Source organism: Nocardia implantans, assembly GCF_035544775.1.
Classification (GTDB): domain Bacteria; phylum Actinomycetota; class Actinomycetes; order Mycobacteriales; family Mycobacteriaceae; genus Nocardia; species Nocardia implantans.
The window spans coordinates 344,933-395,662 of sequence record NZ_JAYKYQ010000008.1; the positions used below are offsets into that span (position 1 = coordinate 344,933).

The 50,730-nt window shown below is 67.9% G+C and carries 51 protein-coding genes (1 of these 51 running past the window's edge); 33 read left to right on the plus strand and 18 right to left on the minus strand.

Annotated features, from left to right (window positions below):
* A protein-coding gene (locus U3653_RS20770; RefSeq protein WP_195078123.1) for a hypothetical protein crosses the window boundary here: on the plus strand, window positions 1-208 show its 3' end. It extends 257 nt beyond the left edge of the window; only the last 208 of its 465 coding nucleotides appear in the window; its start codon lies beyond the left edge, outside the window; the stop codon is at window positions 206-208.
* Window positions 209-360: 152 nt separating this feature from the next.
* The gene (locus U3653_RS20775; protein WP_323124116.1) at window positions 361-558 is read left to right on the plus strand and encodes a hypothetical protein; all 198 of its coding nucleotides are present in this window, start codon (window positions 361-363) and stop codon (window positions 556-558) included.
* A 56-nt stretch (window positions 559-614) separates the two neighbouring features.
* Here U3653_RS20775 and U3653_RS20780 read toward each other — a convergent pair whose 3' ends face one another.
* Entirely contained in the window at window positions 615-2,264 is a 1,650-nt protein-coding gene (locus U3653_RS20780) for an acyl-CoA synthetase (protein WP_195078122.1), read from the minus strand.
* A gap of 61 nt (window positions 2,265-2,325) precedes the next feature.
* On the opposite strand from U3653_RS20780, the gene U3653_RS20785 reads away from it, so the two are divergent.
* Window positions 2,326-3,108 carry a crotonase/enoyl-CoA hydratase family protein gene (locus tag U3653_RS20785; RefSeq protein ID WP_195078121.1) on the plus strand — a complete coding sequence of 261 codons (783 nt, stop codon included), beginning with the start codon at window positions 2,326-2,328 and terminating at the stop codon, window positions 3,106-3,108.
* Between the two features lie 60 nt (window positions 3,109-3,168).
* Here the strand turns inward: U3653_RS20785 and U3653_RS20790 are convergent, their stop codons facing one another.
* Window positions 3,169-3,588, minus strand: coding sequence for a VOC family protein (locus tag U3653_RS20790; RefSeq protein WP_195078120.1), 420 nt, complete (start codon window positions 3,586-3,588; stop codon window positions 3,169-3,171).
* A gap of 182 nt (window positions 3,589-3,770) precedes the next feature.
* On the opposite strand from U3653_RS20790, the gene U3653_RS20795 reads away from it, so the two are divergent.
* Window positions 3,771-4,766: a sigma-70 family RNA polymerase sigma factor gene (locus tag U3653_RS20795; protein ID WP_195078119.1), complete on the plus strand. Its 996-nt coding sequence runs from the start codon at window positions 3,771-3,773 to the stop codon at window positions 4,764-4,766.
* Window positions 4,767-4,933: 167 nt separating this feature from the next.
* Window positions 4,934-6,721 (plus strand): GmrSD restriction endonuclease domain-containing protein, encoded by a 1,788-nt coding sequence (locus U3653_RS20800; RefSeq protein WP_195078118.1) that lies wholly within the window; start codon window positions 4,934-4,936, stop codon window positions 6,719-6,721.
* A 486-nt stretch (window positions 6,722-7,207) separates the two neighbouring features.
* Here the strand turns inward: U3653_RS20800 and U3653_RS20805 are convergent, their stop codons facing one another.
* Both U3653_RS20805 and U3653_RS20810 read right to left on the minus strand, forming a co-directional pair.
* Window positions 7,208-7,726, minus strand: a complete 519-nt coding sequence (locus U3653_RS20805) for a DUF6879 family protein (RefSeq protein WP_195078117.1) — start codon at window positions 7,724-7,726, stop codon at window positions 7,208-7,210.
* A 245-nt stretch (window positions 7,727-7,971) separates the two neighbouring features.
* On the minus strand, window positions 7,972-9,201 hold the full coding sequence (locus U3653_RS20810) for a helix-turn-helix domain-containing protein (RefSeq protein WP_195078116.1): 1,230 nt from the start codon (window positions 9,199-9,201) through the stop codon (window positions 7,972-7,974).
* Between the two features lie 190 nt (window positions 9,202-9,391).
* Between U3653_RS20810 and U3653_RS20815 the strand changes: the two genes are divergently transcribed.
* Together U3653_RS20815 and U3653_RS20820 are read left to right on the plus strand one after the other, a co-directional pair.
* On the plus strand, window positions 9,392-9,703 hold the full coding sequence (locus U3653_RS20815) for a hypothetical protein (RefSeq protein WP_195078115.1): 312 nt from the start codon (window positions 9,392-9,394) through the stop codon (window positions 9,701-9,703).
* Window positions 9,700-10,053, plus strand: coding sequence for a hypothetical protein (locus U3653_RS20820; RefSeq protein WP_195078114.1), 354 nt, complete (start codon window positions 9,700-9,702; stop codon window positions 10,051-10,053). Before U3653_RS20815 ends, U3653_RS20820 begins: the two co-directional genes overlap by 4 nt.
* Window positions 10,054-10,247: 194 nt before the next feature.
* Here the strand turns inward: U3653_RS20820 and U3653_RS20825 are convergent, their stop codons facing one another.
* Both U3653_RS20825 and U3653_RS20830 read right to left on the minus strand, forming a co-directional pair.
* Window positions 10,248-11,786: an acyl-CoA synthetase gene (locus U3653_RS20825; RefSeq protein ID WP_195078113.1), complete on the minus strand. Its 1,539-nt coding sequence runs from the start codon at window positions 11,784-11,786 to the stop codon at window positions 10,248-10,250.
* Window positions 11,787-11,871: 85 nt separating this feature from the next.
* A complete protein-coding gene (locus U3653_RS20830) occupies window positions 11,872-12,906 on the minus strand; it encodes an LLM class F420-dependent oxidoreductase (protein ID WP_195078112.1) in 1,035 nt (344 codons plus the stop codon).
* 115 nt (window positions 12,907-13,021) lie between these two features.
* Here U3653_RS20830 and U3653_RS20835 point away from each other — a divergent pair, with 115 nt between their 5' ends.
* Genes U3653_RS20835 through U3653_RS20855 form a run of 5 tightly spaced genes read left to right on the plus strand, consistent with a single transcriptional unit; the run spans window position 13,022 to window position 17,532 of the window.
* Window positions 13,022-13,987 (plus strand): Zn-ribbon domain-containing OB-fold protein, encoded by a 966-nt coding sequence (locus U3653_RS20835; RefSeq protein WP_195078111.1) that lies wholly within the window; start codon window positions 13,022-13,024, stop codon window positions 13,985-13,987.
* A 12-nt stretch (window positions 13,988-13,999) separates the two neighbouring features.
* Complete coding sequence (locus U3653_RS20840) at window positions 14,000-15,034, plus strand: thiolase family protein (RefSeq protein WP_195078110.1); 1,035 nt, start codon at window positions 14,000-14,002, stop codon at window positions 15,032-15,034.
* Window positions 15,031-16,197 carry a thiolase family protein gene (locus U3653_RS20845; RefSeq protein WP_195078109.1) on the plus strand — a complete coding sequence of 389 codons (1,167 nt, stop codon included), beginning with the start codon at window positions 15,031-15,033 and terminating at the stop codon, window positions 16,195-16,197. The genes U3653_RS20840 and U3653_RS20845 overlap by 4 nt, the downstream gene beginning before the upstream one ends.
* A 5-nt stretch (window positions 16,198-16,202) precedes the next feature.
* Window positions 16,203-17,087, plus strand: a complete 885-nt coding sequence (locus tag U3653_RS20850; protein WP_195078412.1) for a TIGR03619 family F420-dependent LLM class oxidoreductase — start codon at window positions 16,203-16,205, stop codon at window positions 17,085-17,087.
* A gap of 28 nt (window positions 17,088-17,115) precedes the next feature.
* A complete protein-coding gene (locus tag U3653_RS20855) occupies window positions 17,116-17,532 on the plus strand; it encodes a nuclear transport factor 2 family protein (RefSeq protein ID WP_195078108.1) in 417 nt (138 codons plus the stop codon).
* A gap of 54 nt (window positions 17,533-17,586) precedes the next feature.
* Here U3653_RS20855 and U3653_RS20860 read toward each other — a convergent pair whose 3' ends face one another.
* Complete coding sequence (locus U3653_RS20860; RefSeq protein ID WP_323124115.1) at window positions 17,587-18,888, minus strand: cytochrome P450; 1,302 nt, start codon at window positions 18,886-18,888, stop codon at window positions 17,587-17,589.
* Between the two features lie 101 nt (window positions 18,889-18,989).
* Between U3653_RS20860 and U3653_RS20865 the strand changes: the two genes are divergently transcribed.
* Window positions 18,990-20,153, plus strand: a complete 1,164-nt coding sequence (locus tag U3653_RS20865; protein ID WP_195078106.1) for a steroid 3-ketoacyl-CoA thiolase — start codon at window positions 18,990-18,992, stop codon at window positions 20,151-20,153.
* Between the two features lie 359 nt (window positions 20,154-20,512).
* Window positions 20,513-20,929 (plus strand): helix-turn-helix domain-containing protein, encoded by a 417-nt coding sequence (locus tag U3653_RS20870; protein ID WP_011207048.1) that lies wholly within the window; start codon window positions 20,513-20,515, stop codon window positions 20,927-20,929.
* Window positions 20,930-21,217: 288 nt separating this feature from the next.
* Here U3653_RS20870 and U3653_RS20875 read toward each other — a convergent pair whose 3' ends face one another.
* The 5 genes from U3653_RS20875 to U3653_RS20895 all read right to left on the minus strand — a co-directional run bounded on the left by U3653_RS20875 (window position 21,218) and on the right by U3653_RS20895 (window position 25,923).
* Window positions 21,218-22,216, minus strand: coding sequence for a hypothetical protein (locus tag U3653_RS20875; RefSeq protein ID WP_195078105.1), 999 nt, complete (start codon window positions 22,214-22,216; stop codon window positions 21,218-21,220).
* Window positions 22,213-22,722 (minus strand): ImmA/IrrE family metallo-endopeptidase, encoded by a 510-nt coding sequence (locus tag U3653_RS20880; RefSeq protein ID WP_435406575.1) that lies wholly within the window; start codon window positions 22,720-22,722, stop codon window positions 22,213-22,215. Before U3653_RS20880 ends, U3653_RS20875 begins: the two co-directional genes overlap by 4 nt.
* A gap of 2 nt (window positions 22,723-22,724) precedes the next feature.
* Window positions 22,725-23,099 (minus strand): hypothetical protein, encoded by a 375-nt coding sequence (locus U3653_RS20885; RefSeq protein WP_195078103.1) that lies wholly within the window; start codon window positions 23,097-23,099, stop codon window positions 22,725-22,727.
* A 1,101-nt stretch (window positions 23,100-24,200) separates the two neighbouring features.
* A complete protein-coding gene (locus tag U3653_RS20890; RefSeq protein ID WP_195078102.1) occupies window positions 24,201-25,112 on the minus strand; it encodes an SDR family oxidoreductase in 912 nt (303 codons plus the stop codon).
* A gap of 28 nt (window positions 25,113-25,140) precedes the next feature.
* Window positions 25,141-25,923, minus strand: a complete 783-nt coding sequence (locus tag U3653_RS20895) for an SDR family oxidoreductase (protein WP_195078101.1) — start codon at window positions 25,921-25,923, stop codon at window positions 25,141-25,143.
* A 62-nt stretch (window positions 25,924-25,985) separates the two neighbouring features.
* Here U3653_RS20895 and U3653_RS20900 point away from each other — a divergent pair, with 62 nt between their 5' ends.
* The 5 genes from U3653_RS20900 to U3653_RS20920 all read left to right on the plus strand — a co-directional run bounded on the left by U3653_RS20900 (window position 25,986) and on the right by U3653_RS20920 (window position 30,261).
* Window positions 25,986-26,750, plus strand: a complete 765-nt coding sequence (locus tag U3653_RS20900; RefSeq protein ID WP_195078100.1) for an enoyl-CoA hydratase family protein — start codon at window positions 25,986-25,988, stop codon at window positions 26,748-26,750.
* Window positions 26,751-26,763: 13 nt separating this feature from the next.
* Complete coding sequence (locus U3653_RS20905) at window positions 26,764-27,639, plus strand: CoA transferase subunit A (protein ID WP_195078099.1); 876 nt, start codon at window positions 26,764-26,766, stop codon at window positions 27,637-27,639.
* The gene (locus U3653_RS20910) at window positions 27,639-28,397 is read left to right on the plus strand and encodes a CoA-transferase subunit beta (protein WP_195078098.1); all 759 of its coding nucleotides are present in this window, start codon (window positions 27,639-27,641) and stop codon (window positions 28,395-28,397) included. The genes U3653_RS20905 and U3653_RS20910 overlap by 1 nt, the downstream gene beginning before the upstream one ends.
* A complete protein-coding gene (locus U3653_RS20915; protein ID WP_195078097.1) occupies window positions 28,394-29,488 on the plus strand; it encodes an NAD(P)H-dependent flavin oxidoreductase in 1,095 nt (364 codons plus the stop codon). Before U3653_RS20910 ends, U3653_RS20915 begins: the two co-directional genes overlap by 4 nt.
* Before the next feature lie 311 nt (window positions 29,489-29,799).
* On the plus strand, window positions 29,800-30,261 hold the full coding sequence (locus tag U3653_RS20920) for a YbhB/YbcL family Raf kinase inhibitor-like protein (protein ID WP_195078096.1): 462 nt from the start codon (window positions 29,800-29,802) through the stop codon (window positions 30,259-30,261).
* A 183-nt stretch (window positions 30,262-30,444) separates the two neighbouring features.
* Here U3653_RS20920 and U3653_RS20925 read toward each other — a convergent pair whose 3' ends face one another.
* The 5 genes from U3653_RS20925 to U3653_RS20945 form a co-directional block, all read right to left on the minus strand.
* Window positions 30,445-31,638 carry an acetyl-CoA C-acetyltransferase gene (locus tag U3653_RS20925; protein WP_435406576.1) on the minus strand — a complete coding sequence of 398 codons (1,194 nt, stop codon included), beginning with the start codon at window positions 31,636-31,638 and terminating at the stop codon, window positions 30,445-30,447.
* A 10-nt stretch (window positions 31,639-31,648) separates the two neighbouring features.
* The gene (locus U3653_RS20930) at window positions 31,649-32,257 is read right to left on the minus strand and encodes a TetR/AcrR family transcriptional regulator (RefSeq protein WP_039794829.1); all 609 of its coding nucleotides are present in this window, start codon (window positions 32,255-32,257) and stop codon (window positions 31,649-31,651) included.
* 45 nt (window positions 32,258-32,302) lie between these two features.
* The gene (locus U3653_RS20935; protein ID WP_323124114.1) at window positions 32,303-33,076 is read right to left on the minus strand and encodes a hypothetical protein; all 774 of its coding nucleotides are present in this window, start codon (window positions 33,074-33,076) and stop codon (window positions 32,303-32,305) included.
* 197 nt (window positions 33,077-33,273) lie between these two features.
* Entirely contained in the window at window positions 33,274-34,071 is a 798-nt protein-coding gene (locus U3653_RS20940; protein WP_195078095.1) for an SDR family oxidoreductase, read from the minus strand.
* On the minus strand, window positions 34,068-35,285 hold the full coding sequence (locus U3653_RS20945) for an acyl-CoA dehydrogenase family protein (RefSeq protein WP_195078094.1): 1,218 nt from the start codon (window positions 35,283-35,285) through the stop codon (window positions 34,068-34,070). Before U3653_RS20945 ends, U3653_RS20940 begins: the two co-directional genes overlap by 4 nt.
* 75 nt (window positions 35,286-35,360) lie before the next feature.
* On the opposite strand from U3653_RS20945, the gene U3653_RS20950 reads away from it, so the two are divergent.
* The 6 genes from U3653_RS20950 (at window position 35,361) to U3653_RS20975 (ending at window position 42,844) form a co-directional block, all read left to right on the plus strand.
* A complete protein-coding gene (locus tag U3653_RS20950) occupies window positions 35,361-36,911 on the plus strand; it encodes a FadD3 family acyl-CoA ligase (protein ID WP_323124113.1) in 1,551 nt (516 codons plus the stop codon).
* Window positions 36,911-37,816: an enoyl-CoA hydratase gene (locus U3653_RS20955; RefSeq protein ID WP_195078093.1), complete on the plus strand. Its 906-nt coding sequence runs from the start codon at window positions 36,911-36,913 to the stop codon at window positions 37,814-37,816. Before U3653_RS20950 ends, U3653_RS20955 begins: the two co-directional genes overlap by 1 nt.
* On the plus strand, window positions 37,816-38,958 hold the full coding sequence (locus U3653_RS20960; RefSeq protein WP_195078092.1) for an acyl-CoA dehydrogenase family protein: 1,143 nt from the start codon (window positions 37,816-37,818) through the stop codon (window positions 38,956-38,958). Before U3653_RS20955 ends, U3653_RS20960 begins: the two co-directional genes overlap by 1 nt.
* Window positions 38,955-39,980 (plus strand): acyl-CoA dehydrogenase family protein, encoded by a 1,026-nt coding sequence (locus U3653_RS20965; protein ID WP_195078091.1) that lies wholly within the window; start codon window positions 38,955-38,957, stop codon window positions 39,978-39,980. The genes U3653_RS20960 and U3653_RS20965 overlap by 4 nt, the downstream gene beginning before the upstream one ends.
* A 196-nt stretch (window positions 39,981-40,176) precedes the next feature.
* Window positions 40,177-41,232 (plus strand): acyl-CoA dehydrogenase family protein, encoded by a 1,056-nt coding sequence (locus U3653_RS20970; RefSeq protein ID WP_195078090.1) that lies wholly within the window; start codon window positions 40,177-40,179, stop codon window positions 41,230-41,232.
* Window positions 41,233-41,446: 214 nt separating this feature from the next.
* On the plus strand, window positions 41,447-42,844 hold the full coding sequence (locus U3653_RS20975; protein ID WP_195078089.1) for an FAD-binding oxidoreductase: 1,398 nt from the start codon (window positions 41,447-41,449) through the stop codon (window positions 42,842-42,844).
* Here the strand turns inward: U3653_RS20975 and U3653_RS20980 are convergent, their stop codons facing one another.
* Complete coding sequence (locus tag U3653_RS20980) at window positions 42,845-43,438, minus strand: TetR/AcrR family transcriptional regulator (protein ID WP_323124112.1); 594 nt, start codon at window positions 43,436-43,438, stop codon at window positions 42,845-42,847. It abuts the gene before it with no gap.
* 77 nt (window positions 43,439-43,515) lie between these two features.
* On the opposite strand from U3653_RS20980, the gene U3653_RS20985 reads away from it, so the two are divergent.
* The 8 genes from U3653_RS20985 to U3653_RS21020 form a co-directional block, all read left to right on the plus strand.
* The gene (locus U3653_RS20985; RefSeq protein WP_195078087.1) at window positions 43,516-44,004 is read left to right on the plus strand and encodes a cupin domain-containing protein; all 489 of its coding nucleotides are present in this window, start codon (window positions 43,516-43,518) and stop codon (window positions 44,002-44,004) included.
* Between the two features lie 126 nt (window positions 44,005-44,130).
* Window positions 44,131-44,586, plus strand: a complete 456-nt coding sequence (locus U3653_RS20990; RefSeq protein ID WP_323124111.1) for a MarR family winged helix-turn-helix transcriptional regulator — start codon at window positions 44,131-44,133, stop codon at window positions 44,584-44,586.
* The gene (locus tag U3653_RS20995; RefSeq protein WP_195078085.1) at window positions 44,586-45,827 is read left to right on the plus strand and encodes an MFS transporter; all 1,242 of its coding nucleotides are present in this window, start codon (window positions 44,586-44,588) and stop codon (window positions 45,825-45,827) included. Before U3653_RS20990 ends, U3653_RS20995 begins: the two co-directional genes overlap by 1 nt.
* 92 nt (window positions 45,828-45,919) lie before the next feature.
* Window positions 45,920-46,672, plus strand: a complete 753-nt coding sequence (locus U3653_RS21000; protein ID WP_195078084.1) for a DUF427 domain-containing protein — start codon at window positions 45,920-45,922, stop codon at window positions 46,670-46,672.
* 175 nt (window positions 46,673-46,847) lie between these two features.
* Window positions 46,848-47,261, plus strand: a complete 414-nt coding sequence (locus U3653_RS21005; RefSeq protein ID WP_195078083.1) for a YbaB/EbfC family nucleoid-associated protein — start codon at window positions 46,848-46,850, stop codon at window positions 47,259-47,261.
* Between the two features lie 57 nt (window positions 47,262-47,318).
* Window positions 47,319-49,076, plus strand: a complete 1,758-nt coding sequence (locus tag U3653_RS21010) for a hypothetical protein (protein ID WP_195078082.1) — start codon at window positions 47,319-47,321, stop codon at window positions 49,074-49,076.
* On the plus strand, window positions 49,073-49,339 hold the full coding sequence (locus U3653_RS21015) for a thioredoxin domain-containing protein (RefSeq protein ID WP_195078081.1): 267 nt from the start codon (window positions 49,073-49,075) through the stop codon (window positions 49,337-49,339). The genes U3653_RS21010 and U3653_RS21015 overlap by 4 nt, the downstream gene beginning before the upstream one ends.
* Window positions 49,336-50,730 (plus strand): WXG100-like domain-containing protein (locus U3653_RS21020; protein ID WP_494338309.1); only part of this gene is annotated, 1,395 nt, incomplete at its 3' end. The genes U3653_RS21015 and U3653_RS21020, both read left to right, overlap by 4 nt.

Sequence of the window (50,730 nt, forward strand, 5' to 3'; positions counted from 1 at the left end):
GACCGGACGCACCGAAGCGGTGAGCGAACTGCTGGACCAGCTCATCGCCGGTGCGGACACCGGATTGTTCATTCCGTTCGCCCGCGATCTGGCCGCCTGGCGGAGCACCGCCGAGATCTACGCGCAACCAGAACTCGCCCGCCGATTGACCGGTCCGTTCGACCCGGCGGACTTCACCGAGGTCACACGGCCGGGAACGGCGGAATGAAGCTGCACCGAGGTGATGAGGTACCGCGCCCCAATCCGTGGCGCGTTGTCGTGCACAGCTCGAATGCCGCGCGTGGTTGGGCCGAACTGTTGGCCTAGGCACCGGGAAACCTCGATCGAGCATGGGTCGACATCACCAGCGATCCTCGAAGCATGACGAACCCTTCGCGGCAGCATCGACTGAAGTATGAGCTCAAATCGGTCAAACTCGGCGGCGCGGAATTGGAGCAATGGCAGTACGAGATCACCGGAGGCGGCCGGATCTGGTACGCCATCGATGACGCAAACCGCACCCTCTACCTCACACTCGCCGGTACGGGGCATCCACGGCAGACCGATCGGCGGCGCTGATGCCGTAATGGCCGGCCACCCCGCGAGGCGCGGTGGCCGACCACGTCGACGCACTTCTACTTCGCGCTCGCCACCGCGTTGTCGTCGGCGGGGCGGGATTGCGTTTGTTCCTTGGCCCAGCGGTAGTCGGGCTTGCCCGCGGGGGAACGCTTGATCTCGTCGACGAACCACAGGCTGCGCGGAAGTTTGTAGGGCGCGATCTCCTGGGTGAGCATGGGGCGCAGCTCCTCGAGGGTGGGGCGGGACTCGCCGCGGCACTGCACCACCGCGACCACGCGCTGGCCCCAGCGCTCGTCGTCGATGCCGACCACGAGCGCGTCGAAGATCTCCGGGTGGGTCTTGAGCGCGCCCTCGACCTCCTCGGGGTAGATTTTCTCGCCGCCGCTGTTGATGCTGACCGAGCCGCGGCCGAGCATGGTGACCGTGCCGTCCTCCTCGACGCGGGCGAAGTCGCCGGGGATGGCGTAGCGGACGCCGTTGAACTCCTTGAAGGTCGCGGCCGTCTTCGCCTCGTCCTTGTAGTAGCCCAGCGGGATGTGCCCGCGCCGCGCCAGGATGCCGACCACGCCGGAGCCGGGCTGCACCGGATTGCCGTCCTCGTCGAGCACCTCGGTGGACGCGTCGATCTTCACGCGCGGCCCTCCGGTGTGCGTCGCGCCCTTGGCGACGATGGCGATACCGCCGAACCCGGTCTCCGAGGAGCCGATCGAATCGGAGATCATCCGGTTGGGCAGCAGCTCCAGGAACTGGTCCTTCAGCGCGGGCGAGAACAGCGCCGCGCTGCTGGCCATCACGTACAGGCTCGAAAGGTCGTAGGGCTGACCGGTTTCCGGATTGCCCTCGATCAGCGCGTCGAGCATCGGGCGCGCCATGGCGTCACCGGTGATGAAGATCAGGTTGATCTTGTGCTTGTCGATGGCCCGCCAGACGCCGTGCCCGGAGAACTCCGGGAGCATCACGGCCTTGCCGCCGCCGAACAGGCTGTGGAACGTGGCCCACTGCGCCCCGCCGTGGATCATCGGCGGGATCGGGAACCGCACCATCGGCGGGCTGCCCGCGCCGACCTTGGCCAGCTCCCACTCGTCCTGGACGTATTCGCCGGTGATGAAGTTGATGCCTGCGCCGAGCACGCGCCATACGTCCTCCTGGCGCCACATCACGCCCTTCGGCATGCCGGTGGTGCCGCCGGTGTAGACCATGTACAGGTCGTCCGGGGAGCGTTCGCCGAAGTCGCGCTCACCGGAGGACTGCGCGATGACCCCTTCGTATTCCACCGAATCCGCTGCGGTGGGAATGGCGCCGGTCGTATCGTCGTCGACGACGACGACGGTGCGCAGCAGCGGAGTCTTCGGCCGAACCGCGGCGACCCGGTCGCTGTAGCGCCGCTCGTGGATCAGCGCCACCATGTCCGAGTTGTCGAAGATGTACTGCAACTCGTTCTCGACGTAACGGAAGTTCACGTTGATCATCACGGCCCGCGCCTTGAAGATCGCGACCATGGCCTCGACGGCCTCGATCGTGTTGCGTGAGTAGATACCCACCTTGTCGCCCGGCTGGACTCCCTGTTCTTGCAGGTAGTGAGCGAGTTTGTTGGCCCGCTCCTCCAACTGGGCGTAGGTGACCTCGCGGCCGTCGTCGGCCAGCGCGACGCGGTCGGGCATCAGGTCGATGGCATGTTCGACAAGGTCCGCTATGTTGTAGCTCACAGCCATAAAAATAGAACGTGTTACTGTTTCTGACAAGGCTCGGAAGTCAGGAGAATCAGCGATGCCGCACTGCCTCGTCGAGAAGCGCGACCACGTCCTCATCGTCACCATGAACCGGCCCGAGGCGCGCAACGCGCTGTCGGGCGAGATGATGGCGATCATGAAGGACGCCTGGAACCAGGTGGACGAAGATCCGGACATCAGGGTCGCGATCCTGACCGGCGCCGGCGGCGCGTTCTGCGCGGGCGCCGATCTCAAGGGCATGACCTCCGAGCACCCCGGCGACACCATCGACGGCGGGGGGTGGAATCCGGCCAAGCTGGAGGCGCTGCTCAAAGGCCGCAGACTGACCAAGCCGCTGATCGCGGCGGTGGAGGGTCCGGCCATCGCGGGCGGCACCGAGATCCTGCAGGGCACCGACATCCGGGTGGCCGGGGAGAGCGCGAAATTCGGTGTCTCCGAAGCGCGTTGGGGCCTGTTCCCGCTGGGCGGCTCGGCGGTGCGGCTGGTCCGCCAGATCCCCTACACCGTCGCCGCGGAAATCCTGCTCACCGGACGGCACCTCAGCGCCGCGGAGGCCAAGGAGATCGGCCTGATCGGGCACGTGGTGCCGGACGGGACGGCGCTGGACAAAGCGCTGGAGATCGCGGCACAGATCGCCGCCAACGGCCCGCTCGCCGTGCAGGCCATCCTGCGCACCATTCGGGAGACCGAGGCCATGCCGGAAGAGGACGCCTTCCAGATCGACGCCAAGCTCGGCATGTCCGTATTCCGCTCGGCCGACGCCAAGGAAGGGCCGCGTGCGTTCGCGGAGAAGCGTAAGCCCTCTTTCACCGGAAACTGAGTTTCCACCCGAGCCCTACGCCCCCGATGCGCACGCATCGGGGGCGACCCCTCGCCGGGCTCAGTTCGCGCCCGGGTAGTCCATCCAGAACGGCTCCCACTGGTGACCGTCCGGGTCGATGAAGGTGCGGCCGTGCATGCCCACCTGCGCCTCCTGCGCCCGCTTGTCCTCGTTCACCTCTTCGGTCGCGCCCGCGGCGAGCGCCGCCTCGGTCAGGCTGTCGACCTCATCGGCGCTGCCGAGGGCGAGCGCGTACGCGGCGTTGATCGCCGCTTTGGTGTCGGCCACCGGGCGCTTGCTGAACGTGGTGAAGAAATCCCTGATGAGCAGCATCAAGCAGATGTTGTCGTCCACCACGATGCAGGCGGCGTTGTCGTCGGTGAACTCCTGGTTGACCTTCCAGCCCAGCGCCTCGTAGAACGCCATCGACCGGTGCAGATCGGCGACCGGGAGATTGATGAAGATCATCTTGCTGCTCATGGCCTCTTCCTCTCGAGCAAGTCCGTTCGTGTCACTGGATAGGACGGGTTCCGGTGGGCGAACTCATCGTCGCGGCGTCCGTGACAGGTCCCACATGCCGAGTAGGTTTAGTGATCTTGATCGGGGCTGCGCTCGAGTTCGCGGGCCTGTTTTGTGTCGGTGGCCTGTGGCAGGGTGACCCCATGACCGACTCGCCAGCCTCCCCCGCCGGCCTCGCTCCCGATCTGCTCGCCGCGTTCGAGACCCATCGCAGGGAGCTCTGCGCGTACGCCTACCGCATGCTCGGCTCCTCCTTCGAAGCGGAGGACGCGGTGCAGGAGACGCTCACCAGGGCGTGGAAGTCCTACGACTCGTTCGAGGGCCGCGCCAGCCTCCGCTCCTGGCTGTACAAGATCACCACGAACGTCTGCCTGGACATGCTCGACGGTCCGCAGCGCCGCGCCCGGCCGATGGATCTGTCCGGTCCGTCCCGGCCGGACGCGCCGTTGCCCGCGCCGCAGCCGGATTACGTCTGGATCGAGCCGATCCCGAACGCCCTGGCCTTCGGCGCCGACCCGGCCGAGCACGCCACCGCCAAGGACACGCTGCGCCTGGCCTTCGTCGCCGCCTGCCAGCACCTGCCTGCCACCCAGCGCGCCATCCTGATCATGCGCGAGGTGCTGCGTTTCTCCGCCAACGAGACCGCCGAGGCGCTCACCATGTCGCCCGCGTCGGTCAACAGCGCACTGCAGCGAGCGCGCGCCACCATGTCCAAGGTCCAGCCCGCGGCCACCGACACCTACGACGAAACCGACGAGGGCCAGCGCAAACTGGTGGACGGTTTCGTCAAAGCGTTCGAGGCCTACGACATGGACACGCTCACCTCGCTGCTGAAAGCGGATGTGGCGCTGTCCATGCCGCCGATCGAGCTGTGGATCTCCGGCCCGGAGAACGTGGCCGCGTTCATGCTCGGCCACGGAAGCGCCTGCCGCGATTCGCGACTGGTCCGGCTGGAAGGCGCCAACGGCCTGCCCGCCTTCGGCCACTACAAGCCGAGCGGCGAGCCGGGCGTGTGGGTCCCGTGGTCGATCACGGTGCTGGAGCTCGACGGCGACACCATCGCCGGACTGAATTTCTTCCTGGACACCGACAAGCTGTTCCCACTATTCGGCCTCGCGCCCGAACTGCGTAAGGCGTGACCTCCTCGGCATATTCCGGCCGCCTTCGAGATGCCGTGCTGTTTGGAAGTTATCCGGAGAGATCAGGCTGTATTTCCCATAATGTAGCGAAGAAGGTAGCCACAACCCTCCAAGCGCTACGATTAGATGACCCGCCCATGCGCCAACCCAAACAATAAGGTGAATGCGTGCAGAATTCAGAGCTTTCCGTCCAAGGACAGAATATTCAGACGCTTTATAATCTGTACTTCAGCAAGAGGCTCCTTGTTAATCGGAGATACCAGCGCAAGCTAGTATGGAGCGTAGAGGAAAAAGTTAGGCTCATAGACTCCGTAGTCAACGAGTTGCCAATTCCGTTGATTCTCCTAGCGCAACGTAAGCGCGCTGGCATAGAGACATTCGAGATCATTGACGGCCTCCAGCGCCTGGACGCCTTTTTCTCTTTTATGGAGAATAAATTCTCCTTCCAAGATAAGTACTTCGATCTTGACACAATAGGAGACACGAAGGCGCGTTTGGATTCGGGCGACATCTGTCAGGGCACACCCAAAATGTCTCGCGAAGAGTCATTGTCCATCGCAAACTATCAAATTCCGGTGTCTGTTTATAGAGATGCTACCTCGTCATCGATCGACGAAGTCTTTCGCAGGATTAACAGTGGCGGCAGGCGCTTGAGTCTGCAAGAAATCAGACAAGCCGGAGTAATAGGACCACTCGCAGACGTCGTTCGGAGGACCAGCGCCTCTATCCGTGGCGATGGCACGTTCTCCGAGTCGGTTGTATTGAATGAGATGGAAAAACTCAGCATATCACGACGCGGCCTAACGTACGGTCTATCGTTGGAGGACATGTTCTGGGTGCGCCATGACATCATTGCCCAAGAAGACATAAGATCGTCTGGCGACGAAGAGATGGTGCTCGACCTCGTGCTAGATGCGGTAATCAAACCGTGGCCTACCAGCGGTTGGCAAAACCGTGATGTCGCTTATGGAGTTCCGAGGAAGATCAATACCGCCTCAGCTGCAGAAGTTGACGCCGCTGTTGAGTCTATAGGGGTGGAAGAGCTGCATCAAAGGATAATGTCGATCATTGAGATGATAGACGAGTCCATGACTGGAAACACATCTCTCGGTCGGCACATGGTAAAGCTGGAGACTTACGAGAAAGGTACACAGAGGCAGTTCCAGGCTATATTTGCGGCGCTCTACTCGATAATCTATGACGATGGCATGAAGCCAAAGTCTCACGATGCCCTCAAGGTAATACTGGATGACTTTTGGGGTCGTGGCCTATCAATACCCACTGGGGGTAGCGCGTGGGGTAAGGCAAAAAAGCAGGATTTGTACCCCGAAATTAAAAAGAGGCTTCGGAGGGCTTTCTATACGCCGCGACCACGAACCTCTCTTGTTCAGCTAAATTCTCGCCTGTATGTCGAATCCTTGCTGCAGGGCCCCGTTGACGAAGAACCATTGATCGAGCTTAAGCAAGGATTCTGCACACTTTCCGACCCTCCACAGGAGAACGCAAGCCTATTCGATGAATTGATTCAGACAGCCGTAGGAATGGCGAATGAATCAAAAGAGGCGGAGGGCTTGATTCTTATCGGCGTGGCCGACAAGCCATCCGATGCCGCACGTGTTGCGCAACTATTTTCAATAGCACCTCTTGAGGTGCAAGGTAAGCTCGTAGTGGGGACGGCCGAACAGATATCCCTGCTTGGTTACGACCCAGATAAATGGTGGCGTAAATGGCAAAGTAAGATTCGATCCGCACGCGTTTCGTCTGAATTCGCAAACAGTCTGGCGCGAAGCTTCAAACCAGTATTTTGCGACGGAAAACTACTTTGGGAGATGCGCCCGAAGTCCATCGGAAAACCAATTACCCATAATGAACGGTTCTTCACTAGAATCGGTAGCAGTACAATTGAAATGAGTGCAGACGATTTCTTGAGCCACGTGACGTCTCATTTTTCGTAATATCAGATCGTGCTGGACGGGGCGACCACTCGGCGACCATTGCGGTGTCTGCCGAGACGCGGCGCCATCGACTGCTACTCTTCGTCGGTGAAATCACTCTCGCCTATCAACCAGCGCCACGAACACGCGCCCCGGACTTGTTCAGGGTCCGGGGCGCGGTCGGCGTTCTAGCGCATCACCACCTCGATTTGAGTCACGTGGTGGATATTCAGTTCAGTGATATCGACGTGCATCGTGTATTCGCCGGGCTCCAAGCGCGGGAACGTGGCGAACCATGTCATCGACGCCAGATCTTCGGCACCGGCGACCAGCGGAGCCCTGAGATGCGCCTCCGTGGGACTGCGGTCCCCAGTTTCGATCTTCGCGACACCACCGACTCATGCCAACCCGCGAGAGAGGCAAGCTGACGGCCGGACAGCCCGGCATCACGACGAAGCCCACGGAGAGTTGCCCCAAGGGCTTGTCGCGCTTCATGAACGGAGTTGGTCACCGCTCGACATACTCCGCATAAGGGATAGCCAGCTTCCAGAGCCGCCCCCGTACCTCTTGGCAGTACGCCACGATTCCGGGGTCTGTGGTCACTGCCAGACCGGCCGGCGCTCCGGCCGGATCGGTGAGGTTGTAAACAACCCTCTCGCCATCCATCAACCACCAGTCGTCTGATGGCACCGTTCCCGCGATACTTCTCGGCACATAACGGATGTCGTCCCCGGCTTCCACGTTGTACCCGGTGACCGACAACAACCATCGCTGATAGTCCGACAGTGGTTCGGTGACCACCCGAACACGGGTCACCGATACGCCCCGGCCAGTGGTTTCCAGCATGAGGTCTTGCCACGGCGTCCGGGTGTACGGGGCTGGTTCGCCAGCGAGGAAGGCACGTATGCGGGTGTCCTCGTCGGCTACGTGATATTCGTCCCGCACTTCGAGATGGAACGCGTCCCGTTTCAGCTCACGGAACAGATTCGGCCACAGGTCCGGTTCATCGTTGGGCCGCAGCAGCATTGCCGTAGAACGTCCTTCCTAGCTTCGGGACCTCGATAGCGGTTTCGTCCTCTGCCAAGGTCAACATGCCCAACACGTCCGGCTCGGTGATCGGCCGACCGGATACGGTGAATCCTGCGCATGGGTGAGGTGCCCGGCAGCTAGCAACCCGGCTCATCGTCCAGATCGTTCGTCTTGCCGTTGGTGTCCTCGATCCATCCGGTCAGTGACATGCTCGAGACACAATCGGTTTCGGTGTTGTCGCGCTATACCGGAACAACCCCGACTCGTTGCGCCAGTCGCCCGAGTTCGCCAGTGGTGAGATCCCGCCTCGCGGTGCGCATCATGTGTCCGACCAGTTCGCGGACGTGGCTCATTCCGCGAACGTGCTGAGGACCGATGTGTTCCGCACGCAGTAGGGCGTGCAGAGATTCCCGGTAGTTCCGCTGCAGGGCGTGTGCGCGGCCGATTTCCACGAAGTACTGTGCACGGCGACTTGGCGCTTCGATGGCGTTCGGGTCGATGATCGGCGCCAGCTCGAGTACCCGGCCCGACTCGCGCTGCTCCATCGCCGCCGACATACGCCAGAGGGTCACGTTCTCGGGGCCGAACGTGGGATTGCGCATCATCGACTCACCGGGCACGGCTTCGGCGAGCCGGTCGGCGGTCTCTTCCGCCTCATCGAAATATCCGGACGCGTCTTTGCCCAGTGCCGCCGCGGTCAACGCGCTTTGAAGGTGGAGCATCCCGTACGTCTCCAGTTCCCCCCGAGACGACGAGGTCGACTGAAGTTTGTCGGCGGCAGCTACGGCGCACCCCAGGGCAGCGGAGAGCGAACCCGGACGCGACAGCAACACCTGACTGCGAGCGAACGCTGCCGCCGCCAACCCCGCCGTATCGCCGGTGCTCTGCGCGGCCTGCTCGATTGCTTGCGCGGCCGTCCACGCGAGCGCCCCATAGCCACGTACCCGCAACGCTATCGCAGTATCGAAAGCGACCGAAGCCAGGACGTTCCACGCCTTCACGCGATCGACTTCGGACGCACTGCGCGTATGCCGGTAACAATCCGTGATCAGGGGTGCCAGCATCGGTCCCAACGCTATGAAGTCACAAGCGAGACGAGTCTCCCCTGCCCGACGAGCGGCGACCGCCAGTTCTCCGAGGCTTCTCGTCTCGGCGTTTTCGGCTACGTCTCCGGCCATCCATAGCGCTGCCTCGATTTCGCCCACAGCGGCATGGAACGCCGACGCCGACGGGTCCGTCTGATCGAGTGGATGGCCCGTCAGGTCCGCGACGCGTACCCCCAGCGCTGCGGCCAGCGCGTACAGCGTTCGGCGGGAATCGACTGGACGTTCGCCGTTCTCGAACTTCGCGATTGCGCCCCGGCTGAGGCCGACACGATCGGCGAGGACCTGTTGGGTGATTCCGCGCCGGGCGCGGATGGCGCGTACCCGGCGGCCAATGAATCGGCCGTCTTCTTGCTGGCTGCGGCTCATGGGTGTGCTTCCCTTCGGCGGCACGGAAACATCATGGTAGTGCGCTTGTCCCAAGGTGGGGCGAACTCGGGTGTAGCTGCCGTCACTCTCAGTATCGGCACCACCGCCGGGTCGACGCTCCCCGATTCAACAATAGGAACGCCGGAGTCCACGGCTGGTGCTTAAGAACACTCAGTTAGGGGGATATCCGATGCAGTACATCATTTCTCGGCTCTGCTTCACTCTCGCGACGGCTACAGCCATCGCCATCTTCGTCACGGGTCCAGCACACGCCGTCACGATCTCGGACTGTGTGGACGGCGGTGGAATCGTGGTCCGCTGCTCCACCCAACCGGTTACCGATGCCGACAAGATCGCATGCCCGACACCGGGAAAGAGCACCCGCATATGGTGCGTCGGAGGCTTCTACGGCACACCACCACTCGAGATACTCGACTTCGGTGGTGACAGCCGCTATGGCGGCAGGACAGCCGCCACGCCGATAGGTAATGTCCGGCCATGACCACCACCGAGCGGGACGAGTCCACAGTCACGGTCACCGGCGCAGCGCCGGGAGTGATCGTTGCGCTACGCCGTGCGGCAACGATCGCGGCCGAACATGGACACAACTACGTTGGTTTCGAAGACCTGCTCGTCGCACTTCTCGAGGCCCCGATGTCCCCGTTGCAGGTCCATTGGGAGGAACGCGGACTCGGCGCATTGTCACTGACGGAACTTCGCGAACTGGCGCGCTCTATCGTTCCCGGACCTGTGCGCGGTGCTCACGGCCCGGCTGAGCCGGCCACGGTCACCTTCGACCTCTCGGGGCCGCACGCAGAGGAGTTTCGGCAGGCGATACACGAGCACTCTTGATAGACATGTTCGATCCATACCGTGCTCGCAGATCCCCATCCGCGAAACGCGAATGCGCCCTTCACGGTAATTGTGAAGGGCGCATTCGCTTTCGGCGTCGTCGCGTGGCCGGGTCACAGCCCCAGCGGCCCGGCTGCGCGGCGAGCCTCGCCTCCACCGGGCGTGGGCCGGCGCCGTCCGTCCGGCGGGGTGGATCAGGACGCGGGAATGTACCGCTCCCGCAGCTTGCGCTTGTAGAGCTTGCCGTTGGGATCGCGCGGCAGTTCGGGCAGATAGTCGATCGACTTGGGCATCTTGTACTTCGCCAACTGGGTGGCGGCGAAGGCGAGCAGTTCCTCGGTGAGCGCGTCGTCGCCGTCGGTTCCGTCGGCGGGCCGCACGACGGCCTTCACTTCCTGGCCCCAATCCGGATGCGGGATGCCGAAGACCGCGACGTCGGCGACCTTCGGGTGGGTGATCAGGACGTTCTCGACCTCCGCCGGGTAGATGTTCACACCGCCGGACAGGATGAGGTCCGAGCGCCGGTCGTGCAGGTAGAGGTAGCCGTCCTCGTCGAGGTGGCCGATGTCGCCGACGGTGAACAGGTCGCCGACGCGCGAGTCCTCGGTCTTGGCCTTGTCGTGGTGGTACTCGAAACTCGACGCGCCCATGCGCATGTAGACCAGGCCGGTTTCGCCGACCGGCACCTCGGAGCCGTCCTCCTCGCTGAGCACCTTGATCACCGACCACGGCCACGCCTTGCCGACCGAACCCGGCTTGCGCAGCCACTCCGTGCCGTTGATCACCGTGCCGCCGCCCTCGGTGGCCGCGTAGTACTCGGTGACCGTCGGACCCCACCACTCGAGCATCTGCCGCTTGGTCTCCTGCGGGCAGGGCGCGGCGCCGTGCACCATGCTGCGCAGCGAGGACACGTCGTACTTGGCGCGCACCTCCTCCGGCAGCGCGAGCAGCCGATGGAACTGGGTGGGCACCATGTGGCTGTGCGTCACCCGGTGCTTGTCGATCAGCCGCAGCATGTCCTCGGCGTCCCAGCGATCCATCAGAACCAGCTTGTGGCCCAGCTGGATCGAGATGGTGGCGAAGTTCAGCACCGCCGTGTGGTACAGCGGCGAGCCGCAGATGTGCACGTGGTCGTCGTAGGGCGCGAGCTCGAACAGGCCGAAGAACGCGGTGGTGTGTGGCGGAACGACATCGGGGTCCGCGCCGGTGAGCGGCCGCCGGACGCCCTTGGGCCGTCCGGTGGTCCCGGAGGTGTAGAGCATCGGCGCGCCGGTGCTGCGGTCGGAGGGACGGCCGGTGTCGGCCGCGCCGAGCCAGGCCACCGACTTGAAGCCCTCGATCTCGCCCACCGCGAAGCGCGCCGTCGCGGGCAGCCCCGCCTCGTCGGCGGCGGCCTTGGCGGCGGCGGCGAAACGATCGCTGGCGATGAACGCCTTGGCTTCGCTGTCGGACAGGATGTAGGCCACTTCCGGACCGGTGAGATGCCAGTTCACCGCGACGATGTACAACCCGGACTGGTAGGCCGCGAAATACGCCGCGATCGCCTCCACGCAGTTGTGCACCATGGTCACCAGCACGTCACCGGTGTTCAAGCCGAGCCCGCGCAGGCCGGTGGCGTAACGATTGGCGAGCGTGGCCAGTTCGCGATACGTCACCTCCCGGCCCCAGGGATCGACCATCGCGATCCGATCGGGTTCGGCTTCGGCGATGTTCCACAGACCGAGAATTTGCACTGGCTCCTGCGCGGAGGGCTGGTGAGGCGGCGGAGCCGACGGGGCGGGTGAGGCAGTCACCCCATCGAATCTAGAACGTGTTCTACTATTCGACAAGGGGTGCGAGCCGATGCAATTGCGCGACATCGGGAACCGACACCAGCATCATGGTGACGCCCGCCGCCTCCCAGACCCGCAGTTGCTTGCGGACATGTTCCTCGTCGCCGATGATCGCGGTGTCCAGAATCAGCTCGTCCGGCACCGCCGCGGCGGCCTCGGCCTTCTTGCCCGACTGGAACAGCTTGCCGATCTCGTCGACCTCGCGGTCGTACCCCATGCGCCGGTACACCTGGGCATGGAAATTGAGTTCCGGCGCGCCCATGCCGCCGATGTAGAGCGCCATGATCCAGCGCATCCGTTCCAGCTCGCTCGCCGGGTCGTCGGTGATGACCACCTGGCAACTCGCGGCGATCTCGAAGTCCGCCCTGCTGCGCCGCGCGCCCGCGCGCGCGAAGCCCTCGTCGAGCCACTCGTCGTACATCCCGGCGAGCCGCGGCGCGTAGTAGATGGCCAGCCAGCCGTCGGCGATCTCGGCGGTGAGCGCCACGTTCTTCGGCCCCTCCGCCCCGAGCCAGATCGGCAAATCCGCACGTAGCGGATGCACGATCGGCTTCAGCGGCTTGCCGAGCCCGATCGAGCCAGGCCCGGTGTACGGCAGCGGGTAGTGCGGGCCGTCGCTGGTGACCGGCGCCTGCCTGGCCAGCACTTGGCGCACGATCCCGACGTACTCGCGGGTGCGCTGCAACGGCTTGGCGAACGGCTGGCCGTACCACCCCTCCACCACCTGCGGACCCGAGACGCCCAGACCGAGAATGGCGCGGCCACCGCTGAGATGATCGAGGGTGAGCGCGTGCATGGCGGTCGCCGCGGGCGTACGCGCCGACATCTGCACCACCGACGTGCCCAGGCGCACCCGCCGCGTGGACGAACCCCACCAGGTGAGCGGACCGAAGGCATCCGAGCCCCACGACTCGGCGGCGAAGACGGCGTCGAACCCGGCTTCCTCGGCCGCCACCACCAGCTCCCCCGCGTTCGCGGGCGGCTGGGCCATCCAGTACCCGAGTTGCAATCCGAACTTCACGCCGGACCCCTTTCCGATCAACTGCTTGCCACCAGAGTTAGAACCTGTTCTACTCGATATCGTGACTCAGGGGAATACTGCATCCACGGCAATCGCTGGTGGTAGCGGCACGGCATTGAACACGGACGCCGTGCCCGAGGTACTCAGCGCGCCCCTGCGGGTGCGTTTCGATTACACCCGCTCCGTCGGCTCCACCATCGGAACCTTCCTGACCCGGTTGCGCGACCACAAGATCGTCGGCGCGCGCGGCTCGGACGGCCGGGTGATCGTGCCGCCGCCGGAATACGATCCGATCACCGCCGAACCGCTGACCGAATTCGTCGACGTCGCCGACACCGGCACCGTCGAATCATGGACCTGGGTGCGCGAGCCGCTGCCCGGCCAGCCGTTCGACCGGCCGTTCGCGTGGGCCCTGATCCGGCTGGACGGCGCCGACACGACGCTGTTGCACGCCGTCGACGTCGCCGCGCCCGAGGACATCCACCAAGGCTTGCGGGTGACCGCCCGCTGGGCCGAGCAGACCGAGGGCAGCATTCGCGACATCCTCTGCTTCGAGCCGGGCGAGAAGTCCTCCGGACCCGTCGAGTCCGCCGCCGCCGACCCGGTCACCATGATCACCACGCCGGTCGACCTGTCCTACAAGCACACCGCCTCGCCGCAGGAGACCGTCTACCTGCGCGGACTCGCCGAAGGCAAGCTGATCGGCGCGCGCACCGACGCCGCGGGCAAGGTGTACTTCCCGCCGCGCGGCGCGAATCCCACCGACGGCAGGCCGACCGACGAGTTCATCGAACTGTCCGATCACGGCACCGTGACCACCTTCTGCATCGTCAACGTGCCGTTCATGGGCCAGCGGATCAAGCCGCCGTACGTCGCGGCCTACGTGCTGCTGGACGGTGCGGACATCCCGGTGCTGCATCTGGTGCTCGGATGCGACGCGAGCGAAGTGCGCATGGGCATGCGGGTGCAGGCGGTGTGGAAGCCGCGCGAGGAGTGGGGCTACGGCCTGGAGAACGTGGACCATTTCCGCCCCTCCGGCGAGCCGGACGCCGACTACGAGACCTATAAGCACCACCTCTGAGAGAGGCGCACGTTGACTGACAACGCCACCGACATCGCGGTCGTGGGTTTCGCCCACGCGCCGCACGTGCCGGAGACCTTCGGCACCACCAACGGTGTCGAGATGCTGGTGCCCTGCTTCCAGCAGCTCTACGACCGACTCGGCATCACCAAGTCCGACATCGACTTCTGGTGCTCCGGCTCGTCCGATTACCTCGCCGGACGCGCCTTCTCGTTCATCTCGGCGATCGACGCCATCGGCGCGGTGCCGCCGATCAACGAATCGCACGTCGAGATGGACGCCGCGTGGGCGCTGTACGAGGCGTGGGTGAAACTGCGCTCGGGGCAGGCGACGACGGCGCTGGTGTACGGCTTCGGCAAGTCCTCCGCCGGCACGCTGCGCCAAGTGCTCACCATGCAGCTGGACCCCTACCTGGTCGCGCCGCTGTGGCCGGACGCCTGGTCCATCGCGGGCCTGCAGGCGCGCGCCGGTCTGGACGCGGGCCGCTGGACCGAGCGGGACATGGCAGCCGTCGCGGCAGGTGACGGTGACGTCGACAGCCTGCTCGACCAGCCCTACGTCGCCGATCCGCTGCGCGCGCACGACATCGCGCCGATCACCGACGGCGCGGCCGCGATCGTGCTCGCCGTGGGTGACCGCGCCCGCGAACTGTGCGACCGTCCCGCCTGGATCACCGGCATGGCGCACCGGATCGACACTCCCGTGCTCGGTGCGCGCGACCTCACCGTCTCGCCCTCGACGGCCGCCGCCGCCAAGGCGGTCACCGGCGGCGACGTGAGCGGTTTCGACATCGCCGAACTGCACGCGCCGTTCAGCCATCAGCAGCTGATCCTCACCGAGGCGATCGGGCTGACGAACGGCACGAAGGTGAACCCGTCCGGCGGCGCGCTCGCGGCCCACCCCATGTTCGCGGCGGGCCTGGAACGCATCGGCTTCGCGGCCGAGGCCATCATCGCGGGCTCGGCGAATCGCGCGTTGGCGCACGCCACCAGCGGCCCCGCGTTGCAGCAGAACCTTGTGACCGTCTTGGAATCGGAGAACCGATGAGCTTGCCCGCCGCGGTGCTCGGCACCGGACAAACCCATCACGTGACGAAACGGACCGACGTGTCCATGTCGGGCATGTGCCGCGAGGCCATCGATCGTGCCCTGGCCGACGCCGGTCTCACCATCGCCGACATCGACGCGGTCGTGGTCGGTAAGGCGCCCGACGGCTTCGAGGGCGTCATGATGCCCGAACTGTTCATGGCGGACGCGCTCGGCGCCACCGGCAAGCCGCTGCTGCGGGTGCACACCGCCGGTTCGGTCGGCGGCTCCACCGGCATCGTCGCGACCAACTTGATCCAGGCGGGCGTGCACAAGCGCGTGCTCGCCGTGGCCTGGGAGAAGCAGTCGGAGTCGAACGCCATGTGGGCGCTGTCGATCCCCGTGCCGTTCACCATGCCGGTCGGCGCGGGCGCGGGCGGATACTTCGCCCCCCACGTGCGCTCCTACATCCGGCGCTCCAACGCCCCCGGTCACATCGGCGCCATGGTGGCGGTGAAGGATCGCCGCAACGGAGCCAAGAACCCGCTGGCGCACCTGAAGCAGCCCGACATCACGCTGGAATCGGTGCTCGCCTCGCAGATGCTGTGGGACCCGATCCGCTTCGACGAAACCTGCCCGTCCTCCGACGGCGCGTGCGCGATCGTGCTGGGCGACGCGGACGCGGCCGAAGCGGTCGAGGCCACCGGACGGAAGGTCGCTTGGGTGCACGGCACCGCGATGCGCACCGAACCGACCACGTTCGCCGGACGCGACCAGGTCAATCCGCAGGCGGGCCGGGACGCGGCCGCGGCGCTGTGGCAGACGGCGGGCATCACCAACCCGCTGGAGGAGATCGACGTGGCCGAGATCTACGTCCCGTTCTCCTGGTTCGAACCGATGTGGCTGGAGAACCTCGGCTTCGTGCCGCAGGGGGACGGCTGGAAGCTCACCGACAAGGGCGAGACCGAGATCGGCGGCACCCTTCCGGTCAATCCGTCCGGCGGCGTGCTGTCGTCGAATCCGATCGGCGCCTCCGGACTCATCCGGTTCGCCGAGGCCGCCAAGCAGGTCATGGGACGGGCCGGGGACTATCAAGTCGAGGGCGCGCGCAAAGCGCTCGGCCACGCGTACGGCGGTGGTTCGCAGTACTTCTCGATGTGGGTGGTCGGATCGGAGCGACGGTGACCGCGCTGAAGTTCACCGTCGGCATCGCGCTGAGTCCGCTGGACCAGCTGACCGAACTGGCGAAGACCGCCGAAGAGTGCGGTTTCTCGTCGATCGCGCTGCCGGACTCACTGTTCTACATGAAGTCGGCGTCGGCGAAGTACCCCTACACCCCGGACGGCAGCAGGTTCTGGGGGCCGGACACCCCGTGGGTCGATCCGCTTATCGGCGCGACCGCCATGGCGGCCGTCACCAGCCGTATCCGCTTCTACACCAACGTGCTGAAGCTGGGCTCGCGCAACCCGCTGCTGCTGGCCCGGCAGGTCGGCTCGGTGGCCAACCTGTCGGGCAACCGCTTCGGTTTCGGCGTCGGAATCGGTTGGGCGCCGGAGGAATTCGAGTGGTGCGGCGTGCCGTTCGCACGCCGCGGCGCGCGGGTGGACGAGATGATCGAAGTGATCAAACTGGTGCTCGCCGGCGGCATGGTCGAGTACCACGGCGAGTTCTTCGACTTCGATCCGCTCCAGATGAGTCCGGCCCCGAGCGAGCCGGTGCCGTTCTACATCGGCGGACACACCGAGGCGGCGCTGCGCCGCGCCGCACGGGTGGGCGACGGCTGGACCTCGGCCATGATGACCTACGACGAACTGCGGAACACCATCGGCAAGCTCGCCGCGCTGCGTTCGGAGTACGGCCGCGCCGACGAGCCCTTCGAGATCCAGGCGGTGTGCGTCGATCGCTTCGGCCGGTCCGGCTATCAAGATCTCGCGGACGCGGGCGTCACCGACGCGATCGTGGTGCCCTGGCTGGCCGACGGCATCGGATTCGACGGCGAACTGGCCGCCAAGCAGGACTCGCTGCGCAAGTTCGCCCAGCAGTACATCGCCGAACCCGTCCTCGCCGCGCGGTGAGGCCCGTCAACCGGTCGAGGGAGGCCGTATGACCACCACCGAACATCCGGCCCGCGCCGCGGGCCTCGCCTCGCAGGCCGCGGTGCGCGCCCGGGACAAGCAGGCCTGGGTCGCCCTGTTCGCCGAGGACGGCGTCGTGGAGGACCCCATCGGCCCGTCGGGCTTCGACCCGGAGGGCAAGGGCCACCGCGGCACCGAGGCCATCGCCGCGTTCTGGGACAAGGCGATCGCGAAGACCGATCTGATCGAATTCCTCTTCGGAGACTCGTTCGCCTGCGGCCGCGAGGTCGCCTTCACCGGCACGATCCGCAGCACCATCGGCGGGCACCTGATCGACGCCGACGGCGTGTTCACCTACCGGGTGAACGAGGAGGGCAAGATCGCCGCACTGCGGGCATTCTGGGAGGTCGATCGCGCCATGAAGACCGCGCGGCCGATCGGCTGACTCGGTACCGGACGAAAAGGCCCTCGCACCGAAGTGCGAGGACCTTTCTATGTCTCAGTGCGCCACCGGGCAGGTCTTGTAGTCGACCGGGAACTCCTTGATCCCGTTGAGCCAGCCCGAACGCAACCGCTTGGGGTCGGCGACCTTGGTGATGTCGGGCAGGTGGTCGGCGATGGCATTGAAGATCAGGTCGATCTCCAGCCGGGCCAGGTTCGCCCCGATGCAGAAGTGCGCGCCGGTGCCGCCGAAGGCCAGGTGCGGGTTGTCCTTGCGCATGATGTCGAACTTCTCCGGGTGGTCGAAGACCTCCTCGTCGAAGTTGGCCGAGCGGTACAGCATGACCACGCGCTGGCCCTTCTTGATCTGGACGCCGCCGAGTTCGGTGTCCTCCAGCGCGGTGCGCTGGAACGAGGTGACCGGGGTGGCCCACCGGATGATCTCGTCGGCGGCCGTGGCGGGGCGTTCCTTCTTGAACAGCTCCCACTGGTCCGGGTTCTCCAGGAACGCGATCATGCCGTGTGAGATGGCGTTGCGCGTGGTCTCGTTGCCCGCGACGGCGAGCATGATCACGAAGAAGCCGAACTCCTCCTCGGTGAGCTTGTCCCCGTCGACATCGGCCTCGATCAGCGTGGTGACGATGTCGTCGGCCGGGCACTGCTTGCGCGCGGCCGCCATCTGGTAGGCGTAGCCCAGGATCTCCGCCGACGCCGCGACCGGGTCGGCCGTGCTCTCCGGGTCGTCGTAGCCGGTCATGTCGTTGGACCAGGAGAAGACCTTCATCCGGTCTTCCTGCGGCACGCCGATCAGCTCGGCGATGGCCTGCAACGGCAGTTCGCAGGCGATCTGGGTCACGAAGTCCCCCGAGCCCGACTCGGCCGCCGCCTTCACGATCGATTCGGCGCGGGCCGACAGCTCCGCGCGCAGGCCGTTGATGGCACGCGGGGTGAAGCCGCGCGAGATGATCTTGCGCAGCTTGGTGTGCTCCGGCGCGTCCATGTTCAGCAGGACGATCCGCTGCAGCTCGATCTGCTCGCGGGCGATGTCGTCGTTGAACCGCGGGATGGCGGTGTTCTCGAAACTGGAGAACACGTCGCTGCGCCGCGAGACCTCTTTGACGTCGGCGTGCTTGCTGACCACCCAGAAGCCGTCGTCGTGGAAGCCGCTGACGTCAGGGGACTGCGGATTCCACCAGATCGGCGCGGTCCGGCGCAGTTCGGCGAACTCCTCGACCGGAACACGCTCGGCGTAGATGTCCGGGTCCGTGACGTCGAACCCGTCCGGGAGATTCGGCCGGGCATTCCGAGTGTCTACCACCAGATGTCTCCTTCGACAAACTGAAACACGTTCTATAATCATTGAAGCACAGGCGCGAGAACGAGGAAAGAAACCGGACAGATCTGCCTCTGGCAAGTGCTATGAACGCGTTTCAGTTTTCTGTCCCAAGGGAAAGGTTGGACATGGGCACACCGGTGATCGTCGAGGCCGCACGGACCCCGATCGGCAAGCGCGGCGGCTGGCTGTCGGGCCTGCACGCGGCCGAACTGCTCGGCGCGGCCCAGCGCGGGGTGCTCGAGCGCGCGCACCTGGACCCCGCGCAGGTCGAGCAGGTCATCGGCGGCTGCGTCACCCAGGCGGGCGAGCAGTCCAACAACGTCACCCGGGTGGCATGGCTGCACGCGGGCCTGCCGTGGCAGGTCGGCGCCACCACGATCGACACCCAGTGCGGTTCCGCGCAGCAGGCCAACCACCTCATCGCGGGCCTGATCGCGGCCGGCGCCATCGACATCGGCATGGCCTGCGGCGTGGAGGCGATGAGCCGGGTTCCCCTGGGCGCCAACGTCGGCGAGCACGCCGGGCCGCGCAGGCCCGCGTCGTGGAACATCGACCTGCCCAACCAGTTCGAGGCGGCGGAGCGAATCGCCAAGCGGCGCGGCATCACTCGTGCGGACGTGGACGCGTTCGGCGCGCGCTCGCAGCGGCTGGCCGGCCAGGCGTGGGCGGAAGGCCGGTTCGATCGCGAGGTGCTCACCGTCACCGCTCCCGCGGTCGACAAGGAAGGCAATCCCACCGGCGAAAAACTCGACGTGACACGGGATCAGGGCCTGCGCGAGACCACCGTCGAGGGCCTGGCGAAGCTGAAGCCGGTGCTGGAGGGCGGCGTGCACACCGCCGGGTCGTCCTCGCAGATCTCCGACGGCGCCGCCGCGGTGCTGCTGATGGACGAGAAGGCCGCGCAGCGTGCGGGTTTGCGACCGCGGGCACGGATCGTCACACAGGCGGCGGTCGGCGCGGAGCCGGAGTTCCACCTCGACGGCCCCGTGCAGGCGTGCACCAGGCTGCTGGAACGGTCCGGCATGAATATCGGCGACATCGACCTTTTCGAGATCAACGAAGCGTTCGCCTCGGTTGCACTTTCCTGGGCTTCTGTACACCAACCTGACATGGATCGGGTTAATGTCAACGGTGGCGCCATCGCCCTGGGGCATCCGGTCGGCTCGACCGGATCACGCCTCATCACAACGGCTTTGCACGAACTGGAGCGCTCCGACCGCAGCACCGCAATGGTTCTCATGTGCGCCGGTGGCGCACTCGCGACAGGAACGATCATCGAACGTTTGTGACTTCAACCATTTCATGCGCGTTGGTTGAACGTTCATCCCCCACGGGCGCAAACGTGTCGTACGCCACACAAACCCATGTACGGCCGAGTTCATGAGATGTCAGCTATCTTGCGGCTATCAAGACCCCTTGCGGCGAGACCGCAGCGACGGGCCAGAACCGGTTCGTACCGCGGCTTCTCGAGAGGCCTTGGGGTGACCCGCAAACGCGACCGTCCCAGTACCTTCGCCGCCTTCCGACCTAGAAGCTTCAAGGAAATCCGGAATCAGGCGTAGGTTTTCAGTTACTGAGCCGCTAATATCAATGATACGTATCCGAGATAACGACTGTTAGTACAGCGAAGGGAATTGGGCGGCTCACAATGGCTGATTTCGCGGCGCGGCTGAACAAGCTGTTCGAAACCGTGCATCCCCCGGGGCGTAAGCCGCACACCAACGCGGAGGTTGCGGCAGCGCTGACGGCCTCCGGACATCCGATCTCGAAACCGTACCTGTCGCAGTTGCGGTCGGGACAGCGGACGAACCCGTCCGATGAGACGGTGGCCGCCCTGGCGAAGTTCTTCAAAGTCAAGCCGGACTACTTCTTCAACGACATCTACGCCGCCAAGATCGATCACGATCTGGAGCTGCTGTCCCAGCTGCAGGGCTACGGACTGCGACGGCTGTCGAGTAGAGCGTTCGACTTGTCCGAAGAATCACAGAATCTGCTCACCTCCATGGCGGAGAAGTTGCGGGCAAGCGAGGGCTTGCCCGAAATTCCTCCGGATGGAACCGAATAGGTTCATCTGCACGGCAGCACAGTGCGACCCACCGGGTCGCACTGTGCTGTGTTATGCGCGCGTAAGCGGGCGAAGCACACAACCGGCGCGTGGTCGCCCCCAGAGAAATTGGGGCGTGACCGCGCGCCGGTTAGTGCCGCGCCACCGATGGTGTACTTACATATGCACTTTCGGCGGGGTTCGCCGACGGCCGTTCGCAGCGAAGAGGATTCCCGGTCCAACCGGTCTGTCCGAATAGTCCGATCGACCGGCTATTGCGCCCGATTGATCGCATTCGCGCGAAGTCGATCAATTTCGAGCGGAGCCGGGCGCGGTTGTCCGATAGGCGCGTGCGACGGCCTGCACCCAGCCGCGCGGACTAATCCCCTCCGGCGGAGCAATCCACCGCGCGTCCACCGCGGCCGCCCCCGCGGGATCGCGCGCCCACCGGGCCACCCGATCGGCCCGGTCCGCCACCGAAGCGGGCGGCGCAGCGAGTTCCGCCAGCACGAGGCCGCCGCCGGACTGCAGATACAGCGCGTCGATGATCTGCGCCACCTGGTCGGAAGCCCTCAACTGCGTGGAGAATCCGCTCTGTTCGTGCGCGACCACCTCGGGAAAACGACCGACCATGGTCCGATGCAGCGGGCGGATCCGGCGCAGCAGCAGCCGCGCGCGCACCCAGAGTTCCACCACGATCCACACCGCGCCCAGCGCGATGACCAGGCTCGCGACCGCCCGAGCGGGCCAGGCCCAGCCCGGATCGCCGGGCACGACGCGCGGCGCGTGCCGAATGCGGTCCACGGCCAGCACCGCGATCACCGCCGTGCCCGCCGTATACAGCGCGATGCCGCGGCCGAGCGCTGTCCAGTCCAGGTTGCGCAGACCGGTGACGACGACGAACGCGCACCCTGCGGCCACCACCGCCCAGCCGAGTGTGAACGACCAGGCCAGCGTGAGCACGACCGCGCACAGGCCGACGCCGTGGATCGCCAGGGCGATTCGCCGCAGATGCCGCCGCGACACCACCGGCCAGGCCGCCGCTGCGACCACCGAGGTGGCCGTCGCGAACGCGATCCAGCTCGCGGTGGCGACGCCATCGGACAGCAGGCCCGCGTGCAGGCCCCTCGGCACGAGATGGTCCACGGCGAGCGCGATCTCGGGCACCGCGACGGTCGCGGCGAGCGCGACGGCGGCGACCGCGACGACGATGGCGACGCGGGCCGTGGTCGCCGGCTTGACCAGCACGCGCCCCACCCGCGCGCCGGCCGCCATCCAGACCAGCAGAGCTGTCGCCCACAGGATCATCCGAGCGCCTCGTCGAATCGAAGGACCGAGACGCCCGCGCCCCGGCTGTTGAACACGCGCAGTCTGGTCATCAGCATGGCGGCGAACGTCTCGGCTTCCCATTCGGCGAGCTCGTCCGTGCCGTCGTCGACGATCCGCTGATGGGCGCGCTGACTGAGCATGTAGGCGATCAGGTCGTCGCTCGCCTCCAGGGTCACTTCCGGTGCGGGCGCGCCTTCGTGGTCGAAAACGATGTGCCCCAGTTCGTGGGCGAGGGTGTGCTCGCGGCTCGGTAGCGTCTCGGCCAGCACGATCACGTCGCGGTCGGGATAGAACCTGCGCTGGCCGCAGACGCCGGGACCCAGTCTTGCGCTGGCGATCTCGATGTCGCGGCGGCGCTCGTCCGCGATCGCGCCGACCACTTCGTCCAGCGTTGTCGCGTCGAAGTCGGCCGCCACCGCGCACACCGCGTCGACGGCGGCGGCGACCCGGCGATAGGAACGCAGGTCATCGCGTATCCGGCTCACGCTCATCGACGGTCCCCTCCCGGCCTCGGGAAGAATTGGGCGCGGGCCGCGTCGATCCTGGCCTGCGTGGCCGCGGCGCTCCGGAAACTGATCACGCCGGACGCCGCGCCCGCGAGGGCGAACGCGATCAGTCCGCCGATCACCGGCAGCAGCTGCGGGGCGGGCAGATCGTCGGCGACGGCGGCCGGACGGACCGCAGGAAGGGAACCCGGCCCGCGCGCCTGTGGCGGGGCGGGGTCGGTGAGGTCGGGCAGGGGCGCGTCGAGTGGCGGAATCGACGGCGCGCCTACCGGTATCGGTGCGCGCCCTGGCGCCTCGCGAGCGGGAACCGATGGCACGGTTATCGGCGGGAGCGCGGGAGTGGGCGGAGCGGTCACTTGCGGAAGCGGAATCAACAACGGCAGAAGCGGACTCGCGGACCCGACGGCGGCCGAACCGATTGCCGCCGAACCCACCGCGGCGGAACCGGTTGCGGCCGAACCCACAGCCGCCGACCCGGTCGCCGCGGAACCGGTACCAGCAAGGACGGCTGAGCCGGTCCCCATTGCGGCGGAACCGGTTGCGGCCGAACCCACAGCCGCCGACCCGACCGCTGCCGAACCGGTGCCACTCAGGACCGCGGACCCGGTGCCCACCGCAGCCGAACCGAGCCCGAGGACAGCCGAACCGGTGCCCACCGCGGCCGAACCCAAGGCGGCAGAACCGGAGCCGAGCACCACACCAAGACCAGCGGAACCAGTGCCCAGCGCAGCCCCAAGACCAGCCGAACCAGTGCCCAGCGCGACCCCGAGACCAGCCGAACCAGTGCCCAGCGCAGCCCCAAGACCAGCCGAACCAGTGCCCAGCGCGACCCCGAGACCAGCCGAACCAGTGCCCAGCGCAGCCCCAAGACCAGCCGAACCAGTGCCCAGCGCAGCCCCGAGACCAGCCGAACCAGTGCCCAGCGCGACCCCAAGACCAGCCGAACCAGAACCCAGCGCAACACCCAGTCCAGCCGAACCGGAGCCGAGCACCAGGCCCAGACCGGCCGAACCGGTGCCGAGTGCGATCCCCGATCCCGCCGAACCGGTGCCGAGACCGGCCGTACTTGCCCCCGCCGGACCCGGCGCGGCGGTGCCGGTCCCCGTGGTCGGCCGTGCCGGGACCGTGCTGATCTTCGACGGCTGCCCCGGCACGGTCAGGGGAAACCAGGGATCGCCGCTGTCATAGGGCGGCGGAGCGGGATCCGCCACGCACGAGGGGCAGGAAGACGGCACGTCGGCGGAGGCAGGGCTGCCGAGCAGCGCGGAGCCGGCGACGGCGCCGGATGCCGCCAGCACACGGAATGCGCGACCTACCTCCATGCGCCGAGCCTTCCCCTCATCAGTCGAAGCGCAGTTCTGTGCCCGGTCGCCACTCTCACACGGGACTTCCCAAACGGACGGGTGCCCATACTAAACCCCGGTCCGCGAACGCGCCCCCGAAAGGGTCGAGGCCGGTCAGGCCCCGTACACGGGCTCCGGCGGAGTCGCTTTGGCGATCAGATCGGCCACGACCGGCCCGAGTTCTGCCGGATCCCAGCGGGCGCCGCGGTCGACGGGCACGCCGTGCCGCCATCCGTCGGCCAGCGCCACCTTGCCGCCCTCCACCTCGAACACCCGTCCGGTCACCGCCGCCGACTGCGCGCTGCCCAGCCACACGACCAGCGGAGACACGTTCTCCGGCGCCATCGCGTCGAAGCCGCTGTCGGGCTTGGCCATCATGTCCGCGAACACCGTCTCGGTCATCCTGGTGCGCGCGGACGGGGCGATCGCGTTCACCGTCACGCCGTAGCGGGCGAACTCGGCGGCGGCGGTCAGCGTCAGGCCCGCGATGCCCGCCTTGGCCGCGCCGTAGTTGCTCTGGCCGACGCTGCCCTGCAAACCGGCGCCGGAGCTGGTGTTGATGATCCGCCCGTCGACGGGACGGCCGGCCTTGGACTCCGCACGCCAGTATTCGATCGCGTGCCGCATGGTGGCGAAGTGGCCCTTCAAGTGCACGCGGATCACCGCGTCCCACTCGTCCTCGCCCAGGTTGACCAGCATCCGGTCGCGCACGAATCCGGCGTTGTTGACCAGCACGTCCAGCTTGCCGAAAGTATCGACGGCCTGGTGGACGAGCCTGCGGGCGCCTTCCCAGTCCGCCACGTCGTCACCGTTGGCCACCGCGCGGCCGCCCAGCGCCTCGATCTCGGCGACCACCTGCGCGGCGGGCGTTTCCGCGGTGGCCGCGCCGTCGAGGGTCGAACCGATGTCGTTGACCACGACGCTGGCGCCCGCCGCGGCGAAGGCGAGGGCGTGCGCGCGGCCGATGCCCCGGCCCGCGCCGGTGACGATGACGACGCGCCCGGCGCAGATCTGCTCGGTGTCCATATGTGTCCTTCTTCGTGTCCGGTCGTGTTCAGGACTGCTGGTCGGCGTTGGAGGCGGCGAGGAAGGCGGGCCGTTCGCCGCCGCCGTGCACCAGCAGGGTCGCGCCGCTGACGTAGTCGGCCAGCGGCGAGGCCAGGAAGACGGCGCAGCGGCCGACATCGTCGGGACGGGCCATGCGACCGAGCGGGATGGTCCGGCCCACCGCGTCGACGCCGTCCTGATCGCCGTAGTGCATTCGGCTCAACTCGGTGTCGACCGGCCCCACCACCAGCGAGTTCACCCGCACCTTCGGCGCCCACTCGACGGCGAGCGAGCCGGTGAGACTGTCCACGCCCGCTTTGGCCGCGCCGTAGGCGGCGGTGCCGGGCGACGGACGGTGCCCGCTGACGCTGGAAATGTTGACGATGGAGCCGCCCTCGTCCTGCCGCTGCATCACCGCGTTGGCGGCCTGCGCCAGCAGCAGCGGAGCGAGCAGGTTCAGCTCGACGATCTTGGCGTGGAAGTTCTTGCTCGCGTCGGCGGCGAGTGCGAAGGGAGCGCCGCCCGCGTTGTTGACCAGATGGTCGAGCCGGCCGTGACGCTCGGTGATCGTGTCGATCAGTGCGCGCACCGCGCCCTCGTCCCGCACATCGCACGGCACGAAGTCGATCGCGCGGCCGCAGGCTTCGACGGGCGCGTCGGCCGGTCGGCGCGCGCACGCCACGACGGTCGCGCCCGCGGCCAGGAACGCCTTGCTCACGCCCGCGCCGACACCGCGCACACCGCCCGTCACCAGAACGACGCGGCCGGACAGATCGATTTCGAGTGGCACCGTGCTAACCTACCAAGCAACTGCTTGCTTTGCCAATGCGTGCACACACGATGGGACTCGCCATGGGGATCAATCGCCACTCGGAATCGACCGGCATCAGCGTGGTCACGGTGGACTATCCGCCGGTCAACGCCATCCCGACGGACGGGTGGTTCACGATCGCCGATGAAGTGCGCGCGGCGGGCCGCGACCCGGACACCAAAGTGGTGGTGCTGCGCGCGGAGAACCGGGGCTTCAACGCGGGCGTCGATATCAAAGAGATCCAGAGCAAGCCGGGCCACCAAGCGCTGATCGACGCCAACCACGGCTGCTTCGAGGCGTTCGCGGCGGTGTACGAGTGCCAGGTGCCGGTGATCGCGGCGGTGCAGGGCTTCTGCCTGGGCGGTGGCATCGGCCTGGTCGGCAACGCGGACGTCGTGATCGCCTCCGACGACGCCACCTTCGGACTGCCCGAGGTCGACCGCGGCGCACTCGGCGCGGCGACCCACCTCGCACGGTTGGTCCCCCAGCACTTGATGCGGGCGCTGTTCTACACCGCGAGCACCATCACCGCACAGCAGCTGCACCACTACGGCTCGGTGTACCAGGTGGTGCCGCGCGCCGAACTCGACGCCGCCGCCTTGGAGCTGGCCAAGAACATCGCGGCCAAGGACGGCCGGGTGATCCGCGCGGCCAAGCGCGCGCTCAACGGCATCGATGTGCAGGATGTGCACCGCAGCTACCGGTACGAGCAGGGCTTCACCTTCGAACTCAACCTCGCCGGCGTCGCCGACGAGATCCGCGCCCGGTTCGACGACGATCTCGCGGCGCGCAAGAGCGGGCAGTAGAGAGGAACCACCCATGCGAGACAAGCGGATGTCGCTCGACGAGGTCGTCGGCGGGTTGCGCAGCGGGATGACCATCGGCATCGGCGGCTGGGGGTCGCGGCGCAAGCCGATGGCGCTGGTGCGGGCCATCCTGCGTTCGGACATCACCGACCTGACCGTGGTGAGCTACGGCGGCCCCGACCTCGGGCTGCTGTGCTCGGCGGGGAGGGTGCGCAAGGCGTACTACGGCTTCGTGTCGCTGGATTCGCCGCCGTTCTACGACCCGTGGTTCGCCAAGGCCCGCACCTCCGGCGCGCTGGTCGCCCGCGAGATGGACGAGGGCATGCTCAAGTGCGGGCTGGAGGCGGCCGCGGCGCGGCTGCCGTTCCTGCCGATCCGCGCCGGGCTCGGCTCCGACGTCCCGAACTTCTGGGAGGGCGAGCTGAAGACGGTCGAATCGCCCTATCCCGTGGACGGCACGCCGGAGACCCTGATCGCCATGCCCGCGCTGAATCTGGACGCGGCGCTGGTGCACCTGAACCTCGGCGACGCGCACGGCAACGCCGCCTACACCGGCGTCGATCCCTATTTCGACGATCTGTTCTGCCTGGCGGCGCAGCGCCGCTACGTCTCGGTCGAGCGCGTGGTGGAGACCGACGAACTGGTGAAAACCGTTCCGCTGCAGGCGCTGCTGCTCAGCCGCATGATGGTGGACGGCGTGGTCGAGGCCCCCGGCGGCGCGCACTTCACCCTGGCCGCCGACGACTACGGCCGGGACGAGAAGTTCCAGAAGCACTACGTCGAGTCCGCGAAAACGCCGGAGGCGTGGCAGCGGTTCGCCGACACCTATCTGGCCGGCTCGGAGGAGCAGTACCAGGCCGCCGTCCGCCGATTCGCCGAGGAGGCGTGATGACCAGCACCGAAACCGTCACCCGCGCCGAGATCTGCGCCGTCGCCTGCGCGGAGATCTTCAGTGGCGCGGGCGAGATCATGGCCAGCCCCATGTCGCCGATGTCCATCATCGGCGCGCGGTTGGCCAAACTCACCACCGAACCGGATCTGCTGCTGTCCGACGGCGAGGCGCTGCTGTTCGCCGAGACTCCCCCGCTGGGCGGGAAAGCGCCGATCGAAGGCTGGATTCCGTTCCGGAAGGTCTTCGACGTGGTGGCCTCCGGACGCAGGCACGTGGTGATGGGCGCCAACCAGATCGACCGGTTCGGCAACCAGAACCTCTCGGCCTTCGGCTCGTTGCGGCAGCCGACCCGCCAGATGTTCGGTGTGCGCGGCGCGCCGGGCAACACGATCAACCACGCCACCAGCTACTGGGTCGCCCGGCACACCAAGCGGGTGTTCACCGACCAGGTGGACATCGTCTCCGGGGTGGGATACGACAAGGTCGACGCGGCCAACCCGGCATACCGCTTCCACCACCTGCACCGCGTGGTGACCAATCTGGGCGTTTTCGATTTCGAAGGCCCCGATCACACCATGCGCGTCCGCAGCCTGCATCCCGGCGTCACCGCCGAGGAAGTCGCGGAGAACACCTCCTTCGAGATCGCCGGGCTCGCCGAAGCGGCCGAGACCCGGCAGCCGACGGCCGAGGAGCTGCGGTTGATCCGGGAAGTGCTCGACCCCAGGAAGATTCGCGAAACCGAGGTCCCGTCATGAGCCCGCGCTTGCGTACCCCGCTGACCGATCTGGTCGGCATCGAACACCCGATCGTGCAGACCGGCATGGGCTGGGTCGCGGGCCCGAGCCTGGTGTCGGCCACCGCCGAAGCAGGTGGACTCGGCATCCTCGCCTCGGCCACCATGACCTTCGCCGAACTCGAGGCGGCCATCGCGAAGACCAAGGCGCACACCGCGAAACCGTTCGGCGTGAACATCCGAGCCGACGCGGCGGACGCGCCGGAGCGGATCGATCTGCTGATCCGGGAGAAGGTGGCGGTCGCGTCGTTCGCGCTCGCCCCCAAGCAGGACTTGATCGCGAAGCTGAAAGATGCGGGCGTGGTGGTCATCCCGTCGATCGGCGCGGCCAAGCACGCGGTCAAAGTTGCCTCGTGGGGCGCGGACGCGGTGATCGTGCAGGGCGGCGAGGGCGGCGGGCACACCGGCCCGGTCGCCACCACCCTGCTGCTGCCCTCGGTGCTGGACGCGGTGGACATTCCCGTGGTCGCGGCCGGCGGGTTCTTCGACGGGCGTGGCCTGGCCGCAGCGCTGGCCTACGGCGCGGCCGGCGTCGCGATGGGCACCCGGTTCCTGCTCACTCGGGAGAGCACCGTCCCCGACGCGGTCAAGCAGGAGTACCTGCGCCGACAGCTCCAGGACACGGTGGTGTCGCTCAAGGTCGACGGCATGCCGCACCGCGTGCTGAACACCGAACTGGTGCAGCGGCTGGAACATTCGGGCCGCTGGCGCGGCCTCACCGCGGCGGTGGGCAACGCGGCCCGGTTCAAGAGCATGACCGGCATGAAGTGGTCCACCATGATCCGCGACGGCCTGGCCATGCGGAAGACCAAGGATCTCACCTGGTCGCAGGTCGTCATGGCCGCGAACACGCCGATGCTCCTGCGCGCCGGATTGGTCGAGGGCAACACCGAGGCGGGCGTCCTCGCGGCGGGACAGGTCACGGGGATCATCGACGATCTGCCCACGTGCAAGGAGCTGATCGATCGGATCGTCACCGACGCGGTGGAGCGGATCGAGACGATCGCGGCGCTTTCCGAGCACGAGCAGTCCGCGGGGACGGGGTCGAACTGAGGGATGGCGGCCGCCGGTTCAGCCTGGGCCGCCTTACCCGTTCGAATCGAAATGACCGCCGCGTCGGGACGACGGCCCGCATATCCCGCCGCGCGGGCCGTGAAATAGCCGATTTCGCGACGGCTGTAGCCTAGCGGCAGCGATAACGGCAGATTCGCTCATTGCCTGGATGGTCCCGCAATGTCGTCTTACGCTGGACTGACAACGACATAACGGGGTTCGCCTGTCGATCGCCATATTGCGCCAGCCCGTCCTGCGACAGACGAACCGTCGGACTCGATCACCATCCCTCGACTCGAGCGGAGGCCGCGATGCCCGCGACGAACGAGATCTCCGTGCGCAGTAGCGCTTTCGACCATGGCGACCCGATCCCGGTGGTCTACACCTGCAAAGGCAGGAACGAACCGCCGCCGCTGAACTGGACGACTCCCCCGGAAGCCGCCACGTCGGCGTTGATCGTGGACGACCCGGACGCCCCGAGCGGCCTGTTCGCCCATTGGGTGGTCAGCAATATTCCGCCGAGGACCACGTCCACCGCGGAGGGCGAGACACCCGCGGGCGGGGTGGTCAGCCTGAACAGCGCTGAGCGCGCCGAATACTTCGGACCGTGCCCACCCGCGGGCACCGGCGTCCACCATTACCGATTCATCGTCTACGCGCTCTCACATCCCGTGAAAGTGGACGCGCGAACATCAGCCAGCGACGCGAGGTCCGCGATCGTCGACGCGAGCATGGGAGACGGCCAGCTCATCGGTACCTACACCGTCGACTAACTGGATCACCCACCAGCCGAGGGTCAGGCACCGCCTGACGCCTCATCGAGTGGCACATGACGGAGGGCCTACTCGCGGTTCGCCGCAGCCATGTGCCACTCGGGTCGCAGGTTCAGATACGACTGACCCGACGACGCGCGAACGGCACGCCGGACTCGCCGGCGTGCCGTTCGTCCACGCCGGTCAGCGCGGCAGGCGCTCGATGATGGTCACGTTGGCGGTGCCGCCGCCCTCGCAGATGGTGAGCAGGCCGTAGCGGCCCTCGATCCGATCGAGCTCGTTGAGCAGCGTCGCGAAGAGCTTCGCTCCGGTCGCGCCGAGCGGGTGGCCCAGCGCGATGGCGCCGCCGTTGACGTTGACCTTCTCCGGGTCGGCTCCGGTCTCCTTCAGCCAGGCCAGCACCACCGGCGCGAACGCCTCGTTGATCTCGACAACGTCGATGTCGTCGATGGTGAGACCGGCCTTCTCCAGCGCCCATTTCGTCGCCGGGATCGGCGCGGTGAGCATGTAGATCGGGTCCGCGCCCCGCGCGCTCACGTGGTGGATGCGCGCTCGCGGGGTCAGGCCGTACTCCTGCACCGCCCAATCGGAAGCGAGCAGGGTGGCGCTGGCGCCGTCGGAGATCTGGCTGGCCACCGCGGCGGTCAGCGGGCTGCCCTCGGCCAGCGCGGGCAGCGAAGCCATCTTCTCCAGGCTGGTCTCGCGCGGGCCCTGGTCGATCCAGAAATCGCCGACCGGCACGATCTCCTTGTCGAAGCGGCCGTTCTTGATCGCGTCGCGGGCGCGCTCGTGGCTGCGCAGCGCCCAGCGCTCCATGTCCTCGCGGCTGATGTCCCACTTCTCGGCGATCAGCTGCGCAGCGCGGAACTGCGTCACCTCGCCGGTGCCGTAGCGGTGGTCCCAGCCCTGCGATCCGACGAACGGCGAGTCGAAGCCGTACTCCTTGCCCGCGAACATGGCCGCGGAGATCGGGATCGCGCTCATGTTCTGCACGCCGCCGGCGACGATCAGCTCGGCGGTGCCGCTCATGATGGCTTGGGCGCCGAAATTGATGGCCTGCTGGCTGGATCCGCACTGCCGGTCCACGGTGACGCCGGGCACCTCTTCGGGATAGCCCGCGGCCAGCCACATGGTGCGGCCGATATTGCCCGCCTGCGGGCCGACGTTGTCGACGCAGCCGACGATGACGTCGTCGACATTTCCCGGGTCGATCGGGTTGCGGTCCAGCAGGCCGCGCAGCGCGGCCGCACCCAGATCGGCCGGGTGCACGCCCGCCAGCGCGCCGCCGCGCTTGCCGACCGGGGTGCGTACCGCGTCGATCACGTAGGCGTCCCGCAGCGGGGCATACGGACGACGGGACGCGGAAGGTGCTGACATGTAAGGACTCCTACGTGGTGCGCGCGCCGGCGGTGAGCCCGTCGAGCACGATGGTCAGGTACTGCTTCGCGAGGTTCTCGACGGTGACCGGGCCGCCGGGGCGGTACCACCGCACCGCGACCCACACCGTGTCACGCAGGAACCGGTAGGCCAGTTCGACATCCAGCTCCGGCCGGAAGCTGCCGTCCTGGACGCCGTTGGTCAGCACCCGGTGCCACAGCTCGCGGAATTCGCGGTTGTACGCGGCGATGTAGGTGAACCGCTCCGAGTCGCGCAGTCGCTTCGCCTCGGCCTGGTAGATCGCCACCGCGGCGTGCCAGCGGTCGAACGACTCGTAGGACGCGAGCACCAAGGCTTCCAAGGTATCTCGCGAACTCAGTCCGGAGGCCACGATCTCCCGATAGCGGCCGAACAGCTCGTCGAGGAACCCGCGCAGGATCTCGTCCACCATCGACTCCTTGGAATCGAAGTGGTGATAGAGGCTCCCGGAGAGGATCCCGGCCGCGTCGGCGATGTCGCGCACTGTGGTGGCGCGCAATCCCCGCTCGGCGAACAATTCGGCCGCCAAGGCGAGCAACTCGCTGCGCCGTGCTGATTTCGAGGCGTCTGGTGCGGGCACACGGCCATCATACAACCAAGCATTTGCTTGGTCGAGGGGCCCCGCTCAACGCGCCGAGTAGCGCAGCGGCGAGGAGACCGAGAGATCGGCGAGCAGGCGATCGCAGATGATCACCGGCGACACGCCCGCCCGCGCCATCCTGGCGACGAGCGCGAGACGACGTTCGCAACTGTCCCACTCGACGGTGAGCTGCCCGCGGCCGGGACCGGCGTCCACCGTGGCCATCACCCGTGGCGGACCGCCGCGCACCGGCTCCTCGCTCAGCTTGAGCACCATGCCGCGCTGCCAGGCGTGGTAGGTGTCCATATCAGCCCCGATCACCAGTTTGTCGGTGGCCGCGCACAGGCCCTGCGCGATCTCGTCGGCGAAGGTCACCTGGTCGAAGCGGAATTTCCGGCATTTCGCGACCACGGCGAGCAGATCGGCGCGCACCTCGCACAGCAGCGCCGTCTGACGCTGCCTGCGCTGCTCCTGTTCGCTCTCCGTGCCGTCGGCGCTGAGGCCGATGCGCCGGGCGCGCTCGCGATCGCGCGCCAGATCGGCCCGCAGCGCGCCGCGCGGATCACGGGCGACTTCGCCCTCGTCGACGGCGTGCTGCTGGAGAATCCGCGTGGCGGCCGTGGCGACCGCGCTTTCGGAGGTGTGCTCGATGAGTTCGGCGCCGAGGGTGAGCGCGGAGAGGACGAGGCTGTCGAGCCGTCGCCTGGCCAGTACGACTTCGCGCACCACATCGAGTTCCAGTTGTTCGCGGGCAGGTGGGCGATCCAGGCCCATAGCCATCGCCCCCTTGAAGAGCGCTGATCCGATCTCATCCAGCATGGCACACCGCGGTGTGCCTCGGCTCGGCCTTTTCGACCTGATCAGCCGCCCATTTCACCCGGCGGGCGCGATGCGAGAAGGCGATCGCAATAGGGCGCGGAAGATCGCGCCGGGCGTGGCGCGCGAGCGGCTGCTCGGTGGTCGCCAGGGTTGCTCGTCCGCCCGCGCGGAGCGGACGAGCCCGGAATGCTTCCCGCTCAGGCGCGTTGGCTGCTGATCGAGACCACCTCGCCGGTGAGGTAGGTGGTGTAGTCGCTGGCCAGCATGGCGATCGTCGCGGCGACCTCCCACGGTTCGGCCGCGCGGCCGAACGCCTCGCGCTCGGAGAGCCGGTCGAGCAGTTCGGTGGAGCTGACCTTGTCCAGGAACGCGTGCCTGGCGATGCTCGGGGCCACCGCGTTGATCCGGACGCCGAGTTCGGCGGCCTCGATCGCGCTGCACCTGGTCAGCGCCATGACGCCCGCCTTCGCCGCCGCGTAGTGCGCCTGGCCGTATTGCGCACGCCAGCCGAGCACGCTGGCGTTGTTCACGATCACCCCGCCGTGGCCCGCGTCGCGGAAATAACCGAGAGCGGCCCTGGTGCAGCGGAAGGTGCCGTTGAGGGTGATGTCGAGGACGCGGTCCCACTGCTCGTCGGTCATGTCGACCACGGGCGTCTCCCCGCCCAGACCGGCGTTGTTGACCATGATGTCGATCCGGCCGATGGCCTCTGCGGCGCCGCGGACCAGCGCGTTCACCTGTTCGGTGCTCTGCACGTCGCACGGGATCGATGCGACCCGCCGGTCCGGGAACTCCGCGGCCAGCTCGGTCGCGGTCTCCGCCAGCCGCCGCTCGTGCCAGTCGGAGACCACCACGTCCGCGCCCTCGGCCAGCAGCCTGCGCGCGGTGGCCGAGCCGATGCCCGTACCGGCCGCCGCGGTGATCACGGCCGAACGCCCGGTCAGCAGGCCGTGCCCGGCGACGGGCGCGGGGGGGACCGACAGCGGCCCCGTCACGGGCGGGCCTCGCGCGGCAGGCCGAGCACCCGCTCGGCGATGATGTTGCGCTGCACTTCGTTCGAACCTCCGTAGATGGTGTCGGCGCGGGTGAACAGATACAGCCGCTGCCATTCGTTGAGATCGTCCTCGCCCGCCACCAGGCCGCGAGCGCCGAGCACGGCCATCGCCAGCTCCCCCAGGCCGCGATGCCAGTTGGCCCACAGCAGTTTCGCCACCGAGGCCTGGCCCGCGCCGTCGTCCACGTCCGCGCCCTCCATCGTGCGCATGGCGTGCGCGCGCAGCACCCGCAGTCCGACCCAGGCCCGGTCGATCCGGTCGGCGATCAGCGGGTCGCCGGCCGCGCCGGTGCGGCGGGCCAAGGCCTCGATGTCGGCCAGTTCCCGCGCGAAACGGATCTGCTGGCCCAGGGTGGAGATGCCGCGCTCGAAGGTGAGCGTGCCCATGGCGATCCGCCAGCCGTCGCCCGGCTCGCCGACCACCAGGTCGGCCGCGGTGCGGGCGTCGTCGAAGAAGACTTCGTTGAATTCCGAGGTGCCGGTCAGCTGGATGATCGGGCGCACGTCGATGCCCGGCTGCTTCATCGGGACCAGCAGGTAGGACAGGCCCTTGTGCCTGGTGGAGCCGCGCTCGGTGCGGGCGACGACGAAGCACCAGTCCGCCACGTGGGCCAGCGAGGTCCAGATCTTCTGCCCGTTGATCGACCACTCGTCGCCGTCCAGGTGCGCCGCGGTGGTGATGGCGGCCAGGTCGGAGCCCGCGCCGGGTTCCGAATAGCCCTGGCACCACAGTTCGCTGACATTGCGGATGCCGGGCAGGAACCGGTCCTTCTGCGCCTGGGTGCCGAACGCGAGCAGGGTCGGGCCGAGCAGTTCCTCGCCGACGTGCGAGACCCGCGCCGGCGCGTTCGCCTTGGCGTATTCCTCGTGGAAGATCACCTGCTGTCGCACCGTGGCCTCGCGGCCGCCGTACTCCTTCGGCCAGCCGAGACAGGTCCACCCGGCTGCGGCCAAGTGGCGGTCCCAGGCCAGGCGTTCGTCGAACGCCTCGTGTTCGCGGCCTGGGCCGCCGAGGCCGCGCAACGAGCGGAATTCACCGCTGAGGTTCTCCTCCAGCCACTCGCGCACTTCGGCGGCGAATCGCTCGTCCTGCGCGGCGGAAAACCGCCCGTCCGGAGCGGCGGTGTCGGATTCTGAGGTCTGGATCGCACCCACGCCGGTAGGATAACCTACCAAGCACTTGCTTTGTAGAGTGCACGCATAACTCGCTCGCGGACGGTAAGGACAACCGTGACAACCCCTGCTCAGACCACACCGATGGCACTGCGCCACGCCGCTCGGACCTTCGGCGAAGCCCCAGCGATCGCCGACGGCCCGGTGCGGCTGAACTGGACCCAGTTGCTCGGCGCGGTCCAGGAAGTGGCGCGGGCGCTCATCGCACGCGGGGTGCGCACGGGCGACCGCGTGGCCATGTGGGCGCCCAATACCCACCACTGGGTGATCGCTGCGCTGGCCGCGCACTACGCGGGCGCGGCGCTGGTGCCGCTGAACACCCGCTATGTGGCCGACGAGGCCGCCGACGTGCTCGGCCGGGTGAACGCGAAGGCCCTGTTCATCGCGGGGCCCTTCCTCGGCCGCGACCGGCTGGCCGAACTGCGCACATCCGCGCCCGATCTGGCCATCGACACGGTGGTGGTGATCCCGGTGGAAGGCACCCAGAACACCGACATCGCCGCGCTGGACTGGTCGGAACTCGCGACCGTCGCCGCGCCGGTCACCGTGGCCGACGCCGAGGAACGCGCCGAGTCGGTCGGCCCCGACGACATCTCCGACATCCTGTTCACCTCCGGCACCACCGGCCGCAGCAAGGGCACGCTGGTCGCGCACCGGCAGGCGCTGTCGGTGGTCCGGGCCTGGGCCGAGTGCGCCACCTTGCGCGGCGACGACCGGTATCTGGTGGTGAACCCGTTCTTCCACAACTTCGGCTACAAAGCGGGCATCCTCGCCTGCCTGGTCACGGGGGCCACGATCATCCCGCAGGCCGTTTTCGACGTGCCGGAGACTATGCGGTTGATCGGCGCGGAGCGGGTCACCGTGCTGCCCGGTCCGCCGACGATCTATCAGACGATCCTGGATTTCCCGCGCCGCGCCGAATTCGATCTGAGCTCGCTGCGGGTGGCCGTCACCGGAGCGGCGACCGTGCCGGTGGTGCTGATCGAGCGGATGCGCTCGGAACTGGCCTTCGACGTCGTCATCACCGCATACGGCCTGTCCGAGAGCGCGGGTTTCGGCACCATGTGCCGCGCCGACGACGACGCCGAGACCATCGCGAACACCTGCGGCAGGCCGATCGCGGATTTCGAGCTGCGCCTCGGCGAAGCGGGCGAGGTCCTGCTGCGGGGGCCGAACGTGATGCTCGGCTACCTCGACGACCCGGACAGCACCGCGGAGACGATCGACGCCGACGGCTGGCTGCACACCGGCGACATCGGCACGATCGACGACCGCGGGTACCTGAAGATCACCGACCGGCTCAAGGACATGTACATCTCCGGCGGCTTCAACGTCTACCCCGCCGAGGTCGAACAGGCGCTGGCCCGGCTGGACGGCGTGGCCGAGTCGGCGGTCATCGGCGTGCCCGACACCAGGATGGGCGAGGTGGGCAAGGCGTACGTGGTGCGCAAGCCCGGCTCCGGCCTCACCGAGGACCAGGTGCTCGCCCACGCCACCGCCGTGCTGGCCAATTTCAAGGTGCCGCGGTTCGTCGAATTCCGCGACCAGCTGCCCTACAGCGCCGCCGGGAAAGTGCTCAAGCGTCAACTACGTGAGGAGAAGTCGTAATGTCGGAACCGGCAACCCCGGACCAGGGTCCGGCGATCCCGGACGAGGGTGAGGTCGTCACCTACGAGCGGCGCGGGCGCGTCGCGATCGTCACGCTGAACCGGCCGGACTACCGCAACGCGCAGAACTCGGTGATGACCTACGCCCTCGACGCCGCGTTCGAGCGCGCCGTGGAGGACTCGGAGGTCGGCGTGATCGTGCTCGCGGGCAACGGCAAACACTTCAGCGCGGGCCACGACATCGGCACGCCCGGCCGCGACCACCACGTGCGGTACCAGAACAAGGCCGCGCTGTGGTGGGACCACGTGGACCGGGCCGGCGGCGATCAGCGCTTCGCCCGCGAGCTCGAGGTCTACCTCGGGATGTGCAGGCGCTGGCGGGAGATTCCCAAGCCGACCATCGCCATGGTGCAGGGCGCCTGCATCGCGGGCGGGCTCATGCTGGCCTGGGTGTGCGATCTGATCATCGCCTCCGACGACGCGTTCTTCTCCGATCCCGTGGTGCGCATGGGCATTCCCGGCGTCGAGTACTTCGCGCACCCGTGGGTGATGGGTCCGCGCGCGGCCAAGGAGTTCCTGTTCACCGGCGATCGGTTCGGCGCCGCGCAGGCCAAGGAATGGGGCATGGTCAACCGGGTGGTGCCGCGCGCCGACCTGGAGACCGAGACGCTGGCGCTGGCCGAGAAGATCGCCACCATGCCGCAATTCGGCCTCGCGCTGACGAAGAAGGCGGTCAATCAGGCCGAGGACCTGATGGGCATGCGGTCGGGCATGGACTCGGTCTTCGGCCTGCACCACTTCGCCCACGCGCACAACGCCGAAGTCGGCGCCGACTCCCTCGGCGGCATGAACGCCAAGTCGATGAAGGCATCGGCGAGCACCGCAGAACAGAACGGAACGACCTAGTGGATCTGGATCTCGACCAGGCGGCCCAGCAATTCCAGCGGGAGGTCCGCGAATTCCTGGCCGCGAACAAACCGGCGAAACCGCTGCCGTCCATGGACACCAAGGCGGGCTTCGAGGCGCACCGCGCGTGGGAGCGCACCCTCGCCGAGGCCAGGCTCTCGGTGGTGGCCTGGCCGGATGAGTTCGGCGGCCGCAATGCCTCGCTGCTGGAATGGGTGCTGTTCGAGCAGGAGTACTACGCGGCGGGCGCGCCGGGGCGGGTCAGCCAGAACGGCATCTTCCTGCTGGCGCCGACGCTTTTCGAACACGGCACCCCCGAACAGCTGGAACGGATCATGCCGCGGATGGCGCGCGGCGACGACATCTGGGCGCAGGCGTGGTCGGAACCGGAAGCGGGCAGCGACCTGGCCGGTATCCGCTCGACCGCCAAGCGCACCAACGGCGGCTGGCTGCTGAGCGGACAGAAGACATGGAGTTCGCGCGCCGCCTTCGCCGACTGGGCATTCGGGTTGTTCCGCAGCGACCCCGAGGCCGAGCGGCACAAGGGCCTCACCTATGTCATGTTCCCACTGACCGCCGACGGGGTGTCGGTGCGTCCGATCCCGCAGCTGGACGGGGAGCCGGGCTTCGCGGAGATCTTCCTCGACGAGGTGTTCGTGCCCGACCGCGACGTGATCGGCGCGCCCGGCGAGGGCTGGCGCGTGGCGATGAGCACCTCGAGCAACGAACGCGGCCTCTCCCTGCGCAGCCCTGGCCGATTCAGCGCCACCGCGCGGCGGCTGATCGAGCTGTGGCGCGAGGAAGGCGATCCGGACAACACCGCGCAGCGCGACGCGGTGGTGGACGCCTGGATCGGCAGCGAGGCCTACCGGCTGCACACCTTCGGCACGGTCACCCGGCTCAACGAAGGCGGCAAGCTGGGCGCGGAATCCTCGATCACCAAGGTGTTCTGGTCGGAGCTGGACATCGCCATGCACGAGACCGCGCTCGAAGTGCTCGGTCCGGCGGCGGAACGTTCCGGGCCGTGGACCGACGGTTACCTGTTCGCGCTGTCGGGGCCGATCTACGCCGGCACCAACGAGATCCAGCGCAACATCATCGCCGAGCGGCTGCTCGGACTACCGAGAGGAAGCGGCCGATGAGATTCGCGCTCAGCCCCGAACAACTCGATTTCGGCGCCAGCCTGCGCAAACTGCTGGAGGCGGGCCGCGCGCCCTCCGCCGTGCGCGCGTGGGCGTCCGGCGACAGCGGGCCTGGTCGGGCGTTGATCCGGCAACTGGCCGAAGCCGGTGTGCTGGGTCTGGCCGTCGCGGAGGAACACGGCGGCATCGGCGCCGAACCGATCGATCTGGTCGTGGCGTTCCAGGAGATCGGGCGGGCGGCCGTGCCGGGTCCGCTGGTGGAGACCGCCGCCGCGATTCCTGCGCTGTTGCAGGCGCTTGCGGACCAGGGCCCGGCCGCGCGGCTGCTACCCGGCTTCGTGGAGGGCACGGCGCTGGGCACCGTCGCGTTCGAGTCACCCGGCCACAGCGGCGTCGCGCTGGACGCCGACGCCGCCGATGTGGTGCTGGTGGCCGGTGCGGACCTGGTGTCCACCGGGCACCGCACCGGCCTGGTGCGATCGGTCGACCCCGCCCGTCGCCTGTTCACGGTCGCCGCGGACGCGACCGTCGTCGAGGGTGACCAGGTCGGCGCGGCCGTGGCCGCCGGTTTCGACACCGGCGCGCTGGCATGCGCGGCCCAGTTGCTCGGCGCGGGCAAGGCACTGCTGCACTCGTCCACGGAATACGCCAAGCAGCGCAAGCAATTCGGTAAGCCGATCGGCGAGTTCCAAGCCGTGAAGCAGAAGCTGGCCGACGTGCTCATCGCGCTGGACCTGGCCGAGCCCCTGCTCTACCGCGCCGCGCTCACCATGGCCGGACCCACCCGCGGACGGGACGTCTCGGCCGCCGTCATCGCCTGCGGCGACGCCGCCTATCGCGCGGCCCGCACCGCGCTCCAAGTCCACGGCGCGATCGGCTACACCGCCGAGTACGACCTGTCGCTGTGGCTGACCAAGGTGACCGCGCTGCGTTCGGCCTGGGGCACACCGGACCTGCATCGCGCCCGGATCGCCCGGGCGCTGCGGGAAGACGCCGAACCCGCCCCGCGAGGCCTCGCATGAGCGGTCAGGCCCGCAGGCGGCAGCGAAGCGTAACCACGCAGGGCCCCGCTCATGCGACAAACCAACACAGCATGAGCGGTCAGGCCCGGAGGCGGCAGCGCAGCGTAACCACGCAGGGCCCCGCTCATGCGACAAACCAACACAGCATGAGCGGTCAGGCCCGCAGGCGGCAGCGCCCCCCGAAGAAAGGACACCGATGAGCACCGCCGAACATCAGGAATTCCTCGCTTCGGTGCGGGCGCTGCTGACCAAGCACGCCGGGTCCGCCGCGGTACGCGCCGCGATGGACACCGAACTCGGCTACGACCCGGCGCTGTGGCGGCTGCTGTGCGAGCAGATCGGCGTCGCCGCGCTGGCGATTCCGGAGGAGTACGGCGGATTCGGCGCGAGCCTGGTCGAATCCCTGCTGGTGGTGGGCGAATTGGGCCGCACGCTCGCCGGGGTGCCGATGCTCGGTTCCGCGGTCCTCGGCGGGCAGGCGGTGCTGCTGTCCGGTGACGGGGAAGCGTGCGCGCGGCTGCTGCCCGAGGTGGCCGAAGGCGCGCGCACGATCGCGGTCTGCTGGGCGGACGAGCGCGGCTGGGACGAGCCGGGCGTGCACGAGACGGGCGGGGCCCTCACCGGGACCGCGCACTACGTGCTGGACGGGATGTCGGCGGACACCTTCGTCGTCGTCACGCCGACCGGTCTGTTCGAGGTCGAGCCCACCGCGCCTGGCGTCACCCGGCGGCCAGCGCCCACCATGGACCCCACCCGCAAGCTGGCCGAAGTCGGCTTCGCCGACGCGCCCGCACGACGGCTCGGCTCCGGTGATCAGTCCGCGACGATCGCCCGGCTGCGGGAGATCGCGTGGGCGGCGCTGGCTGCCGAGCAGGTCGGCGCCGCCGACCGCTGCCTGGAGATGACGGTGGACTACGCCAAGTCCCGCGTGCAGTTCGGGCGGGTGATCGGCAGTTTCCAGGCGCTCAAGCACCGCATGGCCGACATGTACGTGCTGCTGGAATCGGCCCGGTCGGCGTCGGTCGCCGCGACCGCGGCGGTGGCGGCGAACAGCCCGTCGGCCGCCGAGGACGTCTGGGTCGCCCGCGTGCACTGCTCCGAGGCGCTCACCGCCATCGCGGCCGAGACCGTCCAGTTGCACGGCGGCATCGCGATCACCTGGGAGCACGACGCGCATCTGTTCTTCAAGCGCGCCCACGGGGACGCGCAACTGTTCGGCGCCGCGCACCGCCCGGTGACGCAGCCCGCCTGAGCCGGGGCAGCGGCGCACCGTCCGTGGCGGCGGTGCGCCCTGCCTCGATAGGCTGTCCGGCGCGAACTCGATGCACTAAGATGTGACAAGCGCCACACGCGCATGCCGGGGGATGCGTTTTCGAGTGGCACCGCAGGTCGGAATCGGTGCCGTAGCGAGTCGAGATGCCGACTCGTCCCAAAAGTCGTCGGGGCCCACCAGCCGGGAGGATGCCATGACGCGAACAGTGAATTCCGATCTCGAAGCATTGCGGTCCGCCATCGGCGGGCCGGTGTACGGCCCAGCCGACCACGGATACGACCGGGCCCGCGCCATCTGGAACGGCGACATCGACCGGCGCCCTGCGGTGATCGCCCAGTGCCTGTCGCCCGGTGACGTCTCCGCGGCGCTGGCCTTCGGCCGGGACCGCGGGCTGGAAATCTCCGTTCGCGGCGGCGGCCATTCCTACAGCGGAACCGCGGTCGGCGACGGCGGCCTGATGATCAACCTCAGCGCTTTGAAGAGCGTCGTGGTGAATCCGGAGACCGAGCGCGCCAGGGTCGGCGGCGGAGCGACGATGGCGGACATGGACGCGGCGACCCAGGCCTACGGGCTGGCGGTCACCGGCGGGGTGATCAGCGACACCGGCGTCGGCGGCCTCACCCTCGGCGGCGGCATGGGCTGGCTGACCCGCATGGCCGGGCTGGCCATCGACAACCTCGTCTCGGCGCAGGTGGTCCTCGCCGACGGCCGGGTGGTGCGGGCGTCGGAGACCGAGAACGCGGAATTGTTCTGGGCCTTGCGCGGGGGCGGCGGGAATTTCGGCGTGGTCACCGAATTCGAATACCGCCTGCACCACGTCGGGCCGGAGGTCCACGTCGGCCTGCTGTTCTGGGACATGGCGGACGGCACCGACGCACTGCGCCTGATCCGTGAGTTCATCCCCACCCTGCCGCGTCGGTCCGGGGCGTTGATCGCGCTGGCGATGTCGGCGCCGCCCGCGCCTTTCGTCCCGGAGCGGTATCACGGCCACGCGGGCCACGCCCTGATCGTGGCCGGATTCGGCACGGCCGAGGAGCACGCCGCCGCGGTGGCGCCGATCCGCGGCGCACTGCCGCCCCTGTTCGAGTTCGGCACCCCGATGCCGTACACCGGGTTGCAGCGGATGCTCGACGCGGCGGCGCCGTGGGGCCTGCACGGCTACGAGAAGGCTCTCGACCTCGACGATTTCTCCAACGACGTCATCGCGGTTCTCACCGCGAACGCCGCCGGGAAGTCCGCGCCGCTGTCGTTCATGCCGATCTTCCCGCTCACCGGTGCGTTCAGCACCGTCGGCGAGAACGACACGGCATTCGGCGGCACGCGCAACCCGCATTACGAGTGCAACATCACCGCGATCACCCCCGACCCCGAAACACTCGCCTCGGACCGGGAATGGGTGCGCACGACATGGGCAGCGCTGCGCCCGCTGGCTTCCAACCAGGGCGGGTACGTCAACTTCATGTCCGACCCGGACCATGACCGGGTGCGCGAATCGTACGGCCGCACCAAGTACGCGAAGCTGGCGCACATCAAGGCCGACTACGACCCGGGCAACATCTTCCACCGCAACGCGAACATAGCCCCCAGCTGATCACTCCGCCGAGCGTTCACGGGCCGCTTCGGGGCGCAGGCCGTCCAGCACGATCCGTACGAGCCTGCGCCAATCACCGCTGCCGCTGCTGATGGTCGCGGACAACGCGCCGACGATCATGTAGACATCACCCACCGTGCAGTCCGCACGCAGCATTCCCGCGGCCCGGTCCCGCTCGACGAGTTCGCCGATCACGTCCTCGAGCCTGCCGCGGGCATCGCCCCTCGGCTCGCTGCCCGTCGACTGCCGAGCCGCCTCGATCGCCGCCGACAAGCCACGGTCGGCCGCCAGCACCGCGCCGACATGGCGCAAGTAGTGGGCGAGCCCCTCGCCCGGCTCGCCGCGCAGGCATTCGGTGCGGGCGAACTCCTCGATCTCGGCGAAGCGCTGCTCGGCCGCGGCCTCGATCAGGTCGGCATGGGTGGGGAAATGGCGGTAGACGGTTCCGACGCCCACTCCGGCGGCGCGGGCGATCTCGGCCAGTGGCACGGCGCCGCCCTGCTCGGCGAACAGCGTGCGGGCCACGGCCACGATGCGGGCGCGGTTGAGCGTGGCGTCGGCCCGCTGCCTGCGGGGCGATGGCGGCCTTGACACGGGCGATTCCTCCATGTTTACGCTTCAACCGGAATCGGATTCCGGTTCCGTTTCATTGTCTCGAAGGGTAGCACTTCATGTCCCACAACCGTTTCCGTCTTCTGACCCCCGGCGACGCGCGGCCCGGCCGAGTGCCGCTGCCGCCCGCGTTCGCGGTGAAGGCAACCACCGCCGACACCGAGGGCAGGTTCTCCCTGCTGGAAGTGACGTTGGCGCGAGATATCCCGCGACACACGCACCATGTCGCGGACGAATGCATCTACGTGCTGGAAGGCACGCTCGACGTCGAGTTCGACGACCGGACGTTCTCCGCGACCGGGGGCATGTTCGTACTGCTGCCGCACGGCGTTCCGCACGCCCTGCGCTGCGGATCGCAGCCGCCGCCACGGGTACTGCAGATCTCCTCACCCGGCGGCTGGGAGTGCTACCTCGAAGACCTCTTCGAAGCCGGAGCGTCGGTGCTGACCGACGGCGCGCTGGATCCGGTGAAGATCAACCCGATCGCGGCGGCATACGACATCCACTACGAGGAGTCGACGAGCCCTCTTGCGGGACAGCCTGATTGAGCAGCAACGGCGACTCGGGGCGACCCGGCGGAGAACACCGATCCGCCGGGCGTCCCACCGTGTGGCCGATTTCACCACAAATAGATAGTTAGCCTATGTAATAATATTCCTGTGCAGCAAGCTCAGGTGACCGTAGCGGATGACATCGTCGTCGACCTTCTCGTCACCGCGGGCAGGCTCACTCGGCTGGCCGGGGTGATCAGCGGCGACGACCTGCCGCGGGCCATGTTGCGGGCGCTGGCGGTGCTCGACGAACACGGCGCGCTGCGCGTCAGCGAATTCGCCAGGATCGACCGATGTTCACAGCCGGCGGCAACGGCGCTGATCGGCAAGCTGGTCGCGGAAGGCTTCGCGACCAGGCGCAAGGACCCGGAGGACTCCCGGGCCGTGATCGTCGAACTCACCCCGGCCGGGCGGACCCGGCTGGCCGAGTTCCGCCGCGCGTTCGCCACCGCGATCGGCGCGCATCTGCCCGGCTTCGACGCCGGACGCCTGGCCCGGCTGGACACCGAACTGCACGACTTGCTGGAGGCCCTGAAAGCGGCTACGCGACAGCACGATCCGATCTCGAGGGAACACTGATGAGCACTTTGGCTCCTGCCCGCGCCCCGGTCGCGGACAACACCAAGCAACCGAAAGCCGTCTGGGCGGTCGCGTTCGCGAGCGTGATCGCGTTCATGGGCATCGGCCTGGTCGATCCCATTCTCAAACCGATCGGCGAGCAACTGGACGCGTCACCTTCGCAGGTGTCGCTGCTGTTCACCAGCTACATGCTGGTGACGGGCGTGGCCATGCTGATCACCGGTGTGGTGTCCAGCCGCTTCGGCGCGAAGAAGACGCTGCTGGCCGGATTGGCGATCATCATCGTGTTCGCGGCGCTGGCCGGTATGTCGAACACGGTGGCGCAGATCGTCGGGTTCCGCGCGGGCTGGGGCCTGGGCAACGCGTTGTTCATCGCCACCGCCCTGGCCACCATCGTCGGCGCGGCCAGCGGCGGTGTGGCCCGCGCGATCATCCTGTACGAGGCGGCGCTCGGCATCGGTATCGCGACCGGTCCGCTGGTCGGCGGCGTGCTCGGCGGAATCAGCTGGCGCGGGCCGTTCTTCGGCGTGTCGGCGTTGATGGCCGTCGCCCTGATCAGCATCGTCGTCCTGCTGCCGGAAGGCCCAGAGCCGACGCACCACACCTCGATCACCGCGCCGTTCCGCGCCCTGCGCTACCGCGGACTTCTGATCGTGAGCCTCACCGCCCTGCTGTACAACTTCGGCTTCTTCACCCTGCTCGCCTACACCCCCTTCCCGCTGGACATGGGTACCTATGCGATCGGCTTCATCTTCTGCGGCTGGGGTGTGCTGCTGGCGATCGCGTCGGTGTTCCTGGCTCCCCGGTTGCAGCGGCGCTTCGGTTCGCTGCCGATGATGGGCCTCTCGCTCGGCCTGTTCGCGGCCGACCTGGCGATGATGGCCGTGTTCGCCGAGCACAAGCCGGTGCTGATCGTCGGCACCGTGCTGGCGGGCCTGTTCCTCGGCGTGAACAACACGCTGATCACCGAGGCCGTGATGATCTCGGCGCCGGTGGAGCGGTCCACCGCGTCGGCGGCATACAGCTTCGTCCGTTTCGCGGGCGGCGCCGCGGCGCCCTATCTCGCGGGCAAGCTCGGCGAGAACAGCATCTCGCTGCCGTTCTGGGTGGGCGCGGCGTGCACCGCCGCCGCGGTCGTCGTCCTGCTGGCCGGGCGCGCCGCCTTGGCCCACCTCGACGACCACGATCCCGCTCCGCACAGCGTCGAGGAAGCACAGGCCATCACCGTCGGCGACGACTGATCGTCCGAGCGCACCGAAGGCAGCCACCCGCGTGGCTGCCTTCGTCGTTTTCCGCCCTGGCGGGCACCGGCCGAGGAGTACGGTCGAGAAATATGACCGAAGCGAAGCGGGGGCGCGTCAGCGTCGAGACCAGCCAGAAGCGTGTGCGCGCCTATCTGGGCGGGCACTTGGTCGCCGACAGCGTTCGGCCGGTGCTCGTGTGGGAGAACCCGCACTACCCGACCTACTATCTGCCGGTCACGGATCTGCGCGCGAAACTCGAACCGAACGGGCAGACGCAGCACTCCACCAGCCGCGGCGACGCGACCGTCTATGACGTCATGGTCGACGGCACGACCGCGGGCGGGGCGGCGCTGCGTTATCACGAGTCGCCGATCACCGAATTGCGCGAGCTGGTGCGCCTGGAATGGGGTGCGATGGACGAGTGGTTCGAGGAGGACGAACCGATCTACGTCCACCCGCGCAACCCGTACTCCCGCGTCGACATCCTGGCCAGTTCACGGCATGTGCGGGTGGAGATCGACGGCGTCACCGTCGCCGACTCACGCGCCCCGCGCATCCTCTTCGAAACCGGCTTGCCCGCGCGGTATTACCTGCCGATGACCGACGTCAGGATGGATCTACTGCACCCGTCGGCCACCCACACCAGCTGCCCGTACAAGGGCACCGCCGACTACTGGACCGTCCGCGTCGGCGGCAACGAATATCCCGACTACGTGTGGGGCTATCGCACGCCGCTGCCGGAGAGCCAGAAGGTCGCCGGGCTGGTGTGCTTCTACAACGAGAAGGTCGACATCTACCTCGACGGTGAACTCCAGCAACGACCGCGCTCCCCGTTCAGCTGAACGCCCCCGGCGATGATCAAGCCGGAATTCCCATCACCGGGAAGCCCGGCGTCGGTTCGGCGCATGCGCTGTTCCGATAATTGGCTGACGCGACGCGCCCGTCGACGAGCGAGCGGTTTCCGCGCAACGGCGGCGTGTGCGCCGACCGATGAGGACACACAGCAGGGAGCCGCCCGTGGATCGATGGGAACGGGACGGCCTGCGATCGGCGAACAGTGGATTGCGCAGCCAGGTCCACTACATCCTCGACATCTACGAGCGGCAGCAGGCCGAGCTCACCGAGGTGCGGCAGCAGCTGGAGACGCTACGTGTTCGAGCCGGCTCCGCTGATCAGCTGGTGGAAGTGACGGTGGACAGCGCGGGGGTGATCACGGACGTGCGCTTGGCGGCGGCCGCGACCCGAGGGACGGCGGAACGACTGGGACAGTCGATCACCGAAGCAGCGCAGGAGGCGGCACAGCAGGCGCGGTCGCAGCGGGAGGCGCTGATCGCCGGGCTCGAGGACGCCGCCCAGGCCATGCCCGACCTACCCGACATGGTGCCGGGCGCACCGAGCTGGCGGGAAAAACCGGAGTCCATCGACAACTAGACAGCGGGCCGACGAACCGGACGGGAATCGGCCGCAGGGAGGCGTGAGGAGACGGGTGTGGCGCAGTCGTTGCGGCTCGATCAGGAACGGCTTCGGGCACTGGTTCCGGAATTCGAGGACATCGGTGCGGATGCCCAACGCGTCCTGAAGGAGTTGAAGGCCGCGATCGAGCGGGAAGGCAGCTGGTGGGGAGACGACCCGGCGGGCAAAGCGTTCGAGCGCACCTATCTTCCGGACGCGGAGAAAGGCGTCGCCGGTCTGACGAAGACCGTAGCGAGCCTGCGCGAAGAAGGGAATGTCGTCGCGGGCCTGGTGGACAAATTCGAGCAACAAGATACCGAAGGAGTCCGGCGGATCAAGGACGCCGACCCGTCGGCACAGGACAGCCCGAACACCGGTCCCGGCACGTCGCCCTATCAGGTTCCGCCGAGTGCGCGGAATCCCACCACCACGAGCGCCACACCCACCGGCAACCGTGCCAACCCCGTGTCCGCGTCGTCGACGACCGGGCCGGACACGGCATGGGACCCCGGTCGTAGCCCCACGTCGCCCGTGGCGGACAACGCGAACAACCCCGGCAACTCGCGATCGCCTTCCACTGCCCCGCAGTCGGCCCGATCGAATCAACCGAGCGTCTCGGCCAACCCGCTGTCCGGCAACGTCCCCGGTGCGGGGAATCCCGGACTGGGCAATCCGCTCGGCTCCTACGTGCCCGGGCGCGACGAGAGCGCGCCGGCCTCCGAGCGGACACCCTCGGCCACCGCACCGGCGACCACGCGCAACACCACTCCGGCGGCTACCGCTCCGCAGGCAACCGCCACCGGCGACCCGGCGACCAACCGCAAACAGGCGCGCACTCCGTGGTCGAAGAGTTCGGCCGAGACCGCGCCTTCCTCTAACGCACCGGCAGCCAAAGCCGCAGGCCCGCAGGTATCGGCGCCGCCGAGCACCCCACCGAGGGTCTCGGCGTCGGCTCCGAACGTCTCGCCGCCGCGCATGCCCTCGCCCCAGTTCCCCGATCAGCAGGCGGGCAAGCCCGCGGCGAAGGCGGCCGGCAAGGCATTCGGCGCCGAGTCCAAATCCGGCGCGCGTCACCCCTGGGCCACCGACGGTATGGTCGCGAGTGAGAACGTCCGTCTCGCGCGGGAACTGGCCGAGCGCCACGACCTGGAACTCGTCGGGTTCGATGATCCCGGCATCGACGGGTACGCGATCCGGGAACTGGCGGCGGCGCTCGATGACGTGCTCAACCAGTATCCCTACCTCGACTTGCGCCAGATCGCGATAGCGGAATCGCGCGAGGCCGCCACTCGTCTGGAATGGGACTGGGTCGCGGGACAGGCGGGCCCGGAGCCATACACCCGCAGGATCGTGCTCGACTCGGTGGTCGCGCGGAATCCGACCGCGTTCGCCGAATATGTCCGTAACGCAACACAATCCGGGAACCTCGCACGCGGATCGGACCGGCGTCCGGTGTATTCGACGATGATTCGGGAATTGGGGCACGCGCTGGACATCGCCGGCCGGTTCCAGGCGAGACAGTTGGCCCAGGACGCGCTGATCGCCGAGTTCACTCGAACCCGCGGCACGGAAGCACGCGACAAGTCCCCCGCCGCCTCCCCCGCCGATTACGAGCAATGGCGGGCCCAACTGAGCCGTTACGGATTCCACAACGGCCGCTTCGATCCGGGCATGGCGTTGGCCGACGCGTTCGCCGAGGTCCAGATCAACGGACCCGAAGCGGGGCCGCCCGCGAAGGTGCTGCACCGCTTGCTGGTCGAGACGGCGAAGAAGACCTGGACGGCACTGCCGTGAACGCAGGCGGTGGCCGGACCGCCGACGACCGGCAGCACGAAACGTTCGAGACCGAGTTGGCCGCAGCGGTCGCGGGCAGCCCGCTGCGGATGCACGTGGGGTTGGGGCCCGACACGGACGCGGCCCTGGTCGCCATCGCGCTGGCCCATCCGAACGTCACGCACGACATGATCGAGGCGGCACGCCGCGCCTTCGTGGCGGAGTCCGTTTCGGTCGCACATGTCCCAGCGGAAGCGGCCCCTTCGCCGGACGTCTCGCTATGACCCTGCAGATACCGGAGGCTTTCCCGGACTGGCTGGTGACCTGCGTCGCGGGGCATTTCCCCTGCGGCGACGAGGACGCCGCGCGCCGTCTCGGTGACCAATGGTCGGATACCGCCGAGAGCTGCCGAGTGCTCGCCGACCGGCACGATGTCGCCGCGGCGTCGGAGCGGGCGGCGATCGCGGGCATGACGAGCGACGTCAAGACGCAACGGAATCTGCAACTCGGCGACGATCTGCGCAATCACGCCACGTATGCCGACTCCATGGCCGAACAGTGCTACAGGGGCGCCAACGACATCGAGTTCAACAAACTGCTGGTGATCGGCACCGGATTCGCTCTGCTGGCGCAATTGGCGCTGGACGCGGCGCTCATGGCGCCAGGCGTCGTCAAGGCCGCCGAGGACCGGGCGGCCGCGGAGGCGAGCTGGGCGGCGGCCAGCCGGCGATGCCTGCTCAGCATCAAGAGTGTCGGCGCCGAGTGCGCGATACGGCGGGCCGGTATCCCACTGGCGAAGGCGACCGCGATCGGCGCCGCACTCGGCGCGGGCACCGGCGCCCTGGTCAACGGCGGCGCTCAATGGTGGCAGAAGAACGTCCTGCACCACCGCGACAAGATCGAATGGGACCAGGTCGGCGACGCCGCTGTCATCGGCGGTGCGGGCGGAGCCCTCGGAGCACGTTTCGCGTCCCGCGTCGCTCCCGGCGTCAACCGGGTGATCGGCAGCATCGCCGAGCGGTCGCAGTCCAACGTGGTGCGTTACGGCGCCCACGTCACCAGCGGCTTGCTGATCGGCGGAGCCGGCGGAGTCGCCGGTGCGGCCGGAGGGTTGGTCGCGCAGATACCGCTGACCGGACACATACCGAAGGGCGAAGACCTCGAAAACGCGTTGATCACCGGATTCGTCGGCGGCTTCGTCGGCTCCGCCACCGTCTTCGCACAGCCGTTGCCGCCCCGTCCCCTGGCCCGCCCGGCGCCCGGGAACACGAACCGCCCCGGAGCCCGACCGACACCCGACCCGTCGACCCCGCCCCCGGGCGGTAACGGTCCCGCACCCGCCGCACCGGGCGACGGCAACCCGCCACGCCGACCCAGCACACCCGACGACGGCAACCCGCCACGCCGACCCAGCACACCCGACGACGGCAACCCGCCACGCCGACCCAGCACACCCGACGACGGCAACCCGCCACGCCGACCCAGCACACCCGACGACGGCAACCCACCACGCCCAAACACGCCCAAGCCCGACGAACCCGAACCCACCACACCGAAACCCGACGAACCCGAACCCACCACACCGAAACCCGACGAACCCGAACCCACCACACCGAAACCCGACGAACCCGAACCCACCACACCCAAGCCCGACGAACCCGAACCCACCACACCC

Coding starts and splice junctions, on each gene's coding strand:
- U3653_RS20785 (WP_195078121.1), top strand. CDS start 2,326: ATGCCGCACTGCCTCGTCGAGAAGCGCGACCACGTCCTCATCGTCACC.
- U3653_RS20985 (WP_195078087.1), top strand. CDS start 43,516: ATGTCCCACAACCGTTTCCGTCTTCTGACCCCCGGCGACGCGCGGCCC.
- U3653_RS20900 (WP_195078100.1), top strand. CDS start 25,986: ATGGGGATCAATCGCCACTCGGAATCGACCGGCATCAGCGTGGTCACG.
- U3653_RS20965 (WP_195078091.1), top strand. CDS start 38,955: ATGAGATTCGCGCTCAGCCCCGAACAACTCGATTTCGGCGCCAGCCTG.
- U3653_RS20890 (WP_195078102.1), bottom strand. CDS start 25,112: ATGGACACCGAGCAGATCTGCGCCGGGCGCGTCGTCATCGTCACCGGC.
- U3653_RS20875 (WP_195078105.1), bottom strand. CDS start 22,216: ATGATCCTGTGGGCGACAGCTCTGCTGGTCTGGATGGCGGCCGGCGCG.
- U3653_RS20995 (WP_195078085.1), top strand. CDS start 44,586: ATGAGCACTTTGGCTCCTGCCCGCGCCCCGGTCGCGGACAACACCAAG.
- U3653_RS20870 (WP_011207048.1), top strand. CDS start 20,513: ATGGCTGATTTCGCGGCGCGGCTGAACAAGCTGTTCGAAACCGTGCAT.
- U3653_RS20845 (WP_195078109.1), top strand. CDS start 15,031: ATGAGCTTGCCCGCCGCGGTGCTCGGCACCGGACAAACCCATCACGTG.
- U3653_RS20805 (WP_195078117.1), bottom strand. CDS start 7,726: ATGCTGCTGCGGCCCAACGATGAACCGGACCTGTGGCCGAATCTGTTC.
- U3653_RS20920 (WP_195078096.1), top strand. CDS start 29,800: ATGCCCGCGACGAACGAGATCTCCGTGCGCAGTAGCGCTTTCGACCAT.
- U3653_RS20855 (WP_195078108.1), top strand. CDS start 17,116: ATGACCACCACCGAACATCCGGCCCGCGCCGCGGGCCTCGCCTCGCAG.
- U3653_RS20820 (WP_195078114.1), top strand. CDS start 9,700: ATGACCACCACCGAGCGGGACGAGTCCACAGTCACGGTCACCGGCGCA.
- U3653_RS21000 (WP_195078084.1), top strand. CDS start 45,920: ATGACCGAAGCGAAGCGGGGGCGCGTCAGCGTCGAGACCAGCCAGAAG.
- U3653_RS20925 (WP_435406576.1), bottom strand. CDS start 31,638: ATGTCAGCACCTTCCGCGTCCCGTCGTCCGTATGCCCCGCTGCGGGAC.
- U3653_RS20865 (WP_195078106.1), top strand. CDS start 18,990: ATGGGCACACCGGTGATCGTCGAGGCCGCACGGACCCCGATCGGCAAG.
- U3653_RS20905 (WP_195078099.1), top strand. CDS start 26,764: ATGCGAGACAAGCGGATGTCGCTCGACGAGGTCGTCGGCGGGTTGCGC.
- U3653_RS20935 (WP_323124114.1), bottom strand. CDS start 33,076: ATGCTGGATGAGATCGGATCAGCGCTCTTCAAGGGGGCGATGGCTATG.
- U3653_RS20860 (WP_323124115.1), bottom strand. CDS start 18,888: ATGATTATAGAACGTGTTTCAGTTTGTCGAAGGAGACATCTGGTGGTA.
- U3653_RS20815 (WP_195078115.1), top strand. CDS start 9,392: ATGCAGTACATCATTTCTCGGCTCTGCTTCACTCTCGCGACGGCTACA.
- U3653_RS20975 (WP_195078089.1), top strand. CDS start 41,447: ATGACGCGAACAGTGAATTCCGATCTCGAAGCATTGCGGTCCGCCATC.
- U3653_RS20955 (WP_195078093.1), top strand. CDS start 36,911: ATGTCGGAACCGGCAACCCCGGACCAGGGTCCGGCGATCCCGGACGAG.
- U3653_RS20775 (WP_323124116.1), top strand. CDS start 361: ATGACGAACCCTTCGCGGCAGCATCGACTGAAGTATGAGCTCAAATCG.
- U3653_RS20910 (WP_195078098.1), top strand. CDS start 27,639: ATGACCAGCACCGAAACCGTCACCCGCGCCGAGATCTGCGCCGTCGCC.
- U3653_RS20970 (WP_195078090.1), top strand. CDS start 40,177: ATGAGCACCGCCGAACATCAGGAATTCCTCGCTTCGGTGCGGGCGCTG.
- U3653_RS20810 (WP_195078116.1), bottom strand. CDS start 9,201: ATGAGCCGCAGCCAGCAAGAAGACGGCCGATTCATTGGCCGCCGGGTA.
- U3653_RS20790 (WP_195078120.1), bottom strand. CDS start 3,588: ATGAGCAGCAAGATGATCTTCATCAATCTCCCGGTCGCCGATCTGCAC.
- U3653_RS20915 (WP_195078097.1), top strand. CDS start 28,394: ATGAGCCCGCGCTTGCGTACCCCGCTGACCGATCTGGTCGGCATCGAA.
- U3653_RS20795 (WP_195078119.1), top strand. CDS start 3,771: ATGACCGACTCGCCAGCCTCCCCCGCCGGCCTCGCTCCCGATCTGCTC.